This is a genomic window from Butyrivibrio sp. INlla18 (genome assembly GCF_900103635.1).
GTDB lineage: Bacteria > Bacillota > Clostridia > Lachnospirales > Lachnospiraceae > Butyrivibrio.
The window spans coordinates 57672-115342 of record NZ_FMXK01000008.1; the positions used below are offsets into that span (position 1 = coordinate 57672).

General features: G+C 41.1%; 49 protein-coding genes (2 of these 49 cut by a window edge). 44 read left to right on the top strand and 5 right to left on the bottom strand.

The annotated features are described in order from the left end of the window. From BLS24_RS06525 to BLS24_RS06565, 9 genes are all read left to right on the top strand, one after another. A protein-coding gene (locus tag BLS24_RS06525; protein ID WP_091757291.1) for a Na/Pi cotransporter family protein crosses the window boundary here: on the top strand, window positions 1-1114 show its 3' portion. It extends 680 nt beyond the left edge of the window; 1114 of the gene's 1794 nt are visible here — the last part of the coding sequence; its start codon lies off the left edge, out of view; it ends in the stop codon at window positions 1112-1114. Window positions 1115-1136: 22 nt separating this feature from the next. Then, complete coding sequence (locus BLS24_RS06530; RefSeq protein WP_091757293.1) at window positions 1137-2291, top strand: serine hydrolase domain-containing protein; 1155 nt, start codon at window positions 1137-1139, stop codon at window positions 2289-2291. 2 nt (window positions 2292-2293) lie between these two features. Then, window positions 2294-2854, top strand: a complete 561-nt coding sequence (locus BLS24_RS06535) for an NUDIX hydrolase (RefSeq protein WP_091757295.1) — start codon at window positions 2294-2296, stop codon at window positions 2852-2854. Between the two features lie 30 nt (window positions 2855-2884). Next, window positions 2885-3649: a Crp/Fnr family transcriptional regulator gene (locus tag BLS24_RS06540; RefSeq protein WP_242872245.1), complete on the top strand. Its 765-nt coding sequence runs from the start codon at window positions 2885-2887 to the stop codon at window positions 3647-3649. A gap of 17 nt (window positions 3650-3666) precedes the next feature. Beyond that, the gene (pflA, locus tag BLS24_RS06545; protein ID WP_091757297.1) at window positions 3667-4401 is read left to right on the top strand and encodes a pyruvate formate-lyase-activating protein; all 735 of its coding nucleotides are present in this window, start codon (window positions 3667-3669) and stop codon (window positions 4399-4401) included. 170 nt (window positions 4402-4571) lie between these two features. Continuing rightward, a complete protein-coding gene (pflB, locus tag BLS24_RS06550; RefSeq protein ID WP_091757299.1) occupies window positions 4572-6836 on the top strand; it encodes a formate C-acetyltransferase in 2265 nt (754 codons plus the stop codon). 326 nt (window positions 6837-7162) lie between these two features. Then, window positions 7163-7912 (top strand): basic amino acid ABC transporter substrate-binding protein, encoded by a 750-nt coding sequence (locus tag BLS24_RS06555; protein WP_091757301.1) that lies wholly within the window; start codon window positions 7163-7165, stop codon window positions 7910-7912. Window positions 7913-7922: 10 nt separating this feature from the next. Beyond that, entirely contained in the window at window positions 7923-8609 is a 687-nt protein-coding gene (locus BLS24_RS06560) for an amino acid ABC transporter permease (protein ID WP_091757303.1), read from the top strand. Further along, window positions 8596-9333 (top strand): amino acid ABC transporter ATP-binding protein, encoded by a 738-nt coding sequence (locus BLS24_RS06565; protein ID WP_091757305.1) that lies wholly within the window; start codon window positions 8596-8598, stop codon window positions 9331-9333. The genes BLS24_RS06560 and BLS24_RS06565 overlap by 14 nt, the downstream gene beginning before the upstream one ends. A 464-nt stretch (window positions 9334-9797) precedes the next feature. Here the strand turns inward: BLS24_RS06565 and BLS24_RS06570 are convergent, their stop codons facing one another. From BLS24_RS06570 to BLS24_RS15580, 3 genes are all read right to left on the bottom strand, one after another. Then, window positions 9798-10115 (bottom strand): type II toxin-antitoxin system RelE/ParE family toxin, encoded by a 318-nt coding sequence (locus tag BLS24_RS06570; RefSeq protein ID WP_091757307.1) that lies wholly within the window; start codon window positions 10113-10115, stop codon window positions 9798-9800. Further along, window positions 10112-10396, bottom strand: coding sequence for a type II toxin-antitoxin system Phd/YefM family antitoxin (locus BLS24_RS06575; RefSeq protein WP_091757309.1), 285 nt, complete (start codon window positions 10394-10396; stop codon window positions 10112-10114). Before BLS24_RS06575 ends, BLS24_RS06570 begins: the two co-directional genes overlap by 4 nt. Before the next feature lie 253 nt (window positions 10397-10649). Continuing rightward, entirely contained in the window at window positions 10650-10811 is a 162-nt protein-coding gene (locus BLS24_RS15580; protein ID WP_176764358.1) for a helix-turn-helix domain-containing protein, read from the bottom strand. 202 nt (window positions 10812-11013) lie between these two features. Here BLS24_RS15580 and BLS24_RS06585 point away from each other — a divergent pair, with 202 nt between their 5' ends. The 6 genes from BLS24_RS06585 (at window position 11014) to BLS24_RS06605 (ending at window position 18345) form a co-directional block, all read left to right on the top strand. Further along, window positions 11014-12375, top strand: a complete 1362-nt coding sequence (locus tag BLS24_RS06585) for an SPFH domain-containing protein (protein ID WP_091757313.1) — start codon at window positions 11014-11016, stop codon at window positions 12373-12375. A gap of 15 nt (window positions 12376-12390) precedes the next feature. Next, window positions 12391-13104 carry a hypothetical protein gene (locus tag BLS24_RS06590; RefSeq protein ID WP_091757316.1) on the top strand — a complete coding sequence of 238 codons (714 nt, stop codon included), beginning with the start codon at window positions 12391-12393 and terminating at the stop codon, window positions 13102-13104. A 7-nt stretch (window positions 13105-13111) separates the two neighbouring features. After that, window positions 13112-13915 (top strand): hypothetical protein, encoded by an 804-nt coding sequence (locus BLS24_RS06595; RefSeq protein ID WP_091757318.1) that lies wholly within the window; start codon window positions 13112-13114, stop codon window positions 13913-13915. A gap of 15 nt (window positions 13916-13930) precedes the next feature. Next, complete coding sequence (locus BLS24_RS06600) at window positions 13931-15604, top strand: type VII secretion target (RefSeq protein WP_091757320.1); 1674 nt, start codon at window positions 13931-13933, stop codon at window positions 15602-15604. A 12-nt stretch (window positions 15605-15616) separates the two neighbouring features. Then, on the top strand, window positions 15617-15793 hold the full coding sequence (locus tag BLS24_RS15220) for a hypothetical protein (protein WP_176764359.1): 177 nt from the start codon (window positions 15617-15619) through the stop codon (window positions 15791-15793). A 74-nt stretch (window positions 15794-15867) separates the two neighbouring features. Beyond that, window positions 15868-18345, top strand: a complete 2478-nt coding sequence (locus BLS24_RS06605) for an amidohydrolase family protein (protein ID WP_091757322.1) — start codon at window positions 15868-15870, stop codon at window positions 18343-18345. A gap of 2 nt (window positions 18346-18347) precedes the next feature. Here the strand turns inward: BLS24_RS06605 and BLS24_RS06610 are convergent, their stop codons facing one another. Next, window positions 18348-19169 carry a TrmH family RNA methyltransferase gene (locus tag BLS24_RS06610; RefSeq protein ID WP_091757324.1) on the bottom strand — a complete coding sequence of 274 codons (822 nt, stop codon included), beginning with the start codon at window positions 19167-19169 and terminating at the stop codon, window positions 18348-18350. Window positions 19170-19332: 163 nt separating this feature from the next. On the opposite strand from BLS24_RS06610, the gene BLS24_RS06615 reads away from it, so the two are divergent. The 14 genes from BLS24_RS06615 to BLS24_RS06680 all read left to right on the top strand — a co-directional run bounded on the left by BLS24_RS06615 (window position 19333) and on the right by BLS24_RS06680 (window position 41910). After that, window positions 19333-20679 (top strand): MATE family efflux transporter, encoded by a 1347-nt coding sequence (locus tag BLS24_RS06615; protein WP_091757326.1) that lies wholly within the window; start codon window positions 19333-19335, stop codon window positions 20677-20679. A gap of 72 nt (window positions 20680-20751) precedes the next feature. After that, the gene (locus BLS24_RS06620; RefSeq protein WP_091757328.1) at window positions 20752-21432 is read left to right on the top strand and encodes a YoaK family protein; all 681 of its coding nucleotides are present in this window, start codon (window positions 20752-20754) and stop codon (window positions 21430-21432) included. 102 nt (window positions 21433-21534) lie between these two features. Next, window positions 21535-21894 (top strand): zinc ribbon domain-containing protein, encoded by a 360-nt coding sequence (locus BLS24_RS06625; protein WP_071174983.1) that lies wholly within the window; start codon window positions 21535-21537, stop codon window positions 21892-21894. Window positions 21895-21899: 5 nt separating this feature from the next. Then, entirely contained in the window at window positions 21900-22313 is a 414-nt protein-coding gene (locus tag BLS24_RS06630) for a hypothetical protein (RefSeq protein WP_091757331.1), read from the top strand. Window positions 22314-22413: 100 nt separating this feature from the next. Further along, window positions 22414-24147 (top strand): hypothetical protein, encoded by a 1734-nt coding sequence (locus BLS24_RS06635; protein ID WP_091757333.1) that lies wholly within the window; start codon window positions 22414-22416, stop codon window positions 24145-24147. An 18-nt stretch (window positions 24148-24165) separates the two neighbouring features. Continuing rightward, entirely contained in the window at window positions 24166-25329 is a 1164-nt protein-coding gene (locus BLS24_RS06640; protein WP_091757335.1) for a hypothetical protein, read from the top strand. A 33-nt stretch (window positions 25330-25362) separates the two neighbouring features. Next, the gene (locus BLS24_RS06645) at window positions 25363-26526 is read left to right on the top strand and encodes a hypothetical protein (RefSeq protein WP_091757338.1); all 1164 of its coding nucleotides are present in this window, start codon (window positions 25363-25365) and stop codon (window positions 26524-26526) included. Window positions 26527-26784: 258 nt separating this feature from the next. Continuing rightward, complete coding sequence (locus tag BLS24_RS06650) at window positions 26785-28554, top strand: ammonium transporter (protein WP_091757340.1); 1770 nt, start codon at window positions 26785-26787, stop codon at window positions 28552-28554. Window positions 28555-28580: 26 nt separating this feature from the next. After that, window positions 28581-30164 carry an asparagine synthase B gene (gene asnB, locus BLS24_RS06655; RefSeq protein ID WP_091757342.1) on the top strand — a complete coding sequence of 528 codons (1584 nt, stop codon included), beginning with the start codon at window positions 28581-28583 and terminating at the stop codon, window positions 30162-30164. A 38-nt stretch (window positions 30165-30202) separates the two neighbouring features. Beyond that, window positions 30203-32311, top strand: coding sequence for a glutamine synthetase III family protein (locus BLS24_RS06660; protein ID WP_091757344.1), 2109 nt, complete (start codon window positions 30203-30205; stop codon window positions 32309-32311). Window positions 32312-32395: 84 nt separating this feature from the next. Beyond that, window positions 32396-36913, top strand: a complete 4518-nt coding sequence (gene gltB, locus BLS24_RS06665) for a glutamate synthase large subunit (protein ID WP_091757346.1) — start codon at window positions 32396-32398, stop codon at window positions 36911-36913. Window positions 36914-36955: 42 nt separating this feature from the next. Then, window positions 36956-38443, top strand: coding sequence for a glutamate synthase subunit beta (locus tag BLS24_RS06670; RefSeq protein WP_091757348.1), 1488 nt, complete (start codon window positions 36956-36958; stop codon window positions 38441-38443). Window positions 38444-38587: 144 nt separating this feature from the next. Further along, window positions 38588-40000, top strand: a complete 1413-nt coding sequence (locus BLS24_RS06675; RefSeq protein WP_091757351.1) for a sensor domain-containing diguanylate cyclase — start codon at window positions 38588-38590, stop codon at window positions 39998-40000. Beyond that, entirely contained in the window at window positions 39997-41910 is a 1914-nt protein-coding gene (locus BLS24_RS06680) for a peptide ABC transporter substrate-binding protein (RefSeq protein ID WP_091757353.1), read from the top strand. The genes BLS24_RS06675 and BLS24_RS06680 overlap by 4 nt, the downstream gene beginning before the upstream one ends. A gap of 47 nt (window positions 41911-41957) precedes the next feature. Here BLS24_RS06680 and mgtE read toward each other — a convergent pair whose 3' ends face one another. Further along, window positions 41958-43322 (bottom strand): magnesium transporter, encoded by a 1365-nt coding sequence (gene mgtE, locus BLS24_RS06685; RefSeq protein ID WP_091757355.1) that lies wholly within the window; start codon window positions 43320-43322, stop codon window positions 41958-41960. 352 nt (window positions 43323-43674) lie between these two features. Here mgtE and BLS24_RS06690 point away from each other — a divergent pair, with 352 nt between their 5' ends. From BLS24_RS06690 to atpH, 15 genes are all read left to right on the top strand, one after another. Beyond that, the gene (locus BLS24_RS06690) at window positions 43675-44235 is read left to right on the top strand and encodes a DUF8052 family protein (RefSeq protein ID WP_091757357.1); all 561 of its coding nucleotides are present in this window, start codon (window positions 43675-43677) and stop codon (window positions 44233-44235) included. Then, a complete protein-coding gene (locus tag BLS24_RS06695; RefSeq protein WP_091757359.1) occupies window positions 44232-45980 on the top strand; it encodes a carbon starvation CstA family protein in 1749 nt (582 codons plus the stop codon). The genes BLS24_RS06690 and BLS24_RS06695 overlap by 4 nt, the downstream gene beginning before the upstream one ends. A gap of 132 nt (window positions 45981-46112) precedes the next feature. Beyond that, on the top strand, window positions 46113-46595 hold the full coding sequence (locus tag BLS24_RS06700) for a PTS sugar transporter subunit IIA (RefSeq protein ID WP_091757362.1): 483 nt from the start codon (window positions 46113-46115) through the stop codon (window positions 46593-46595). Between the two features lie 51 nt (window positions 46596-46646). After that, the gene (nagE, locus tag BLS24_RS06705; protein ID WP_176764360.1) at window positions 46647-48089 is read left to right on the top strand and encodes an N-acetylglucosamine-specific PTS transporter subunit IIBC; all 1443 of its coding nucleotides are present in this window, start codon (window positions 46647-46649) and stop codon (window positions 48087-48089) included. A gap of 113 nt (window positions 48090-48202) precedes the next feature. Further along, window positions 48203-49189 (top strand): DUF3048 domain-containing protein, encoded by a 987-nt coding sequence (locus tag BLS24_RS06710; RefSeq protein WP_091757364.1) that lies wholly within the window; start codon window positions 48203-48205, stop codon window positions 49187-49189. 108 nt (window positions 49190-49297) lie between these two features. Further along, window positions 49298-49714 carry a LysM peptidoglycan-binding domain-containing protein gene (locus BLS24_RS06715; protein ID WP_176764361.1) on the top strand — a complete coding sequence of 139 codons (417 nt, stop codon included), beginning with the start codon at window positions 49298-49300 and terminating at the stop codon, window positions 49712-49714. A 106-nt stretch (window positions 49715-49820) separates the two neighbouring features. Further along, window positions 49821-50465, top strand: coding sequence for a hypothetical protein (locus BLS24_RS15385; RefSeq protein ID WP_091757368.1), 645 nt, complete (start codon window positions 49821-49823; stop codon window positions 50463-50465). 113 nt (window positions 50466-50578) lie between these two features. After that, window positions 50579-52390, top strand: coding sequence for an aspartate--tRNA ligase (gene aspS, locus BLS24_RS06725; RefSeq protein ID WP_091757371.1), 1812 nt, complete (start codon window positions 50579-50581; stop codon window positions 52388-52390). Window positions 52391-52625: 235 nt separating this feature from the next. Beyond that, entirely contained in the window at window positions 52626-54656 is a 2031-nt protein-coding gene (locus tag BLS24_RS06730; protein ID WP_091757373.1) for a methyl-accepting chemotaxis protein, read from the top strand. Window positions 54657-54930: 274 nt separating this feature from the next. After that, window positions 54931-55194, top strand: a complete 264-nt coding sequence (locus tag BLS24_RS06735; RefSeq protein WP_242872246.1) for an AtpZ/AtpI family protein — start codon at window positions 54931-54933, stop codon at window positions 55192-55194. A 23-nt stretch (window positions 55195-55217) separates the two neighbouring features. Next, window positions 55218-55628, top strand: a complete 411-nt coding sequence (locus tag BLS24_RS06740) for an ATP synthase subunit I (RefSeq protein ID WP_091757377.1) — start codon at window positions 55218-55220, stop codon at window positions 55626-55628. Window positions 55629-55638: 10 nt separating this feature from the next. Beyond that, window positions 55639-56409 (top strand): F0F1 ATP synthase subunit A, encoded by a 771-nt coding sequence (locus tag BLS24_RS06745; protein WP_071175005.1) that lies wholly within the window; start codon window positions 55639-55641, stop codon window positions 56407-56409. 50 nt (window positions 56410-56459) lie between these two features. Continuing rightward, window positions 56460-56741, top strand: a complete 282-nt coding sequence (atpE, locus tag BLS24_RS06750) for an ATP synthase F0 subunit C (protein ID WP_071175006.1) — start codon at window positions 56460-56462, stop codon at window positions 56739-56741. 19 nt (window positions 56742-56760) lie between these two features. Continuing rightward, window positions 56761-57297, top strand: coding sequence for a F0F1 ATP synthase subunit B (gene atpF / locus BLS24_RS06755; protein ID WP_236845944.1), 537 nt, complete (start codon window positions 56761-56763; stop codon window positions 57295-57297). Window positions 57298-57456: 159 nt separating this feature from the next. Next, on the top strand, window positions 57457-57671 hold the 5' end (the start) of the coding sequence (gene atpH, locus BLS24_RS06760) for an ATP synthase F1 subunit delta (protein ID WP_091757379.1). It continues 325 nt past the right edge of the window; 215 of the gene's 540 nt are visible here — the first part of the coding sequence; its start codon is at window positions 57457-57459; its stop codon lies off the right edge, out of view.

Below are 57671 nucleotides of genomic sequence, written 5' to 3' on the forward strand. Positions count from 1 at the left end.
TATTCCTGTAGTAGTTGGTGCTGAGGTTGGAACATGTATCACAGCTATCCTTTCATCATTTGGTGCTAACAAGAATGGTAAAAGAACGGCTCTCATGCATCTTTACTTCAACGTTATCAAGGCAACTCTTTTCATGATAATCTTCTATTCACTTCATGCAGTTATCCACTTTGACTTCATGGATAAAGAAATTGGAATGGCCGGAATTGCTGGAATACACACGCTTATAAATCTTGTGGCAACACCACTTATGCTTCCATTCTCTGGAATACTTGTAAGTCTTGCCCTCAAGACTATTCCTATAGATGACAAGGAAAAGAAAGAACAGGAGGAGCAGGAAGGTCTTCGCACACTGGATCCACTTTTCCTTTCAAACCCTCCATTTGCTCTTGAGCAGGCTAGACAGACAGCTGTTACAATGGCCAAGATGACAAAAGAAGCATTGGATAAGGCTATTGACCTTATTACCGATTATCATAAAGAAACTGCCGAAGAAGTTGAGTATCTAGAGCAGCAGGTAGACAGATACGAGGATGAGCTTGGAACATACCTTATGAAGATCAATTCTCATCACCTTGCTCCAGATGATAGCCATACACTTTCACTTCTCTTGCATTGTATTACGGACTATGAGAGAATAAGTGACCATGCCCTTAATATTGCTGAGAAGGCAAAGAGCATGGATGAAAATGAACGAAGCTTTTCTCCAAAGGCACAGGCTGAGATGGACATCTATTCAACAGCGGTTAGAGATATCGTAGATACTTCTATAACTGCTTTTGACAATCAGGATGTGAAGCTTGCCAAGACTATCGAACCTCTTGAAGAGACGATCGATGAGATCCAGAAAGAGGTTAAGCGCCGTCATGTAAGACGTCTTCGTAAGGGCAAGTGTACTATCGAGCAGGGCTTTGACTTAAGCGACATCGGTACAGACTTTGAACGTATTGCTGATCACTGCAGTAATATCGCAGTAGGTATCATCGAAGCACATGAGGATAACTATTTTGCTCACGGCTATATCGAGACATTGAAGGCCGAGAAGAACGACGGATTTGAGCAGGCAGTGGATTTCTACGAGAGGAAGTATCGTCTGCCTTCAGTTAAGTACTAATTAGTTTCAGGAAAAGAGTGTTATGAACATTAGAAAATTAAAGTACCTTGATGAACTTATTGAGGCACAGAGAGAAAGAAATAAGCTCCAGGGTGCAACTATCGTGGTTGAACATAAAGGCAAAAGAGTTTATGAGAACCACTACGAACCAGATAGAGAAGACAGCATTTATAAGATCTTTAGCATGACCAAGCCTATTACTGCCTTGGCAGCTATGATGCTTTACGAAAGAGGGAAGCTTGATCTGATGAGCAATGTATCAGATTATCTTCCTGCTTTTGCTGATTGCAAAGTTGTAACTCCAGATGGAATACAGAAGGCCCACAATCCTATTAAGATCATCAACCTTCTCAACATGACATCAGGAATCGCAGGTTCAGGAGATTTCGGCGAAGCTGAGAGATCCATGAGCAAAGTTTTCAAAGAGGCCAAGATCCAGAGAGAATCCGGAATTCTCAAGAACAATATCGATGTTTGCAACAAGCTTGCAGAAGGCTATCTTGCATTTGAGCCAGGAACAGGTTACAAATACGGTTACTCAGCAGATATCATGGCTGGAGTCATCGAAGCTATCACAGATATGAAGTATTCAGAGTTCCTTAGAAAAGAGATCTTTGATCCTCTTAACATGGATGATACTGGTTTCAAGATCGACATGGGCAAGACTTCCAGGCAGGCAGTTTTATATAGGAGAGACAAGAATAATAAAGTTGTAAGAGCTGAGGTTGATGTTGCTCGCAGGATGGATATGGAAAATCCTTTTGATGATCCATGGTTTGAAAGAGGCGGAGCAGGTCTTTATTCTACAGCTTTAGATTATTCTCACTTCACTCAGATGATACTTAATAAGGGCTCCTACCACGGCAAAGAGCTCATTGGTAAGAAGACTCTTAGCTACATGTTAAGCCCACAGCTTAATGCTATGCAGCTTGAGGATTTTGCAATAGATGATAATCAAGGTTACAACTATGGCAACTATTTCAGAGTGCTTACAGATCCAGCAAAGGCTCTTTCAAACGGAAGTGCTGGCGAGATTGGCTGGGGAGGATCTGGCGGAACTTATTTCTTTGTAGACCCTTCAGAGGAACTGACAGTGATCTATATGCAGCAGATCGAGGGCGGCTATGACAGCAGCTTCATCCGCAGTGTCAGACAGATTGTATATGGAGCTATTTAAAAATGGAATTTGAGTTTTTAGAAAAGAAGGAACAGGGCAAGTTCATTACACGCTATGACCTTCATTACAGAACATCTGATGATCAGGAAAAGATCTATGAAATGATCAGCAGAAATCCAGATCTTAAAACAATGGATGATCTAAGGAATCCTAAAGAAGATGCAGTTGCCATTATCATGCACGATGAGACAGGTGAAAAGATCCTCATCAACAAAGAATTTAGAATGGCAACAGGGGAATGGGTTTATAACTTCCCTGCAGGACTTATAGATGAAGGCGAGACTGCAGAGCAGGCCGCTAGAAGAGAATTAAAAGAAGAAACAGGACTTGATGTAATACGCATAGATGATTGGTGGGGCAAGTGCTACAGTGCGATTGGTTTTTCTAACGAGAGAAATGCTTGTTGCGTAGGCGTTGCCGGAGGTACTTTTTCAGAGAGTACTTCAACTCAGGAAGAGATCGTTCCTGGCTGGTACACCAAAGAGGAGATCAGAAATCTTTTAAAGACTGAGGCTTTTGCAGTAAGAACTCAGGCGTATTGCTATCTATGGTCCAGACAGTAGTTCTTTTACCTAATTAGTGGAAAGTAGAGCATGAGCGAAAAGAAGGATCAAAGTAAAAAAGGAATATATAAAGAAACAGACCATGGTGAAGAGCTCAAGCGAGGCATCATCGGTCTTAATATATGTGAGGAGTGCGGCGGATTTTGTACCGAGAAGCTTCCTCTTATGGAAGGTCTTCCTGTAAATGCGCAGGTAAGCCTTATGGAGCATTCAGTCCATGAAACCCTCAAGAAGAGCAGCTATCTTTTCAGAGAGGGAGAGGCAGTTGACTCCATATGTATAATAAGAAAAGGAAGAGTTAAACTTTGCCGATATGATTCCCTTGGTCGTGAACAGATCATTACCATATTGGCAGATCATGATATCATTTGGGAGGGCATGTTCCTTGACGGAAGTGTTTATCCATATTCTGCGGTATGCCTTACCAATGCGTCTATCTGTCTCATTCACAGAGACGATTTCATCAAGGTAGTTGATAACCCAACTGCCGCCATGAACATCATAATTCTTCTCAGCAAAAAGCTTCATGATGCTAATGAGAGAAATATGCTGTTATCTACCAAAGACCCCATGGCAAGACTAGCAGGCTTTTTGATGTACAGAGTAGACCGAAGCCCTAATGACGATATTGTGCTCAAACTCGATGACATAGCAGCAAGCGTGAGCCTTCGAACAGAGACAGTTTCTAGGAAGCTTCGCGAAATGGAAAAGATGCACCTTATTGAGAGACTTGGACATGCAAGGATCAAGGTGCTTGATAGAGATACTTTGCGGGAAATATATATTTCCCAGTGATTTAGATTGGAGTTTTTATGATTAAAGGAGCTATTCATTCTATAGAGACCTTTGGTTCTGTAGATGGACCTGGAATTAGATTTATTGTATTCCTCAAAGGATGCAATCTTAGATGTAAATATTGTCACAACGTAGACACCTGGGATCCTCACTCAGATGATATGAGAACAGCAGATGAGATCTTGGATTTTGCTGAGAGATATCGCAGCTACTGGGGTGAAGAAGGAGGTATCACTGTTAGTGGAGGAGAGCCACTTCTTCAGATCGATTTCCTTATCGACCTGTTCAAAAAGGCTAAGGAGCGCGGCATCAATACTTGTATCGATACAGCGGCGCAGCCCTTTACTAAGGAAGAGCCTTTCTTTTCAAAGTTTGAAGAGCTTATAAAATATACAGACCTTCTCCTTGTTGATATCAAGCATATCAATAGAGAAGAGCACATCGAGCTCACAGGACTTCCTAATGACAATATCAAAGAATGCTTTGCATATCTTGATGAGATAGGCAAGCCAATCTGGATCCGTCACGTATTGGTTCCAGGAATCACAGACAACGACGAATATTTAAGAGAGACCAGAAAATTTATTGAGAAATTTTCTAATATAAAGAGAATAGATGTGCTTCCATACCACTCAATGGGACAGATGAAGTTCAAAGAACTTGGAATTCCATATCAGCTTGAAGGTGTTGAATCACCAACAACAGAGCGCGTTGAGAATGCCAGAGCAATTTTAAACGGAAAAAAGAACTGATTTTATCGGTTCTTTTTTTATTTCTGTGAAACTTTTGTGAAAAGTGAAAAAAATAATAAAACTTGATTTCAATCAATGTTTGAACAAATTGTAAATGATAATATGACTTCCGGTAGATAATAGTGATAAATAATTAACAAACAATTGTTAGTTTTGAAAGGAGATAAACCATGAACGAAGCATGGAGAGGTTTTAAAGGAACCCACTGGCTGGATGATGTTAATGTAAGGGATTTCATCCAGAATAACTACACACAGTATGATGGAGATGAGAGCTTCCTCGCAGATGCTACAGATGCTACTAACAAGCTCTGGGGCAGATTACAGGAGCTTCAGAAAGAAGAGAGAGAAAAGGGCGGCGTACTTGAGTGCGAGACAGAAGTTGTATCTAGCCTTACAGCATATGGCCCTGGCTACATCGACGAGTCTATGAAGGATCTTGAGAAGATCGTTGGTCTTCAGACAGACAAGCCTCTTAAGAGAGCATTCATGCCATTCGGTGGTATCAAGATGGCTGAGGAAGCTGCTGAGACTTACGGATACAAGGTAAACGAGAAGTTCCACAAGATCTTCACAGAGTACCACAAGACTCACAACCAGGCTGTATTTGATGCTTACACACCTGAGATGAGACTTGCTAGACACAGCCACATCGTAACAGGTCTTCCTGATACATACGGCCGTGGACGTATCGTAGGCGACTACAGAAGAGTTGCTCTTTACGGTATTGATTTCCTTATCGCTAAGAAGCAGGAAGATTACAACAACTGCGGCGATGGCACAATGCTTGATCACATCATTCGTCAGAGAGAAGAGATCTCAGAGCAGATCAGAGCTCTTAAGGGAATGAAGGAAATGGCTGCTGTATACGGATTCGATATTTCACAGCCAGCTAAGAACGCAAAAGAAGCTATTCAGTGGCTTTACTTTGGATATCTTGCAGCTATCAAGACTCAGAACGGTGCTGCTATGTCTGTTGGACGTGTTTCAACATTCCTTGATATCTATATTGAGAGAGATCTTAAAGAGGGAACACTTACAGAGTCAGAGGCTCAGGAGCTTATCGACCACATGACAATGAAGTTCAGAATGGTTAAGTTTGCTCGTATCCCTTCATACAACAACCTCTTCTCAGGAGACCCAGTTTGGGCAACACTTGAGGTTGGTGGACTTGGTATGGATGGTCGCCACATGGTTACAAAGAACGACTACAGATTCCTCCACACACTTGAGAACATGGGACCTTCACCAGAGCCTAACCTTACTGTTCTTTACACATCAAAGCTTCCAGCTACATTCAAGAAGTATGCTGCTAAGATTTCTGTTACAACATCTTCAATCCAGTACGAGAACGATGATGTTATGAGACCTATCTGGGGTGATGACTACAGCATCTGCTGCTGCGTATCTGCTACACAGACTGGTAAAGAGATGCAGTTCTTCGGTGCTAGAGCAAACCTTGCTAAGTGTCTTCTTTACGCTATCAACGGTGGTAAGGACGAGAAGTTCCTCACAAAAGATGGTAAGCACATGCAGGTTGGACCAGAGATGGCTCCTATCACATCAGAAGTTCTTGACTATGATGAAGTTATGCACAAGTATGACATCATGATGGATTGGCTTGCAGGACTCTATGTAAACATCCTCAACCTTATCCAGTACATGCATGACAAGTACTACTACGAAGCAGCTGAGATGGCTCTTATCGATACAAACGTAAGACGTACATTCGCTACAGGTATCGCTGGTTTCTCACACGTTGTAGATTCACTTTCAGCTATTAAGTATGCAAAGGTTTCAACTGTTCGTGATGAGTCTGGTCTTGTAGTTGATTACAAGATCGAGGGAGACTTCCCAAGATATGGTAACGATGATGAGAGAGCTGATGAGATCGCTGTATGGCTTCTTAAGACATTCATGAAGAAGATCGAGAAGCACCACACATACCGTGATTCAGAGCCTACAACATCTATCCTTACAATCACATCAAACGTTGTTTATGGTAAGGCTACAGGTGCTACACCTGATGGAAGACCAGCATTCGCTTCATTCGCACCTGGTGCATCACCATCATATGGTGCTGAGCAGAACGGTCTTCTTGCATCACTTAACTCTGTTGCTAAGATTCCTTACGAGTACGCTCTCGACGGAATTTCAAATACACAGACAATGAACCCTAACGCTCTTGGTCATGACGACGAAGAGAGAGCTAACAAGCTTGTTAACGTTCTTGATGGATACTTCGATCAGGGATCACACCACCTCAACGTTAACGTATTTGGTAAGGAGAAGCTCATCGATGCTATGGAGCATCCTGAGAAGCCTGAGTATGCTAACTTCACTATCCGTGTATCAGGATATGCTGTTAAGTTCATCAACCTTACTAAGGAGCAGCAGCTCGACGTTATCGCTCGTACATGCCACGAGGCACTCTAATTTAGAGCTAGAGCACAGCAAATTTAAGTATAATACCACTACTAAAAATGAAGGATGTCGCAGAAATGCGACATCCTTTTTTATTCAATAGGAAATTCCTTTGGATTTCCTATTGAATAAAAAGCGCTCCGCTAAGGATGCGACTGGTGCGCAGATGAATTTTGCAAGCTAAAGCTTGCGCGCACCAGCGCGCAAAGAGTCGCGAGCGACTCTTTGTTTTGTTTTGATTTTTTTTATTTTCCTCTTGATATTTATTAATATTACTGCTATATTATACATAAAAGTTGCATAAATATACATTAATTTGCATAAAACAGGAGGTTATTATGAAAAATAAGGTATTATCTTTAGTACTAGTAATGATGTTAGTAGCTCTTTCACTTGTAGGATGCGGAAGCGCAAAGTCCAATGGAACACTTGTAGTTGGAACAAACGCAGCATTCCCTCCATTTGAGTATATCGGTGATGACGGAAACCCAGATGGATTTGATATCGCTCTTATCAAGGCAATCGGTGAGAAGATCGGTATGGAAGTTAAGATCCAGGATATGGAGTTCGATTCACTTGTATCATCTATCGGTGGCAAGATCGATGTAGCTATCGCTGGTATGACAGTTACAGAAGAGAGACAGAAGACAGTTGATTTCTCAGAGCCATATTATGAAGCTGTTCAGGCAGTTATCGTACCAAAGGGATCATCAATCAAGAGCGCAGATGACCTCAAGAACCTCAAGATTGGTGTTCAGCTGGGAACAACAGGTGAGTTCATCGCTGACGAGATTGAAGGCGTAGAAGTATCTGCATATAATAAAGCTATCGATGCAGTAAATGATCTTAACAACGGACGTGTTGATTGTGTTATCGTAGACAAGAATCCTGCAGAAGTATTCGGAACACAGTTTGCTGATTCTGTAGATGTTCTTCCTGGAACAGACTTTGATTTCGAGCCAGAGTTCTATGCAATTGCACTTCCTAAGGGAAACACAGAGCTTGCTGACAAGATCAACAATGCTATCGCAGAATTAAAGAAAGACGGTACTTACGACAAGCTCGTAGCACAGTACATTGAGGAGTAATTAGAAACACATGACAGTAAGGGAACGTTTTATCGCCGCTTTCATAGAAAGCGACCGCTGGAAACTATATATCTCAGGCCTTGGAATCACGCTTGAAATAGCTCTTTTCGCAGGTATTCTTGGTATCATAATCGGAACGATATTGGCACTTATGAAGCTCTCTACTACAGAAGAGGGCAAGCCAACGATATTCAATTATATCGCCACGATCTATATTGATGTTATTAGAGGAACACCTAGCGTATTGCAGCTTCTCATTATGTGGTTCATCATTATGGCATCTTCCAACAACGGAATCTTGGTAGCATCTCTTTCATTTGGTATCAATTCCGGTGCATATGTTGCGGAGATCGTCCGTGGCGGTATTATGGCTGTTGATAAGGGACAGATGGAGGCAGGACGCAGTCTTGGTCTTTCTAAGGCTGCTACTATGCGCTATATCGTCCTCCCTCAGGCAGTCAAGAACATCATTCCACCACTTGGTAATGAGTTCATCACTCTGATAAAAGAAACAGCGATCGTTGGATATGTTAGCCTTACGGACCTTACTCGTGTGGCAAACCAGATTGCATCAAGGACTTATGACGCATTTATGCCTCTCATTGGAGTAGCAGTTATCTACTTTGTGATAATCAAGCTCCTCTCTACTTTCCTTGGAAAACTTGAAAGGAGGATGCGCGTAAGTGATCACCGTTAAAAATCTGTGTAAAGAATTTAAGAATACTGACGGAACTGCAACAAAGGTTCTCACAGGTATTAATTATGAAATAAACAAAGGCGAAAAGATTGTAATCGTTGGACCTTCAGGTTCAGGAAAGAGTACTTTCCTTAGATGCCTTAACCTTATGGAAAGACCTACATCAGGTCAGGTAATCTTTGATGGAGTTGATATTACAGACCGTAAAGTCAACATCAATGAGGTTAGAGAGCGTATGGGAATGGTTTTCCAGAACTTCAATCTCTTCAATAACCTTACTGTTATGCAAAATATCATACTTGCTCCTGTTAAGCTTAAGATCATGACAGAAGCAGAGGCCAAAGAGAAGGCAAAACAGCTCCTTGAAAGAGTTAATCTCCTTGATAAGGCAGATGTTTATCCAGCTTCTCTCTCAGGTGGACAGAAGCAGCGTATCGCCATCGTTCGTTCACTTTGCATGAATCCTGAGGTTATCCTCTTTGATGAGCCAACTTCAGCTCTTGATCCAGAGATGGTAGGCGAAGTTCTCGATGTTATGAAAAAGCTTGCTGATGAAGGCATGACCATGGTAGTAGTAACTCACGAAATGGGCTTTGCAAAAGAAGTTGCTACGAAAGTCCTCTTCGTAGACGAAGGAAACATCCTTGAAGAGAATACACCAAAGGAATTCTTTGAGAATCCGCAGAGTAAGAGACTTCAGGAGTTTTTATCAAAGGTATTATAATCTAATTATGAAGCGAAGATAATATATCAGACTATGTGAACTATAGTTCTCATAGTCTGTTTTTTTAATTGATAGGAAATTGCTCCGAATTTCCTATTAAACAAAAGCGCTCAGCTAAGGAGGGGCACTCGCGCGAGAATGTCGCAAGCGACATTCTATTTATGTGTGCAGGTAGAAAGTCATGATATGTGAGCTTTGGTGCTATTGGTTTACGTCTTTTTTGTAATAATTTGTGACGAGGCGTAGTTTTGTTTTGCATTTTACGTCGGAATATAAGAATTAGTGAGTAAGACGTACTATAATCAAGAAAGTTACGTCAAGTAACAGAAATTGAATAATATAGGCGTATTTCATTTCAGCAAAATTACGCCGGCCTGAAAAATGAACAAGCATAGACGTAATAAATCGAAAAAAATTACGTCACATCACTTAAATTGTTGCTATGGACGTAATTTTCACAAATATTAAAGCCCTCTAATAATACTAAGGTAATCTTGCCTCTGATCAACCACTGCATAAATGGTAACTATTTTTTTTGAGTCATCAACTTTATAGAACACTAGGTCTTTTTCCAAGATAAGAACAAGATACCCCTGTCTTCGTAAAACATTATATTTGGGCGTAATGCCAATATAAGGATTGCTTTCAAGCGATAAAATAGATTTTTCCAAAGAGTCTAGTTTCTCTAGTGCAACATCATTTCCGAAATTTTCAGCTACATAAAGTACTATTTTTCTAATTAGGGAGTCGGCAGTGTCGGTTCTAATGATTTTGTATTTCAAGCCTTATCCTCCTTGAGGATACTTCTTAAATCATCAAATGTATCTTTTATAGGAGCTGTTCTTCCGAGTTTGACATCCTCATCAGATTCAGCGAGAACTTCTAATAATTCAATACGAGCTCTTATCCTTTTATACTCTTCGTAGCTAAGAGAAACAGTATCACCTCTACCATTTACAGTGATGATAACTGCCTCGTTTCCTTCATGACATTGCTTGGATATTTCATTATAATGATTTCGTAAATCAGCAGATGGTCTAATAGTTTCTTGACATGTAAACATCTAAATCACCTCCATTTGATAGACATATTATATCATGTGATGTCTATAAATAAAAATGAAATAAAAATAACCGCCACGTCCTGCACGACTAAGCGGTTATTACATATAAACACTTAAATCAAAACAGGGCTAACCGTCTACCGGTAGCACTATTTCTATTGATAAATTATCATAATGTTTTTTTTGTTGTCAAACATTATTGTATAAGAGGAAAATACCAGGCTATGTGAAGTATAGTTCTCATAGTCTGGTATTATTTAAATTGTAAAACATCATTTGGTGTGCATTCTATAATTTGACACAGCTTTTCTAATGTATAAACAGTAATGTTTTTATTCTTTTTTAGACTATCTAAGGTTTTATTATCAACCCCATGTTTTAACAAGTAATATTGCGAAATACCTTTCTTCGACATGGTTTGCCAGAGCGGAGAATAATCAACTATAGGATATCACCCCAATCGTTCTAATTTAACAAAATTGTAAGTGGATAATGTGGGTATGAACATTGTGGAGATATTCACAACATGCTAAAATTAGAAAGTCGGATTGAATCTATAACACTTGAATTAATTCATGTTTTTAGAAACATAGAAATCGTGTAGGAGGGTAAAGTTAATGGCTTTATTTCAAAGTGAGAATCCCAAGGAGAAGCAGCATAAGGGCGTGTTAGGAGCATTTTCGGTTGATGTTATCAAGTGGGAACCAGAAACTGATCAAGAGGCAGGAGTTGTAGTTCATAAATTTGAATATGAAGATTTCCCAAATGGTTCATATCTTATCGTGGGAACGTCTCAGATGGCGATTTTTACTAATAACATAACAGCGGGTGATTCACTATCTGCAAATGGAGACGGTCAATCACAAGTTTCGGTATTTGTTGGTCCATGCAAAATAAAGCTTGAAACAGGAAATAGTAGATTTGCTCCATTTAGAAATATAACTAATACTTTAACTGGCGGTGAGTCCGCTTTTCATTGCACGGTTTACTTTGTAAATACTACGTATATGAATGAACTCAATTGGGGAACGCAGGCACCGGTCGTTCTTATGGACCCCGAGGAAGAAGTAAATATCCATGTAAGAGCATTTGGATTATTTGGTGCACATATTGAACAGGTTGATAGCGAAAAAGCAGTTATCGATGCTAGGAAATTTTTGCAGAAAGTAGTTGGAACAAGAGCAGATTTTACAAGAGATGAACTTGTAGCCTTTATGAGAGCAAAAATACTTGAATATGTGCCTGATCTTCTGGCTAAGACAATGATCGATAATAAAGTTGGAATATTAAAGATTAGCACAAAATTAAGCGAATTCTCGGATTTGATTTATGGACAGCTGGAAAAACATTTCGAAGCGTTTGGATTAACTTTAGACAATTTCTCATTTCATAACATAAACGCTCCTGATGAAGATCTTAAAGCTATAAATGACATAAAAATCAAGCGCAAACAGTCGCAACTTGAGGCAGAAGGAAATGCAATGAAGATGGATATTGAGTCTGCAGCAAGGGCAAGGATGCGAGAAAGAGAAGGCTATACATATCAGCAAGAGCAGGCATATGGCGTTATGCATGATGCTGCATCAAACGAAGGAACTTCCAGCGGATTTATGGGAGCAGGAATGGGAATAGGAATGGGCTTCGGCGTTGGAGGAGCAATTGGAAATAATGTTAGTGAATTGGCAAAAAATACACTTGGAGGTCATCTAAATTCAGAAGCTTCACAGACAGTTTCAAATGATGCTATAAAGGTATGTTCAGCATGCGGAAAAAGCAATCCTGAAGGAGCTAAATTTTGTTTGAACTGCGGAGAGAAACTGGCAAGCGGGAAAGTATGTCCGGAATGTGGAAAGGAATTGGCAGCGGATGCAAAATTCTGCCCATACTGCGGAAAGAAGCTAAATACGATATGTCCTAAATGTGGAAAAGAGATAATTGATGGAGCAAAATTCTGTCTTGAATGTGGAGAGAAACTGTAAAGGAGATAGATTAATATGAAAAAAATAGGATCAGTGATTTTTACATGCATTATGGTAGCAGTAGCTTGGTTGGTATGTGGACTGCTATTTGCAAATTATGAGTCTCCAAGTTTTTATTACTGGGGTGGTTTTGGATTTGGTTTGATGGTTATTGTAGCTGTATGTTTAGCTAATTATGTTTTGAAATCAAGAAATAAGGCTCCGATAGAAGTAAATGTATTGCCAACAGTTATTTCGTTTGGCTATTTGATAATAGGTATAGCTTTTAATGTTAGGTTTATGATACCAATGCCAGGAATATATGAAATGCAAGGAACTGGTTTATTTGAAAAAGTTCTTATAGCAGCGAACATCTTACTTCTTTTGGTGTTTATCTTAACTATATACTTTGCTTCTGGATATAGAAATAGAGTTTCTGAGCAGGTAGAAATTGCTGAAGCTAAAATTGCAAACACAACGGAGATTATGTCATTAGTTGCAAGATTATTAAGCCAGACAAAAGATGAAGAAGTAAGAAATAAACTATATACATTCAAAGAAAAGATTGATTACAGTACGAATGTCTCTCAGAGTTTTTCTGTTGAAAATGAAGAAAAGCTTATGGAAAAACTTAGAAGCATTGGATCTGAATTAAATGATGGAGCATCTAAAGAGCGTATCTTATCGGATATAGAAGACGCTGAGAAGATATGGAATATGCGAAATGCAAAAATATCTACTTTGAGGTAGGAGATATATGGACGGAGTAGGAATGCAATGCCATGGTTGTGGTAGCACAAATGTGGTATTTGACTCGAAAAGAAGAATACTAAAATGTAACCAGTGCGGCAAGGAAGAGTACTATTCTAGGGCAACACTTAATGCAAATGGCAGGGTTGTTTTTGGCAAACAAAATGCTATGAGTTTTTTTACAGAAGGTAAATATGAAGAATCTAGGCATTATGCTATGGAAGTTTTAGACATTTCTATGGATAATGCCCCTGCATTGTATATTCTTTCATATGTGGATGAGTTTATTACTGGCAAAGCGGGAGCAATGCAAACTTTTTTCAAGCAGATAAAAGATATTCCGCTAGAATACGATGAAGTAAAGGATTTAAGAGAACTTATTTGGTCTTCAGCATATCGTTTATCTGATTATGAAAAAGATATTATAGAACTTATAGCTTTAAATATGCAATCACCGGAGGATTTACCAGAATTAACTGAATTCATGGATAAAATTTGTCCTTACTTTATTTCTAAGAGAGTATCAGCGGACTATTTAGATAAAGAGCTTGCAGATATGTATAAAGAATTAGCTGATCATTGTGGAATCCCTAAAACGTGTTTTGCTCTTATAAAATCAATAAGTGAGAATCCGGATTCACCGATAGCTGGTAATAGTTTTTTCTTAAAAGCAAAGGCTAAATACTTCTATGACAATTATGTACTGGTTATAGGAACAATAATTGAGTCGATGAAAGACAACGAATTTAAACAAAAATTTATGGGAGCATATGCACAGAAACAGAAACAGTTTTTAGAACAACTAAATTAACTATAGGAGGGGTATATGGCAGAAGGATTAGTAAGTCAGGCAGAAATAAGTAATCTTAGTAGAAGAATAGCAAAAGTAGAGAATATGGCTGCGCAAATGAATAATGTAGTGCAGAACATTGACAATTCTCTAAATGCTATGAATGGATCGCTGGGAGACATTAAAAGTGACTTAGCGCGTTTATCCGATGACTTCCAAAAAATGTTCAATGAACAAAAAAGAACAGCAGCTTTGCAACATGCGGCTACTGAGTTGGTGCGTGTAAGACAAGAGTTGGAGCAGAACTTTGGAAATTACAAAAATGTTAGAGAAACTATGCTTGGAGTGCTTCAAGCGAGTGATTTGGCGCTTGTTAAGAAAACAACTATTTCAAGAGTATCTGAAGAAATCATGTTGTCTACTCCAGAGTATTGGCTTGCACCTTGTTTAGTAGCTGTTTCAGCGTGGATAGCTAATGACAGAGATTTGGCTGAAAGGGCAATCAAAGAAGCATGTAGACGAGATGAAGAAAAAACAGCTATTACTATGGCGCTGATATGTAGAAGAAACAATAGAACGCAAACTTGTTATGAGTGGCTTTCTATCTATTTTGCAAAGCAAGATGCTGCAGATTTTTCAGAAGGAAGTTTTGCATATATAGATGCGTATGTGAATGGGATATTTGGTCCGGATGAAAGGCATATGTGTGACGACTATATTACAAAATGGTTAAATGAAATAAAAGGTAATGGTGTAGCATTCGAGTTTAGTCAAGAACAGATGTGGAAATCCTATTGTGAAAAATTTAAGCTCGATGTTAGTGGACAGTATCCTTCATTGGCATCATATTCATCAGAGTTTCCTCAGATTAATGAATACATGGGAAGAATTGGTTCTGTTGACAGTATATCTAGTAATTTCCATGAAATTGTTAATGCTTATGTAGATCAGGATTCATTAAAGAAAAAAGTTGATAAAAATTTGATATCTCTGATTAGCAGGTACGACGGAAAAGAAGAGCCATTGAGAAATGAAGAAAGATTCCTTCAGAAGATTAAAGATTTTGACGGTGATACTGAAAAGGCAAGAGATTATATGCGACAAGAAGAGATGCTCAAAAGAGAGCAACGTCTAAATCTTGTTGAAAGAATGGCTAGTACTATTCTGACTGATGAAGCAACTAGCCCATCCCAGAGGAAGACGGCGGTTTCATTCCTTCGCGGATATATTAGGAAGGGATATAATACTTATATTGAGGAGAAAAAACCAGAGTTTCCTACTGAAGTAACTGTGAATGTAAATGGGTGGAGTGGAAAAACAAGTGACGGAAGTAATACACCTCAGCTAATGACAGAATTTGAACAATATGCTAATGCGTTAAGACAAAGCGACATTGCTACAGCTAATACAAATAAACCTAAGGTATACATGGGGGGAGCAATAGCATCGGGAGTAGCAGCTTTGCTAGGAGCAATAGTAATTCATCCAGTTATCGGTTTAATGCTGTTGGCAGCCGCAGGATATTTGGCTTTCAAAATGTTTAAAGAAAAGAAAACTATTGAAAATAATATTGCGCTGATCAACTCAAATTATGATCAATTAATAACTAATGGAAAATCTGTTATAGCGGGTACTGTGGATGAATGGGTAAGAGCAAAGAATGTTGTTACTCAATTTGAACAACAGCCAGCAAGAGAAATAATTGCTTAAAGGAGTGTAATAATGGCAGAGAATATGATGAATGATGATATGAATTTTGATGATCTTGAAGCTATGTTCGGTCAGGATAGCTCCGATATAGCAAGAATGGAGAAAGTAGTATTATCACAGAATTTAGAGGGGTTTGCTAATTGTTTCCCAGATTGGGACTTGCATCCGCCAGTTAATGCGAAAAGCTAATTACAAAGTTGAAAAAACTCATCAAACACTCTATGCTTATTACAAGCGTAGAGTGTTTTTTTGAGGGCAAATATATGACATATTTCACATGTTTTTTCTTAGATAATGAGAAGGATATAATAGTTGATCTGTATAAGGATCTTGATAAGCTATTCTTTATTCTATCAACGCCAAACCATGCAACCGGGAACTTGATTCGTAATTTGGCTAAAGCATGTAAGGTGCCATTATCTCAAGACGCAGAAGGCAAGTTCATCATCAAAGGTGAAGTACCATGCTACATAGACGGCAACAACGAAGAGAGCTACATCTTCAGGCTCGGAGAGACAGAGGTTGCAAGCATCTATCCAGATGGAAGCGTTGATGTGAAGGCTGGAATTCCGGCAATTGCCAAGACGCTTATGAGTCAGACCAAAGACTTTAGGCTTGATCTGGACAAAACAATCTTTAAGACTTACGTCCGCAAGGACCTTAAATTCCGCGGCGATCTCCATACTCATATGAACGGAAATCTTCCAGGAGATATACTCATCGCTCTCGGAATCTATCATCAGATCAGATACCCTTTATATTATGTAAAAAAGCTTGATATCAAGCTCACAGACGCTCAATGGGAAAAGGTTAATGCCCAGAGAGAAAAAGTAGCAAGACAGTTCATATCATCAGGACTTCAGGGCAAATACCTAGATAGAAGGATTAACGACAACACCTTCATCAATTTTGCTGACCTTATCCTCAATAACCTTGACAACGCAGAGATGAATATCGTCAAGATCCGCGGCTCCCTTGCAGTCATCAAGGATGGCCAGGCAGTGTTTACAAATCTTGAGAAGGTCTACTTATATAGATATGTCTTTTGCAAAGGCAAGGAAAGTGAAGACAAGATAGAGCTCCAGCGAATCGACCAGATTCCAGATGAAGATGTCAAAAGAGCTCTTAAGCAGATGCTAAAGGATAAGGAAAATCCAGCATACTGCGGTAATACCATCTTCCAGGATAAGCTCCTGTGGATAGCTCGTAACTACAAAAAGCAAGGTGTTTACTACGCTGAGATCAGTGACACAACCCTTGTAAAAAAATATGAATCCCTTGAAATGTTAAGGCAGGTTCATGAGGTAATGCCTGAAATCTATCAGGAGACAGGCGTAATGCTTAGGTTCCTAGCTGCCATGCGAAGGATTCCACTTACTATTGTCAAAGACGCAGTAACTCCAGCCAATTACCTGGAGCAGAACCTTGAGGTATTAAAGGCAACAGCTCTTGACCCTTACGTTGCTGGCTGCGATTTTGTTGGAGAAGAGATAAATGACATCATTACCTTGAAGCCAGCCTTTAAAGAGATCGTCAAGATCGCCAGCAAGGATCCAAGCTTTGTAATTCGTGTGCACGCAGGTGAGAATGATAGCCAGAAGGATAACATCGCCCACAGTATTGCCTGCGTAAAAGACTCCCTGGCACCAGGCCAGAAGATGCCTCGAATGCGCCTTGGACACGGACTTTATACATATAGTCCAACCTCCAAGAAAGGCCGCGAAGTATTAAAGCAGCTAAAAGAAAACAACGTAGTTCTGGAGTTCCAGATTACAAGTAATGTTAGATTAAATAACCTTAACTCCCTTGATCACCACCCTCTGAAGCAATACCTAAAGCAAGGAATCATGTGCGTTCAGGGAACAGATGGAGCGGCTCTTTACGGCACAAACTCAATAGATGAAGAGCTTTCTCTTGAAAAGATGCTCTCTCTTTCAGAAGCGGATTTAAAGCTTATGAAGGATGCAGAGACCAAGATAATTGAAGAAAGCCAGAAGGCGTACTCTGACAAGAAGGCAGCCTTCACTCAGCTCCTTGCAGGAAGAGACCTAGAAGAAGTCCTTCTTGAGAGGATGAAGGCAGTTAAGATCTCAAAGCGTCTTGATAAGGGCGATCCAAAGATTGACGCCAATCAGGAACTTAAAGAGCAGATTAGCGAGATAACCTGGGATAGACTTCCTGTGGTACTTCTTGGCGGAAGCTTCAACACAGAGAACAGGTCAACCAAGATAACTGCCAAGGGAAAAGAGCAGCTGGATGCCCTTCTAAATTACCTAAGCCCAGAGGATGCCTGCTTTGTAATAGGCCATAAGTTTGCAGGTTATGAGAAATATCTTTTGGACCATAATGATAAAGGCTTTAGGATATATGCAGTAGTGCCGGCTCTTATTACCAAAAAAGAAGCAGACAAGATAAAAAACTATGGGGTACAGGTAAGAGTATCCACAGAAGCCCAAGGAATGGGCATTTACAAGAGCTTTAACTATGAAATATTTGAGCGCCGCCCATCAATGGTAGTAGCTTTCGATGGAAACAGCGCCGCAGCAAATCTCATACAGGAAGCCAAGAACGGAAAAGGCTTCTCAGAAATATATGTGTGGAGTCACTCCAAGACCCTTCAGCAAAAGGCCAAATCTCTTCATGGATACGTTCACACCTTTGATGAAGAGAATCCTATTGTGAAGGCCATTGGCAAGATCCAACAGGAAATTGCAGACAAATTAAATAGTAAAAAGAAGTAATATTATTTTCTGGATAATTCCCAGAAAGCTACAGCGCTTGCGGCTGCAACGTTAAGAGAATCTACCCCATGGGACATAGGAATCTTGACGCAGTAGTCGCAGGCGCTTATTGTTTCGGGAAGTAGTCCATCACCCTCAGCACCAAGGAATACTGCAAGCTTCTCACAGGAGTGAAGCTCAGGATCATCAATGTCTTTAGTATCATTTCTAAGAGCCATGGCTACTGTCTTAAACCCGCATTCCTTAAGAGCCTCGAACTCGCCGTCTTTAGGAAGGAATGTCCAGGGCACTTGAAATATAGTACCCATGCTGACTCTCGCAGCCCTTCTATACAGCGGATCAGAACAACCGCTTGTGAAAAGAACTGCATCCATAGAAAGGGCAGCAGCACTCCTTACGATTGCTCCAATGTTAGTTGGGTTGGTGACATTTTCAAGAACTGCAACGCGCCTTGCTCCTGCGCAGACCTTAGCTACAGAAGGTAGCTCTTTTCTCTTCATGGCACACAGAACACCTCGAGTTAGGTGAAATCCTGTGATACCAGTCATAACTGAAGACTTCGCCACATATACTGGTACGTCAAAAGAGCTGCTACAACGTTCAATGACTTCAGCATCCTCTTTTTCTGTCTGGTCTTTTTCCAGCAAAAGAGAAATTGGCTCGTAGCCAGCATCTAGAGCTCTTGTGATAACCTTGGGACTCTCTGCGATGAAAATTCCAAGGCCAGGCTCGTTTATGTGATATAGCTGATTTTCAGAATACTCGTGATATATGGAAAGCTCAGGAGTATCTATCGTATTTACTTCAATAAATTCATTACTCATTCAAATAATCCTCTATAATACTTTATCTTTTATGGGTTTTTATATCAAGAAGACCTTCAACTTTTGCCATATTTATATATAAATCTTCTATTTTCTTTTATCATTAACCATGCTAGAGTGAGACTAAGAGATTCAATTTGTCACACTCTAGGGAAGGATTTTTATGGGAAAGAAATATGTCACAGATATGACAAGCGGCAACGAGATCATGCTACTTGTTAAGTTCACTATACCTATGCTCTTAGGTAATTTGTTCCAGCAATTTTACAACCTTGCAGATACAGTCATCGTAGGTCAATTTGGCGGAGAATATGGTCTTCCATCAATTGGCGCAGTAGGAAGCGTTAACTTCCTTTTCTTTTCACTGTGTCTTGGAATGGGCGCCGGCGTAGGAATCATGATCTCCCAGAACTTTGGAGCTGGCAAGGACGAGTACGTTAGGAAGATAGTAGGAAATTCAATATATATCACTCTGGCAGCAGGTATCTTAATGAGTATCGTCAGCGTTGTCTTTGCAAGACCAATACTGACACTCATGGACACACCACCTGAGTGTATGGCAGATGCTCTTTTATATATGAGAATCGTGTGCGGAGCCACGTTCCTTGTTGCAGGCTACAACATGATCTCTTCTATATTGAGAGCTCTGGGTGATAGCAAGACTCCACTAGTATTCTTGGTGGTTGCATGTGTTATCAATATCGTCTTAGACCTCATTACAGTAGTTGGCCTACATATGGGAGTAGCCGGTGCGGCAATAGCAACAGTCTTTTCCCAGACAATTGCTATGATCGGATCAATAGTCGTTGGGGTTAAAAGAAATCCATACCTCCAGTTACAGCCTATTCACCGAGAGCTTGATACAGGTATCATAGATAAGTCCATAAGACTTGGTATTCCGCTGGCATTACAAAATGCTCTCATCGCATTCTCCTGCGTAGCTCTTCAGAGAGTAGTTAATAGCTTCGGAAGCGACGTTATGTCTGCTTATACAGCGACAGGTCGTATCGAGCAGCTGGTACAGCAGCCATTTGGATCTCTCGGCACAGCAGTATCAACCTTTGCTGGACAAAACGCTGGAGCCAAGAAGCTAGACAGAGTTAAGAGCGGATGTGTTAAGAGTGTTATGCTGGTTGCGGCATTTAGCCTTCTCATGGTAGCAGTGATGTTTGCTTTTGGTGAGAACATCATCAGATTCTTTACTCCAAATGCAGAAGCTATCAAGATCGGTGCAAGAGGACTTAGGATCACGAGCCTTTTCTACTTTACTCTTGGCCTTATATATGTCTTTAGAGGAATGCTAAACGGCGTGGGGGATGCAGCTTTTGCTCTCATAAACGGCATCATAGAGGTTGTAGGACGTATCGGCTTTGCTACTATATTAATGGCTATCCCTGGCGTTGGACTTTGGGGATGCTGGTACACAAATGGCCTCACATGGGCTATCACCGGTATTGGATGCGTTATCAGATATATGAAAGGAAGATGGCGCAAGAAAGTATTTGCATAAAAGATACAAACCATCATTTTTAATGGTAAAAACAGCTATTTTTACCATCAAAATGATGGTAAGGGGAGAAACATGGGCATTTATTCATTTAACAACAAGAAATATCAGCGGTCGGATTCGTTTTTACTAGGAGCTATACTCTCAGTATCGGGAGGCTTTCAGGATGCGTATACATACGTGCTGAGAGATAAGGTATTTGCTAATGCACAGACTGGTAATATTGTCCTTATGAGTCAGGGGCTTATTAATAAAGACTGGTCTACTAGTTTTAGATATCTTCTTCCTGTTCTAGCATTTGTTTTAGGAATTGTTGCATCAGAGCAGATTGGACACAGATTCAAGCACAGCAAAAAGATCCACTGGAGACAGATAGTTCTTTTAATAGAAGCCTTTATCCTGGCTGTTGTGGCCTTTGTTCCCCTTACCCACAACGTGCTGGCTAATGTTCTTGTTTCTTTTGCCTGCGCTATGCAGGTTCAGGCCTTCAGAAAACTTCACGGTTATGCGTATGCTACAACTATGTGCATTGGAAATTTACGAAGTGGTACAGAGAGTCTTTCAATATATTTCAGAGAGCGAAACAAAGAGTCAATAATTAAAGCATTTCATTATTATGGAATCATTTTCTTCTTTGCGATTGGAGCAGGAATTGGCGCAACTATCTCATGCCAATATGGAATAAAAAGCGTTTTTGCGTCAGCAATTTTGCTGATTATCGGATTTTTTGTAATGCTTGATACAGAAGAAAAATAATCAAAAAATATTCTGTCAAATAATTGACAAGTGTTAACGAAAATGTAATAATTTGTAAAGAATGCGCTTATAAAAAATATGTTTTGAAAAGGGGAAAAAGGGATGAGTTTTTTTGATGAAGTTGGTAAAAAGATTTCTTCCGCTAGTCAGGAAGCAATCGCAAAGACAAAGGACTTTGCTGACGTAGCAAAGCTCAATTCAAACATCTCTGACGAGGAGCACAGAATCACAAACGCTTATACAGAGATTGGAAAGATGTACTATGAGAGTCATCTTGAGAATTTCGAGGAGTGTTATGGAAACCAGTTTTCACTTATCAAGGATTCTATGGCTAAGATCGAAGAGTACAAGCAGAAGATCGTGGACATCAAGGGTGTATCAAAGTGTCCTAAGTGCGGAGCAGAACTTACTAAGGACGATGTATTCTGCACAGCATGTGGAACAAAGGTAAAGGAGAACTGATAGATATGGAAAAGACAAAATTAGGAATTTCAGTAGGCTTATTTGGAGCATTAGTTTTTGCAGCAGCACTTTTTGGTGGATATATGTCATCCATCATTATTTTAGGATATGTACTTCTTTTTGAGTCAAACGAATGGCTCAAGAAGTCAGCAGTTAAGGCTGTTGCTGCATTAGTAGCATTCAGCTTTGTAACAGCAGTTATCGGACTTGTACCAGACGCTATTAACTGGGTGGCAAACGTGATCAACACATTTGGTGGAAATGTCCGTTTCGAGTTCATCAACGATGTATTCTCAGATATCAAGGGAGTTATTTCAATCCTTAAGGATCTTGTATTCCTTGGCCTTATCTACAAGGCACTTAATCAGGGAACAATCAAGCTTCCTGTTGTTGATGACCTTATCAACAAATATATGTAATTTGTTTGATCAACTGAATATATAAGTGCATTGCTGGATTTCCCGCCAAGGGGAGTCCAGCATTTTTGTTACATATCATTTTTTAAGGAGAGAGACGCATATGGTTGGACCTAAAGGTGGCAACAAAAAACTGATTGGGATCATTGTGGCTATAGTTATCATCGGTGCTCTTTTGACACCAGATATAGTAAAGATGGCAGCTAAAGCCCATAAAGAAAAAACTGCTCAGACAACTGAGCAGAGTAGTGAAAGCTCTGCGAGTAAGGAGGAATCAGTTGCTAGTGCATCAAATACAACACAAGTAGCTGAAAACACAGAGGAGCCAGAGGAAGAAGTAGAGGAAGAAACAGGCCCAGAGCATGTAGAGTATTTTAGCTTACGTGTTGGTAGTGGAATGTATCCCTATACAACTGGCAGTAACGATTTTATCTTCTTTACTGAAGATAATAAGTATTACGCTCCATTTGCCAAGATGCTTCATATTGGTCAGGATCCTATTACATTTACAGATAGGAACGTGACCAGAATAGAGAATGATGAATTCAGAAGCTGTGTCATTACTGCAGATGGCAAGAACTATCTTTTTAACCAGTGGACAGATGATCCTATTATGTTAAATGAAAAATCTGTTAATGCTGCATGCGTTTATGATGACGCAACATACATGATCCCTACAAGCGCAGATGGAACAGTTGGAGACCTTTACTACATAAATTCTATTTATGAAGAAGAACAGCTCGTTGCCTCTGATGTTGTAGTTGATACAGCTGGTATCAATTTCTACAGCCCAAGCTATGATGACATCAAGTTCCTTTACACCAAGGAAGTTGGAGGTAAAAGAACTCTTATCCTTGCATACACCAAGGAAGAGACAATTCAAAAGGGTGATTTCAAGATCTATGAAACTGAAGTTGCTGAAGGAAATATGATTCCAGTGTTCCTTGATATTTACGACTACGCATATTATGACCAGGATAAAAAAGAGCTCTACTACGTATCTCAGGATTATCAGGATAAGAATAAGATAGAGACAAAGATGATCTATACAGGAAACATGGATGAATTCTATGCTTTTGATGATGGCGAGCTTTATATCCTTGATGGTGACAATGTTTATGGATTCAATCCTTCATATGAAAAGGCAGAGCCTGTTTTAACAACTGGAATTGCTAAGCTTGAGTATCACGGAAATGTTTCAGCATATGGTTATCACAATGGTCACAGAGTATACACTTCTGCAACATCATGTCTTTTAACAGACAAAAATGGTGCTACCTACTTCGGAGCTACCAAAGAAAGCGAGCTTACTCAGCCAAATCGCAAGATGGGTGAAGACAAAGCATATTACTATCCTTGCGGATGTTACTCAGCAATTCTCTATGTCAAAGATGGCGTGCTTTGGATCGATCAGTACAACGGTGTAAATGAAGAGACTGGTGAACTAAACATTGAAAACTTCATTTTATTTGATAAAGAGAAGGTCATAGATTTCTGCTCAGATTACGGCGGAGGATACATGTTTGTATATACAGAAGATGGGAACGTGTACTTCTTAAATGCAGATGAAAAAGAAGTTAAGCTCATAGATTCAGGCGTTGACTATGATCAGGAGAGCGACATCGCAAACTTTGCTTTTGATTACGACAATGAAATGCTTTATTACAGCAAGGACGGAAAATTCTTTAGATACGATATAGAGATGGATTCAGTAAATGACAGCATCTACTATGAAGGTTGGAAAATAAGCAGAGATTGGAATTATTCGTATATCACTTCAGATGGCGATAAGACAACCCATCTGTTCTATGGCGGAAGCACCTATGATTGCAACTAAAAGGAAAGAGGATAAATTATGAAAAGAGTATTAGTAAGCTGCCTCGTTGCAGCTATGTTTACAGGGCTTGTAGCCTGCGGAAATAACGGCGGCACCACAGAGGGTACAAACAGCTCAGAAACAGTTACAACATCAGATTCAGATGCAAATGCAGAAGATCAGGCTGATTCAGATGACGGAGAAAAAGCTAAGGATAATAAGGGCGGTTCTGGCTTTGTAGGTCAGTCAAGTGAGCTTGACTACGAGAAAATGATCATTGATTACAATGATATTTCAGATGAAGTCAGAAACGGCATGAAGGAATGCGCTAAGGCTCAGGTAAAAGAGTATCTTGATGAAAATGCTTCTACTTATGAAAACGTAGGAGACCTTAACTATGAAGGACTGATCTTCCAGGTAAATGATACTCCTGAAGGCGGCAAAGCAAGTGATGTATTTTTGTTTTTCTCAACAACTGGAACAAAGCTCGATGGACTTTCTGGAGAGAAAAAGGAGATGGACCTTTGCTTCTATGTAACCCTGGTTCATATTTGCCCAGTAGATGACAAATCTTATGGTTGTGCTGAAGTACATGTACAAGAAAATGAAAACATAAGAGCAGAGTTTTTATATACTAAGTCACAAATGCTGACCTTTTACCACACTTTCATGGTAGACAAAAAGAAAAATGGATATGTAGATGAAGCTTTTGATGGTTTCGAAAAGTACGGTGATTACAAGGCAGCAACAAAGGTTGCAGATATGGAGAAGGCTCCATTTTTTGAAACAATGAAGCAGGTTGGTGCTAATAACATCGACAAATACATGGCTGACAACTTTGGTGAAAACATCAGCTATACAGAACCAGAATATGTTGGCACCTTCATCAGAGAAGATAAGGATAAAGAAGAGCGCACAGAGACACACATTATCTATAAGATCGTATTCTCAGATGCAGATGGTCTTTGCGAAGATACAGAGCTCTTCTTTGACGAGGGCTTTGAAGAGACATGCTTTACTGTGGATGGAGAGCTTCTTTACTACGAAAGCTGCGAAGAGCCATATGGTCATATGTATTTAGGAGACTCAGCATACGAAGTTCGTGCATATGACAGCATTGGCAAGATCGGTAAGCTCTATGACGATGACGGATCTTTGCAAGAAGCTGTACTTGATAAGTCAGAGACACTTAGCGTTAACTAATTGATTAGGGCAAATAAAAGGGAAGAGAAAAATATGAAAAGAGTATTAGTAAGCTGCCTTATTGCAGCTATGTTTACAGGCCTTGTAGCCTGTGGGGACAATGCATCATCAGAAAACACAACTGGCTCTGAGTCTTCGGTTACAGCAGATTCAGGAGCTGATGTGGAAAGCCAGGCTGATTCTGGTGAAGAAGATAAGGCTAAAGACAATAAAAGTGGGGTTCATTACGATAAAGATGCAAAGATTCCAGGTCTTGACTACCTTGTTAAATCGTACAGTGAGATTCCAGATGAGGTTAAAGAGGAATTAAAGGAAGATAGTCTGAATATTATTAAACAGTATTTAGAGGAGACAAACAACACATATGAGATAAATGGGGATCTCAAGTATGAAGGATATTATTTCCAGCATGTAGAAAGTAAAACTACTGCAAATTCTAACCAGATACTATATGTGTACACAACAACAGGAAGCAGATGTGAAGTCAATTCTACAGACAAGACAGAGGGAACCTTATGCTTTTATGCAAGGTATGGAAATGTTTGTCCTGTTGATGAGCATACCTATGGCTGCACAGAAAAAAAGGGACTTGAGTATTTTGATTATGTTGCCAAATACGAAATAGATGAAGAGAGACTCATGACAAGCATGTTCATCAAGGAAGGAGCGTCTACCACTCCAGGATATACGCAAGAAGCTGGTGATGGAATGGAAAAGTACGGCAACTATACACCAATCACTAAGGTAGCTGATTTGGAAAAAGATCCATCCTTCGAAGACATGAAAGCAGTAGGTGTAGCTACTATCGATCAGTATATGGAAAATGAGATGGAGGACAATATCAAGTATACAGCTCCAGAGTATTATGGAGCATATATCATGAAGCATGATAAAGATGAGGATGTGGGCAAAGTCACTAGTTCATACCTTGTATTTAAATCAGTAATATCTGATACTGAAGGTCTTATTGATGATACCGAAGTTTTATTTACTATTAGCTTTTCTGGTACATGTTATACAGAAAATGGCGAGCTGACTTATGGCACGGTAAGTTCAGATCCTGTAGGCCAGTCTGAACTTGGCGATTCAGCCTATGTAATAAGTGCATACGAAAAGGTAGAAGACTTGTACCATTTAAGATCCTATAGTCAGTCATTAGACCGTATAATCGATAGGTCAGAAGTACTTAATTACTAAAAATGAAAAATTGTATACAAAAATGCTTGACATGTGTTTTTTGTTAGATTACAATTCATACTCATAAAGACAAAGGCGTCTTAGAGATTACTCTCTAAGGCGCTTTCTGCATTTCTGGAGGTTACTTCCGCGGAGTAACTGGCAGAGGTGTATACAAGTATTCATAAAAGATACAAAGCGATGCAATGGGGCATCATGCTACGTAAGTGCGTAGTGTGCCATTGCGTCGCTTTTTTCATTAAGGAGAGGAGAAAAAGTATGAGTGAGGAAATCTTAAGTGCTATTGACTCAAGTGTTTTTGGCGTTTGGTTTTTGATTGGTGCTGCTCTTGTATTCTGGATGCAGGCTGGATTTGCAATGTGTGAGGCTGGTTTTACAAGAGCCAAGAATACAGGAAACATCATCATGAAGAACCTCATGGATTTCTGTATAGGAACAGTAGTATTTATTCTTATCGGTTTTGGTCTGCTTCTTGGGGAAGATTTTGCAGGCTTCATCGGAAGACCAGGATTTGACATCTTTACAGATTATGCAAACTTCGACTGGTCAAACTTCGTATTTAACTTAGTCTTCTGTGCTACAACAGCAACAATTGTTTCAGGATCAATGGCTGAGAGAACAAAATTTATATCATATTGTGTGTACTCGGCAGTTATCTCAGCAATCATTTATCCTATCGAAGCTCACTGGACATGGGGCGGCGGATTCCTTGCGCAGATTGGTTTCCACGATTTCGCTGGATCAACATGTATCCACATGGTAGGTGGTATCTCAGCTCTCATCGGTGCAGCAATGCTCGGTGCTCGTATCGGTAAATTCGAAAGAGACAAGGATGGCAAGGTAACAAAGGTAAATGCTTTCCCTGGTCACAACCTTGTAGCAGCAGCTCTTGGTGTATTCATCCTCTGGCTTGGCTGGTACGGATTCAACGGAGCAGCTTGTACTTCGATCGATCAGCTCGGCTCTGTATTTGTAACAACAACAATCGCTCCAGCGCTTGCAACAGTAACATGTATGATCTTCACATGGGTTAAGTATGGTAAGCCTGATGTTTCAATGTGTCTCAACGCTTCACTTGCAGGTCTTGTTGCTATCACAGCTCCTTGTGATGTTACAGATGCATTTGGTGCTATCGTGATCGGTATCGTAGCTGGTCTTCTTGTTTGCTTTGGTGTTTGGTTCCTTGATTACAAGCTTCATGTTGATGATCCTGTTGGTGCCGTAGCAGTTCACTGCTTAAACGGTATCTGGGGAACAATCGCTGTAGGTCTTTTTGCTACATCTTCTGCACCAGGATATTCAATTGCTGATTCACAGGGAAATGTAATGACAGGTCTTTTCTACGGCGGTGGATTCAAGCTCCTTGGAATTCAGCTCTTTGGTTTCCTTGTAGTTGCAGCTTGGACAGCAGTTACGATCACAATCACATTCTTTATTATCAAAAAAGTTTTAGGACTTCGTGTTTCAGAAGAGGAAGAGATCCTTGGTCTTGACTCAACAGAGCACGGCCTTGCATCAGCATATTCAGGATTTGCCATCATGGATGTTTCAAACACTCTTAACATGGCAGTAAACGAAAATACAGACCTCGGCGTAAGCGAATACGAAGAGGCTTCAGAGATCCAGAAGCACGCTTCAGTGCCTGTAGTTACAGCACCAGTGCATACAGAGTCTGGAATACATAAAGTTGTTATTATCGCTAAGTTGTCCCGCTATGACAAGCTCAGACGTGCAATGAATGATCTTGGCGTAACCGGAATGACTGTCACTCAAGTTATGGGTTGTGGTGTCCAGAAAGGTTCTGGCGAAATGTATCGTGGAGTCGAGATGGATGCCACTCTCCTTCCTAAAATTAAACTGGAAGTTGTTGTTAGCAAGATTCCGGTTGAAGACGTTATAGAAGCAGCTAAGAAAACTCTTTACACAGGTCACATTGGAGACGGTAAGATCTTCGTTTACTCTCTCGACAACGTAGTCAAGATCAGAACCGGTGAGGAAGGTGCTGCAGCTCTAGCAGATGTAGAGTAAAAAATACTAAAACAGGAGGAAACGGTATGTGCGCAATACTTACATACGCAAGAGAATCGGTCCGAGAAGAATTCTTTGAAGAAATGCTTTCCAGGACTGTATCCCGCGGACCAGACATGTCCAGGATACAAAAAGTCGAAGGCGGATGGATGGGCTTTAATCGCCTTTCCATCATGGGCCTTAATGAATCAGGAATGCAGCCATTTAATTATGGAAAGAACACCGTCATTTGTAACGGCGAGCTTTACGGCTTCAAAGATCTTCGAAATTACCTTGTTTCTCTCGGATACAGTTTCAAAAGCGACAGCGATTGCGAGATACTGCTTCCTCTATATGAAAAACTTGGAACAAAAATGTTCAGTCTTCTCGATGCGGAATTTGCCTGCGTTATCTATGACGGGGAGAAAAAGAAATTCGTAGCAGCCAGAGATCCAATAGGAATCAGACCTCTCTACTACGGATATGACAGCGAAGGCTATGTAGTTTTTGCATCAGAACCAAAGAACCTGGTGGAAGTTACAGACAAGATCATGCCTTTCCCTCCAGGACATTACTACGAAGATGGTGAGTTTGTCTGCTACAAGGATATGACCGAGGTAAAAGAGGTATCAGTAGATGACCTTGAGACTATAACAGATAAGATTCACGACAAGCTATTAAACGGTATCAAGAAAAGACTTGATGCTGATGCGCCAGTTGGATTTCTTTTATCAGGCGGACTTGATTCATCTCTTGTCTGCGGCGTAGCAGCAAGCCTTTCAGATAAGCCACTTGAAACCTTTGCTATTGGAATGGATATCGACGCTATCGATCTTAAGTATGCAAGAGAAGTAGCAGAGTACATTCATAGCAATCACCACGAAGTGATCATAACCAAAGACGATGTCATAAACGCCATAGAGCCTGTTATTCACGCTCTTGGCACCTACGACATCACAACTATCAGAGCATCCATCGGAATGTATCTTCTATGTAAATGGATCCATGAGAACACAGATATCAAGGTAGTTCTCACCGGTGAGATCTCAGATGAGCTCTTTGGTTATAAATACACAGACTTTGCACCAAGTGCTCAGGCTTTCCAGGAGGAAGCTGAAAAGAGAATTCGCGAGATCCACATGTATGACGTTTTAAGAGCAGACAGATGTATCAGTGTAAACTCTCTCGAAGCAAGAGTTCCTTTCGGAGATCTGGATTTTGTGAACTATGTAATGAGCATAGATCCAGAGAAAAAGCTCAACACCTACGGAATTGGAAAGTTCCTTCTCCGTAAAGCTTTTGAAAAGGACCAGTTCATTCCACACTCGATCCTCATGAGAGAAAAAGCTGCTTTCTCAGATGCGGTTGGTCATTCACTTAGAGATGACCTTATGGATTACGCAGATGCCAAGTACACTTACGCAGAGTACGAGACCTTGAGAAAGAAATACACACATGCAAAGCCATTTACAAAGGAATCACTTCTATATAGAGAAACCTTTGAAAAATATTATCCAGGTCAATCGGATATGGTAATAGATTTCTGGATGCCAAATAAGAGCTGGAAAGGATGCAATGTTAACGATCCTTCCGCAAGAGTTCTTTCGAACTACGGTGCTTCAGGCGAATGATAATTCAGTAAATTTTAACCCATTAAGGAGGAGAAAAAATGATAGAAGCAAGCAAACTTACAGAGGAATTCGGATGCCTCGTATTTAACGACAGAATCATGAGGGAGCGCCTTCCCAAAGATATCTATAAGGCAGTAAAAAAGACAATCGAGAAAGGTTCACACCTTGAACTTGACGTAGCTAACTGCGTTGCAGCAACCATGAAAGAATGGGCTGTAGAAAACGGAGCTACACACTTTACACATTGGTTCCAGCCTATGACTGGCCTCACAGCTGAGAAGCACGACAGCTTCATCTCACCTACAGATGACGGCGGAGTTATCATGGAGTTTTCAGGAAAAGAGCTCGTAAAGGGCGAACCTGATGCATCAAGCTTCCCATCAGGCGGACTTCGTGCAACATTCGAAGCAAGAGGTTATACAGCTTGGGATCCTTCATCACCAGCATTCATCAAAGACGGATCACTTTACATCCCAACAGCTTTCTGCTCATACGGCGGAGAAGCACTTGATAAAAAGACTCCTCTTCTGAGATCAATGGAGGCTCTTTCAACTGAGGCTGTTAAGCTCCTTCACCACCTTGGATACAAGGATGTTACAAGAGTAAGCACAACAATCGGTTCAGAGCAGGAATATTTCCTCATTGACAAAGATTACTATAAAGCAAGAAAAGACCTTCTTTTCACAGGTAGAACTCTTCTTGGAGCACCTGCAACAAAGGGTCAGGAAATGGAAGATCACTACTTTGGTGTCATCAAGCCAAAGGTTTCAGCATACATGCATGATCTTGATGAAGAACTTTGGAAGCTCGGTATTCCAGCAAAGACCAAGCACAACGAAGTTGCTCCATCACAGCATGAGCTCGCTCCAGTATTTGAGACAGCAAACATCGCTGTAGATCACAACCAGCTCACAATGGAAGTTATGAAAAAAGTTGCTGACAAGCACAACTTTGCATGCCTCCTTCATGAGAAGCCATTCGAAGGAATCAATGGTTCTGGTAAGCACAACAACTGGTCAGTTTGCACTGATACAGGAATGAATCTCTTAGATCCAGGCAAGAACCCTGGCGAGAACATCCCATTCCTCGTATTCCTTATGGCAGTAATCGCAGCAGTTGATGAGTATGCACCAATCCTCAGACTCTCAGTAGCATCTGCTGGTAACGATCACAGACTTGGCGGCAACGAGGCACCTCCAGCAATCATCTCAATCTTCGTTGGTGATGAGCTCGCAGAAGTGCTTAAGGGTGTAGAGGCTGGCTCAGCATATCAGAGTACTGGTAAAGTTCAGATGACAATGGGAGCTACAGTACTTCCACACTTCACCAAGGACAACACAGATAGAAACAGAACATCACCATTTGCCTTCACAGGTAACAAGTTCGAGTTCCGTATGCCTGGTTCAGCAGTATCAGTAGCAAATGCAAACATCGTTCTCAACACAGCAGTTGCAGAAGAAGTTGCTAAGCTCTACGAGAAGCTCAAAGGCTACAGCGGATCAGAGCTCAAAGAGAAGGTTATGGAAGTTCTTAAGGAAACACTCCTTGAGCACAAGAGAGTACTCTTTAATGGAAACGGATATACAGATGAGTGGGTTGAGGAAGCTGAAAAGAGAGGCCTTCCAAACCTCAAGTCTCTCCCAGATGCAATGCCATTCTGGATCTCAGACGAGTCAATCGCTCTCTTCACAAAGCACGGCATCTTCACAAAGGAAGAGATTCAGTCAAGATATGAGATCCTCCTTGAGAACTACTCAAAGTCAATCCATATCGAAGCTCTCACAATGCAGGAGATGGTTCGCAAAGACCTTACAGAAGGCATCGTAGCTTATGAGAAGGATCTTGTAAAAGAAGCATCACAGAAGAAAGCACTTCTTGGCGATGGCGCTGGTTCACTTGAGATCGGTATCCTTAAGGCTCTCGACGAAGCAAGCGTAGAGATTGGCAAAGCTCTCGCTAAACTCGCTGAAGATACCAAGACAGCAGAAGGTAAGACTGAAGCTCTCGACACAGCAGAGTTCTATCAGAGAACAGTCCTTGCAGACATGGATGAACTCAGAAAGTACGCAGACAAGGCAGAAGCTCTTATCCCTGAGAAATATCTCAGCTACCCAACATACGGACAGATGCTCTTCTCACTTAGATAAAGAAAAAGATAATGCATAAAAGAAGACAGGGCAAGTCATTTAATGGCTTGCCCCGTCAGTATATTCAAAGGAAGGAAGCCCACAATGGAAACATGGTTCAATGAAAAAGACGCCTGCGGTATAGGTGCGGTCATAAATATAAATGGTAAGCCTGATAATAAAGTACTGGACGATGCACTTTCCATCGTAGAAAAATTGGAGCATCGCGCAGGAAAAGATGCAACAGGTAAAGTCGGAGACGGTGTAGGAATCTTAGTTCAGATTTCTCACAAGTTCTTTTCAAAAGAAGCTGCAAAAAGCGGTATCAAATTAAAGAAAGCCGGTGATTACGGCATTGGTATGTTCTTTTTTCCACAGGATGACATGAAGCGCATGTTTGCAAAAAGAATGCTTGAAGTCATTGCAGAAAAAGAAGGCCTTAAAGTACTGGGATGGAGAGATGTTGAGACACATCCTGAGATCCTTGGTGAAGTAGCTGTTAACTGCATGCCACATATCAGCCAGTGCTTCATTGAAAGACCTGCTGACGTAGAAAAAGGAATCGACTTTGATAGACGCCTCTATTGCCTTAGAAGAGAGTATGAGAAGTCTTCAGAAGATACATATATTTGCTCTTTTTCATCCAGAACCATCGTTTACAAGGGCATGTTCTTAGTAGGACAGTTACGTAATTTCTATGAGGATCTTCTTTCACCAGATTATGTAACTGCTATTGCTATGGTTCATAGCCGTTTCTCAACTAACACAACCCCTTCATGGCAGCGTGCTCATCCATATCGTATGATCGCCCACAACGGTGAGATCAATACTATCCGTGGTAACAGCGACAGAATGCTGGCCAGAGAAGAGACCATGTCATCAGATATTTTGGGTGATGACCTTGGCAAGGTATATCCAGTAATCGCTTCATCAGGTTCTGACTCAGCAATGCTTGATAACACCTTGGAATTCCTGTACATGAACGGAATGGATCTTCCTCTTGCCATGATGCTCACGATCCCTGAACCATGGAAGCACAACGACTTCATGGATCAGAGCAGAAAAGACTTTTATCATTACTACGCAACAATGATGGAGCCATGGGACGGCCCTGCGGCAGTTCTTTTCACAGATGGAGAACTCTTCGGTGCTACCCTTGATAGAAATGGACTGCGTCCATCAAGATACTATGTCACCAAGGATGGCAGACTCATTTTGTCATCTGAGGTTGGCGTTCTGGACATTCCAGAAGAGATCATTGAAAAGAAATCACGTCTTTCACCAGGTCATATGCTCCTTGTAAACACCAAGGAAGGACGTATCATTTCAGATGAAGAGTGTAAGGAAAAGTATGCTAAGTCAAAGCCTTACGGCGAATGGCTGGACAGATATCTTTTGCACCTTCATAAACTTAGTATTCCAAATAAAAAGATTCCAACTCACACCCAGGAGATGCGCGACAAGCTCTACAAGGTGTTTGGTTACTCCTACGAAGATGTGAAGACTCAGATCATGCCTATGGCTACAACTGGTATCGAGCCTACAGTATCCATGGGAACCGACGTGCCACTGGCTATGCTCTCCAAGCATCACCAGCCACTATTCTGCTACTTCAAGCAGCTCTTTGCCCAGGTTACAAACCCACCTATCGATTCACTTCGAGAGAAGGTTGTAACAGATACAACTGTTTACATCGGTTCTGATGGAAATCTGTTAAAAGAAAAGAGCGATAACTGTAAGGTTCTGGAAGTAAATAGCCCAATCCTTACCGGCGTTGATCTCATGAAGATCGAAAATCTTGATCAGCCAGGCTTCAAGGTCCAGAAGATATCTCTTTTGTACTACAAGAATACCCCAGTAGAAAGAGCCTTAGAGCAGCTGGATGTATCAGTAGACAGAGCGGTTGCAGATGGCGTAAACATCATCATCCTTTCAGATAGAGGCGTAGATGAAAACCACATGCCAATTCCTTCACTCCTTGCTGTATCTTCAGTTGAGCAGCATCTTGTAAGGACCAAGCAGCGCACAGCGGTTTCACTTATTCTTGAAAGTGGTGAGCCAAGAGACGTTCATCAGATCGCCACACTTCTTGGTTTTGGTGCACGTGCTATCCACCCATATCTTGCACAGGAGTGCATTGCAGAGCTCATCGATATCGGAATACTTGATAAAGACTATCACACTGCAATTGCAGATTATAATAAAGCTCTTCTTGGAGGCGTTGTTAAGATCGCAGCCAAGATGGGTATTTCAACCCTTCAGTCCTACCAGTCAGCAAGGATCTTTGAGGCAATCGGTCTGTCAAAAGAGCTTGTGGACAAGTACTTTACAGGAACCACCAGCAGAGTTGGTGGTATCGGAATAAATGAGATCGGTGAGGACGTAGAGTTTAGACACAATCAGGCCTTTGATCCTCTTGGTCTTTCAACTGATTCAACTCTTGATTCCTTTGGCTTCCACAACCTCCGAAGTGGTGATGACAAGGAAGACCATATGTATAATCCAAAGACCATAGTAACTCTCCAGAGAGCAGTCAGAGAGGGTGACTACGAGAGGTTCAAGGAATATACACAGATGGTGGATGACGAGGATAGACCACACACACTTAGAGCTCTTTTATCCTTTGTACCAGCCAAAACTCCAGTACCACTTGAGGAAGTTGAGAGCGAAGAAGAGATCGTTAAGCGTTTCCAGACAGGTGCTATGTCCTATGGATCTCTTTCCCAGGAGGCCCATGAGACTCTTGCTATTGCCATGAACAGACTTGGTGGCAAGTCCAACACTGGTGAAGGCGGCGAGGACAAGGCTAGATTTGGAACAGAGAGAAACAGCGCAGTTAAGCAGGTTGCATCTGGTAGATTTGGCGTCAGCAGTCAGTACCTCTTAAGTGCAAAAGAGATACAGATCAAGATGGCGCAGGGTGCTAAGCCAGGTGAAGGTGGACATCTTCCTGGCAAGAAGGTATATCCTTGGGTTGCAGCAACAAGATTCTCAACTCCAGGCGTTGCCTTGATTTCACCACCACCACATCACGATATCTATTCAATTGAAGACCTTGCTCAGCTCATCTATGACCTTAAAAATGCTAATGATAAGGCAAGAATCTCAGTTAAGCTGGTATCAGAAGCAGGCGTAGGAACTATAGCTTCTGGTGTTGCCAAGGCAGGAGCCCAGGTAATCCTTGTGTCAGGCTACGACGGAGGAACAGGTGCTGCTCCTTCATCATCAGTTCATCACGCAGGACTTCCATGGGAGCTTGGTGTAAGCGAAGCTCATCAGTCTCTTTTGGATAATGGACTTAGAAGCCGCGTTGTTCTCGAAACAGACGGTAAGCTCATGACAGGTAGAGACGTTGCTATTGCAGCTCTTCTTGGTGCAGAGGAATTTGGTTTTGCTACAGCTCCACTCGTAACTATGGGCTGCATGATGATGAGAGTTTGCTCCAAGGATACATGCCCATTTGGTATAGCTACTCAGAATGAAGAGCTCAGAAAGAGATTTAAAGGTAAGCCTGAATATGTAATGAATTTCATGCTCTTTGTGGCAAGGCAGCTTCGTGAGATCATGAGTGAGCTCGGATTTAGAACTGTAGAAGAGATGGTTGGTCACACAGATCGTCTTCAGATGAGAAGCTATGACGAAGCTACTGCAAGCGAAAGTCAGCGCAAGAATTCTGCTGACCTTAGAAGAATCCTTGATTCAAGATATGCAGGCGCTGAGAATAATCACTTTGATCCAAAGGATGTTTATAACTTTGAACTTGAGAAGACCCTTGATTCAAGAGTTCTAATCCCAGAGTATGAGAAGAGCAAAAAGAATCTTGGAAGCAAGCAGATCAAGATGAAGGTAGATATCTCAAGTACTGACAGAAGCTTTGGTACTCTTCTTGGCAGCAGAGTTACTGCAGATTATGAGAATAAGCTTGCAGATGATTCAATCCTTGTGGAGGCCAACGGCGGCGGTGGTCAGTCCTTTGGCGCATTCCTTCCAAAGGGTGTCACATTAAAGCTCTACGGCGATGCAAACGATGGCTTTGGAAAGGGACTTTCTGGCGGTAAGGTGATCGTAAGACCATCAGATAAGGCAACTTATAACGCTCACGATAACATCATAATCGGTAACGTAGCTCTTTACGGTGCTACAGCCGGAAAGGCTTATGTATGCGGTATCGCAGGTGAAAGATTCTGCGTTAGAAACTCAGGTGCTGTGGCAGTTGCAGAGGGATGCGGTGATCACGGTCTTGAATATATGACTGGTGGACGAGCAGTTATCCTTGGAATGACAGGCAAGAACTTTGCTGCTGGTATGAGCGGCGGTATAGCTTACGTTCTTGATAGAGAGCACACTCTTTATCTTAGAATGAACAAGGATATGGCTTCACTCTACGAAGTAACTGAGAAGTATGACATTGCAGAGCTTCGTATGATCATCGAAGATTACGTAAAAGAAACTGATTCAGAGTTTGGTAAAGAGATCCTAGATAATTTTGAAAGCTTCATTCCTGACTTCAAGAAGATAGTTCCAAATGATTATCAGAAGATGCTTACAGCTATAGGCAGGTACGAGGAACAGGGAATTGACCACGAACACGCTGTTCTTGAAGCATTTAAAGAGCTTACTTGATAACTGTAAACATTCATCTGAGAATTAGATAGGAGATTGAAAATGGGAAAAGAAACAGGATTTCTTGAATATACAAGAACAAATAATAAAGATGTACCACCAGAGGAGAGAATTCTACACTTTGAAGAATTCCATACACCTCTTGATACAGAATCACGCAGAAAGCAGGCAGCTAGATGTATGAACTGCGGTGTTCCATTCTGTCAGTCAGCTATGAACCTTGGGGGCATGGTAACAGGCTGCCCTCTTCATAATCTCATTCCTGAGTGGAACGATGAGATCTATAAAGGCCATGAGAAGCACGCTTTTGACAGACTTCACAAAACCAGTAACTTTCCTGAGTTTACTGGAAGGGTTTGCCCTGCTCTTTGTGAAAAAGCCTGCATGTGCGGACAAAATGGCGATGCAGTAACGGTTCATGACAACGAGCTGTATCTGGTAGAGACAGCCTTTGCAAAGGGTTATATCAAACCTTTGATACCAACTATCAGAAGCGGCAAAAAAGTTGCTGTCATAGGAGCAGGTCCTTCAGGACTTGCTGTCGCAGATGACTTAAATCACAGAGGACATCACGTAGAGGTCTTTGAAAGAGAAGATGAAGTCGGCGGTCTTCTCATGTATGGAATTCCAAATATGAAGCTTGATAAGAGCGTTATAAAGCGCAGAAGAAAGCTTATGGAAGCTGAAGGAGTTGTATTCCATACACGCGTAAACGTAACCAAGGAAGAGAGCACAGCTCTTTTGAGCAAATTCGATGCAGTAGTTCTATGCTGCGGCGCCAAGAAGGCAAGACCACTTCCTGTAGCAGATCCAGAGAAGGTAAAGGGCGTTTACTACGCAGTAGATTTCCTTACAAAGACCACAAAAGCCCTTATGAAGGCAGAGAATAGAACAGTAGAAGCTCTTAAGGAAGAAGGTGGATATATAGACGCAGCAGGCAAAAATGTCGTCATCGTCGGTGGTGGTGATACTGGTAACGACTGTATCGGAACTGTCATCAGAATGGGTGCAAAGTCAGTTACAGCCCTTGAGATGATGCCAAAGCCACCTGTCACAAGAGCAGCAAATAATCCATGGCCAGAGTGGCCAAAGGTCTTAAAGACAGATTATGGCCATGAAGAGGCTATCCACGTATTTGGATCTGACCCAAGAGTTTATGAGACCACTGTAAAGAGCGTAACTACTGACAAGAAGGGTAATATCAAGCAGATCGAGACAGTGAAAGTAGGATTTAAGGGTGGAAAACTTGTTCAGATAGCAGGAACAGAAAAGACTCTTAAATGCGATATTCTTTTGATCGCAGCTGGATTTATTGGCTGTGAAGATTATTCAGCAGAAGCTTTTTCTCTTAAGACCAGCCAGAGAGGAACTATCGTAACTGATATTGATAGCTACCACATTCCTAACACTAAAGTCTTTAGTGCAGGAGACATGCACAGAGGTCAGTCCCTTGTTGTATGGGCAATTGCAGAGGGTAAAGCCTGTGCAAAAGAGGTTGATGAGTACCTTATGGGTTATACAAATCTATAAAAACGTGAAAAAGAGTGCTTCTCGGAAAGAGGAGCACTCTTTAGTTTAATGAACTGTTTACTATAATTTAATAAAGTGAATTAACGTAATATGGTATATTAATATAAGTAACAGTTGTTTTTTTCATATCCGGAGAGCACATATATGTGGAAACGTGCACAGGAGCGATTCCGTACACGAAGCCTTGTGGCAACCATTGTACTTATGGCTGCGATATTCATTGCTTCCATAATTTATGTTTTTTATGTGCGGGATTACACCAGGCAGCAGAGCTACATAAAGCTTCAGCAAGCCACCGAGGAAACAGTTGAATCCATCGAGGGTCAGTTTCGTGCGGACCGAAATATGTTGCGTCTTATCTCTAGGATCATCTCAGAAACAGATGTATCTCTCCGTTCTCTTAGTATTTCCAAGTATATGAACTTATATGATGTAAATGCTGGTGTATCTGATGTAGGTATTCTTATGCGGGACAATATGGTCGTAAGAATAGACGGCGCAGATACGGATGCTACAGGCATTTTAGATTTTAATAAAGTAAAAGAAAAAGGCGAGCATCTGTCAACTCTTCAAAAGGATCTTGATACCGATGAAGAGCTTGATATCAGAAACTTTGTTCCAATCAGAAAAGAAGGAAAGACAATAGCCTTTATCTATGGCACAACTACGCCTGAATCCATTCTTAGCGCATGGACGCCAGATATATATGATGGTCACGCTATAGTATCAATAATAGAAAGAGACACAGGTCTTTTTCTGGCTGATGGACTTGGCAGGACCAACGAGATCTTAAAGGATACTGATTTCAAACTTGCTCAGATCACTACAAATGAGAGTATTGTTGATTCCGTTAAAAATGGAAGAAAAGGCTTTGCCATTCTTGAAATGGCTGATGGACAGGCATATTACGTATGCTTCCTTCCTATGAATATTGCAAATTGGGAGCTTACTGTGAGCATTCCTGAAGATGATCTCTATGCAACAGTAAGACCTATGTACAGATCGCTTTATATATTCCTAGTTGCAATGACGCTGGCTCTTGTCGGTTATTTCCTATATGTCATTCACATTACGACAGGTTCTCTTATTGGTATTGAGAGAAGAGCCAATATGGATGCACTTACTGGTCTTCAAAATCGTAACCGATATGAGTATTTTTGTCAGCATCTTCAGCAGGGAACTGAGGGAATTGCCTGTATCTATTTTGATGTAAATGGTCTTCATGAAGTCAATAATACTCAGGGTCATCTAGCAGGAGATAATATGCTCAAGACCATTGCGTCCATCATCTGTAATGAGTTTGGCGATTCCAACACCTATAGGATAGGTGGCGACGAATTTGTTGCCTTTAGATATGAACGAGATGAACAGGCTGTCAGGAAGGATCTTGACAGGGTGTTAAAAGAAGTTGAATCAAACGGATATCATGTGGCAAGTGGTCTAGCAATGGCTACCCCTGACAAGAAGCTTTTGACGGTTATCAAGAAGGCCGAAGAAGAAATGTATGAAAATAAGGCCAAGTACTATGAATCCATAGGAAAGGAGATGCGAGGATGATGAAAAGAAAATTAAAAGCATCCGCTCTCTTTATGGTAATGGTGCTTCTTTTGACAGGATGCTATGCAAAGCTTCCTGATATAGAAAATCACGAGCTCGATGATGCCTACAGAAGTGATGCAACAGTTTATAACACACTGTATTCGTCAGAAGTTACGAACCTAAACTATCTGGTTACTAGTTCACCGGTGGATACTGTCATTACTGCCAATGTGATCGATGCCCTTGTGGACTATGACAATGAAGGAAATATCATTCCTGGACTAGCTGAGAGCTGGGAATGCACAGAGGATATGACTACATGGATATTTCATTTGCGAGATGGCATAAAGTGGGTAGATTACGAAGGAAAAGTTTACGGTGAAGTTGTGGCAGATGACTGGGTAGCGGCAGCAGAATATGTAAATAATGCCGCCAATGAAACGGATTGTCAGTATATGTATTGCACGGGCTCCGTTGTGACCGGGGCTCAGGAGTACTACGACTATACCAGATCTCTTTTGCATCCTGAGGAATATGATGTGATGCCAAAGAAGGTAGAGGCTTCAGAAATAGGCGTGGAGGCTCATGATGATAAGACACTCATTTATAAGCTTGATAAACCATGTCCATTTTTCCTTAGTGTTCTATCTTATACATCATATCTTCCTGTTAACAGAAAGTATCTAAAGGCTGCAGGAACAATGTTTGGAAAAGATTATAAGAATGTTCTGTATAACGGAGCGTATATTCTTCATTATTTCCAGCCTTTGGAAAAGCAGATACTTGTAAAGAACCCTCATTATTGGGATAAAGATAAGGTTTATATCGACAGGGTAGAAAATGCCTATGACTCAGAGGCAGCTACTATTGGTGTTGAGAGATATGAGGCAGGGCTTATAGATAAGGCTGTAGTTAGTGCGGATAAATTGGAACATTATTTAACGCTTAGGTTCCATGCAGATGAGATACATGGCACGATTCCGGATTGTTCATACTCATATTTTTATGTATTTAATTTTGATCCTAATTATGACGAGGAAAATGAACCTGATAATTGGCGCAAGGCTGTAGTAAATGAGAATTTTAGAAAAGCCATCATGAGCTCTATAGATAGAGAGGAGGTTTTATCTGTCTATGAGCCATATGATCCAGGGAAGCTGATAAATAATACGGTCACTCCGCCAGGAGCTATCAGCATAGATGGAAAAGATTATACTAAGTTCGGTAAGTTAAGCTATTATTCCGGAAGAGATAGTTACAACAAAAATGATGCCAGGATCTATAGAGATCTTGCTAAGAGGCAGCTAAAGGAAGCAGGAGTTACATTCCCTATTAAGATCCTAATGCCTTATAATCCGTCTGTTGTGGGCTGGAAACAGGAAGTATTTACGATAAAAAAACAGCTTGAACACTCACTTGGTTCAGACTTTATAGAAGTTGTGGTAGAAGCTGGAAGTGATACGGGATTTTTGAATGCAGTTCAAAGAAGTGGAAAGTTTTCATTTATGAAGTGCAGGTGGGGAGCTGACTACGAGGATCCACAGACCTGGACAGAGCCTTTTGAGGAAGAGGATGATTATTCTTTCTGGCATCAGTGCGAGGATGAAAAGGTAAAGGAAGTCTGTGAGATATGGGAAAAACAAAAGGACAACGCATCGGAGATAACAGACAATGAAAATCTGAGATTTGAAGCCTTTGCAGAGGCAGAACGTCTTATCCTTGACCATGCAATAGTTGTTCCATTCTCAATAATGATTGGTGATGGTTATGTTATGGACAAGATAAATGAATTTGAGAGAGAGTATTCCTCTTATGGAATGGCCAAGCAAAGGTATAAGGGATGTCATTTATATGAGGACTCCATGGATATGGAGGAATATCAAAAAGCCTATAAAGAATGGGCGCATATAGAAGATGAAGAAGAATAAAAAAGGCTGGTCTCTTATATAGGAGACCAGCTTTTATACTTGGTATGTTATGCCACCAAATGCAGCATCCTTGTTGCAATGTTGAAGTAAACAAGGAGTGACAGTGCATCTACGATTGTTGTGATAAATGGACTTGCCATTACCGCAGGGTCAAATCCCACCTTGGAAGCCAGCATAGGAAGGCAGCAGCCCACCAACTTGGCAATAAGCACTACGAACAAGAGAGTAAGGCAGATAACTGCTGCAACTGTAATAGTAACTCTGTCTAGTAGTATCAGCTTCAAAAAGTTTGCACATGCAAGGGTAAGTCCGCAGAGAACAGCAACTCTGATCTCTTTCCAGATGATCTTGAAAATATCTTCAAACTCAATCTCTTTAAGTGAAAGTCCACGAATAATTGAAACACTTGCCTGTGAACCGGCGTTTCCGCCTGTGTCCATCAGCATTGGGATGTATGCTGTAAGTACTACATATGCTGAAAGGGCGTCTTCAAAGCCTGTAATGATAGCGCCTGTAAAGGTGGCACTTATCATCAGGAATAATAGCCAAGGGATACGATTCTTGTAGGTCTCAAAGATGCCAACCTTTGGATAAGGCTTGTCTGATGGCACAATAGCAGCCATCTTCTCGATATCCTCTGTAGCCTCTTCTTCAAGAATGTCCACAACGTCATCGATGGTGATGATACCAACCATACGACTCTCATTGTCTACAACAGGCATTGCTGTGAATCCGTATTTCTGGAACATACGGGCAGCTTCTTCCTGGTCAGTCATGGTATTGATGCTGATGACATTGGTGTTCATGATGTCGCCGATGACTTCATCAGGCTTCATAATGAGCAAATATCTAAGAGCAACAGTACCAACCAGAACTTTTTGCTTGGTAACAACATAACAAATGTTGATAGTCTCAGAATCTACGCCCTTTTGTCTGATTCTCTCTATGGCATCAGTAACAGTCATATCTTCTCTGAGGTCTACATACTCCACAGTCATGATAGATCCGGCAGAGTCCTCAGGATACTGTAGCAGATGATTGATATCAGCTCTGGTTTCAGGGCTTGCGTTGGCCAAAATGCGCTTAACTACGTTTGCTGGCATCTCTTCCAAGAGGTCAGTAGCATCATCGGCCATCAGATTGTCAATAATGTTGGATGCTTCTCGATCGGACAGTGAACGGATGATATACTGCTGGTCATCCAGTTCCAGATCGGCAAATACGTCAGCAGCCATGTCTTTTGGGAGGATTCTGAACATCTTAAGAGAATCCTCATCCTCCATCTCTCCCATAGCAGCAGCGATATCTACTGTGTTCATCTCGGAGATGGTCTGACGAAGCTTGGTATATTGCCTAGATTCAAGAAGTTCCTGTAAGATTTCTACGATTGTCTTCTCTTCTTGTAATTCCATGGTAATCTCCTATGAATTTGGTTGGCGGTTAATATGGTACTTCGACCAGGAGCAGAATCGCTACTGCAATTATGTGAATCTGACTTCATAAAAACCACCACCTTTCATACGAGATTTTGTGAGTTAACTGTAACACAATTTTTCACAAAAATAAACCTTGAAGATTGATTAATTTGCATAGAGATCAGGATAAAAAAACAACGAATACATTACAAAATTAATCTATTTCTAAAAAATACATTAATTTTGTCATCTTGCAATAACGCGCCAACGTGATAAAGTATTCCTTAATTATTTTTTATGTAACCTTTCTGATATTAATTTCTTAAGGTCGTGAACGTGGAGGGGGCAGATGGCAATATCATCTGATGAATATTTAAGTGAACTCTTAGGCCGCTATCAGGCCAATTTCGACATAACCAAAGACTTTACCCTGGGAGATAAGACATATCCCGCCTATGCATGGTTCTTTTCATTTGGAGAGAAGTACGTTCTAAAGAAGGAAGCTCAGCTATGGGCAATAAGAGCCTATGAGCATGTGCTGTTTATCAAGACGGATATGGTGTCAAAAGATCTTTTGCAGGAAATAAGACAGACAATAGAAGATCATGTGGAACCAGAGCTTGTAAGACGCGGAGAAAAGTATCCGGAAAAGGACCACATGTGTACCTACATGACATTCGTCATCATTTCTGATAGGACCCCTGACAAGGAGTTGCAAAAAGAAATAAAGAGATTTAAGTACGACAAAGGATATCTCTTTAATTTCAGGGGACATAGCGAAGGAAAGCTGGCCTGTGCATGCCTTGACAGTAAGGAAGTCTTTACTAACTACAGTGGAAAAGAGTTGAAAGAACTCTTAACCGATATATTCAAGACCCAGAGGGGTACTAAGGAGGAGAAAGTTTCATGAATGCAGCATTATTGTTGATCGTTAGTGCGGCAATTCTCGTAGCAGGTTATGTACTCTACGGCGGATGGCTTGCCAAGCAGTGGGGTATCGATCCAAAGAGGAAGACACCAGCACACGAATTAAAGGATGGTATGGACTATGTTCCAGCTAAGACACCAGTAGTTATGGGACATCATTTTTCATCAATTGCGGGAGCAGGCCCAATTAACGGACCTATTCAGGCAGCAGTTTTTGGTTGGGTTCCAGTTCTTTTATGGGTGCTTATCGGTGGTATTTTCTTTGGTGGCGTCCATGATTTCGGAGCTCTTTTTGCATCACTTCGTCACAAGGGACAGTCTATCGGTGAGATCATCGATGACACTATGGGCAAGACAGCCAAGAGATTATTCCTTACATTTGGCTATCTGACACTTCTTCTTGTAGTTGCAGCTTTTAGCTCTATCGTAGCTAGTACCTTTGGTACAACAACTGCAGCAGGAACTCCTGTTGAGGGCGCAACACTTGCAGCTAATGAGTCAACAGCCATGATCTCATTCTTGTTCATCGTTCTTGCTATAGCTTTTGGATTCTTTGTATATCGTAAGAATGCACCAATCGCGGTTGCATCAGTAGTTGGTTGCCTTGGAATCATTGCAATCGTAGCAATTGGACTTAATTTCCATCCAATCTCTCTCACATATAACACATGGATGTGGGTGGTTGGAGCATATATTCTTGTAGCTTCTGTAACTCCAGTTTGGATCTTGTTACAGCCAAGAGATTACCTTAGTTCATTCCTTCTCTATTTCATGATCGGAGCAGGACTTATCGCAGTTATCGGAGCAGTTATGGCTGGTCAGGGAAGCTTCTCAGTTCCAGCATTTGGAGATGCAGCACTTAAGGGAACTGGCGTATTTACAACAGGAACTGCATTCCCAGCTCTTTTTGTAACCATTGCCTGCGGAGCTATTTCTGGATTCCACTCATTGGTTTCATCAGGAACATCTGCCAAGCAGCTTGATAACGAAAAGAATGCTAGACCTGTAGCATATGGTTCAATGCTCATTGAGTGTCTTGTAGCAGTTATCTCACTTTGTGCTATTGGATTTGTATGGGCAGCAGCTGCTGACGGTACATATGCAAGCCCAACTCAGGTATTTGCTGGCGGACTTTCATCTATGATCGCTACATTTGCTCCGGGAGCACAGAACATTATGTATCAGATGCTGATCCTTGCAGTTTCTGTATTCTGTCTCACATCACTTGATACAGCAACAAGACTTGCAAGATACATGTTCCAGGAATTCTTCCTTGAGCAGGGACAGACAGCCAAGGATGCAACAGGATACAAAAAAGTATTTGCTAATCCTTATGTTGCTACAGCTATCACGGTAGTATTGGGCGTAAGCCTTGGTATGACAGGCTATACTAAGATCTGGCCTTTGTTTGGCGCTGCCAACCAGCTTCTTGCAGCTATCGGACTTCTTGCAGTTTGCACATGGCTTGGTTCTGTAGGCAAGAATAACAAGATGTTCTATATTCCTATGGTATTTATGCTTGCAGTAACAGTTTGCTCACTAGTTCAGACGATCACAGCCAAGATGAAAGCTTATGCTAGCGGAGCAGCAGATTTTTGGGCACTTATCCAGTCTGCAATTGCAGTGCTTCTTGTTGTGCTTTCACTTGTACTTGCCTTCATCGCAGCAAAGACACTTATCAAGCAGTATCAAGACAAGAAAAATGATAAGGCCGAAGAGGTAGCTTAAAACAAAAATTCGTTGAATAATATCCTATATAGAGTTATTATATTTATAACAAAACTAGGTTTTACTAATCGCTGTAAGGCCTAGTTTTTTCTTTCTAAGCCAGTTGACCGGTTTGTGTTGGAGGGGGATTCTATGGGATTATTCGATAAACTTTTCCAGAGCGGTAAATTTGAGATTGGTTCACCAGTTAACGGCACTATCGTGCCTATATCAGACGTTAGTGATCCTACATTTGGTGAAGAAATGGTTGGTAAAGGTGTAGCTATACAACCTTCGGATGGTAAATTCTGTGCCCCATGTGACGGTACTCTCATAGCTCTTTTCCCAACAGGTCATGCGTACTGCATTAATACTACTGATGGAGCTGAGCTTCTGATCCATATCGGAATTGATACAGTTAAACTAAAGGGCGAGCACTATAAGCTCATTGCAAAGCAGGGGATAGAAGTCAAAAAAGGAGATCCAATAGTTGAAGTGGATCTTGAGGGCGTAAAGGCAGCTGGGTATGACATCATAACGCCTATGGTTATCTCTAATCATAGTAAGTTTTCCAAGATCGAAAAAAAGACAGGTGCTGTAAGTGCGGGGGATACAGCAATAGTTGTCAGTAAATAATTGCAGCGAGGGGCTGCAGTTAGATATAAAGGACAAAGGAGGAAAAGTAGTATGATGAAGTATTTACAAAGGATCGGTAAGTCTCTGATGCTTCCAGTTGCTGTTCTTCCAGCAGCGGGTATCATGTATGGTATCGGATATTGGATCGATCCAACAGGTTGGGGGGCTAACAATATCATAGCTGCTTTCTTGATCAAGGCAGCGTCGGCCATCATCGATCAGATTCCAATTCTTTTCGCCATCGGCGTATCAGTTGGTATGGCAAAAGACCATGATGGAACCAGTGCTCTGGCAGGTCTTGTCTCTTTTCTTATGATCACAACACTTCTTAGTAGCGGTGCTGTAGCAATGTACAGAGGTGTTGATGTATCCGAAGTTCCTGCAGCATTTGGCAAGATCAGTAATGCATTTATTGGTATCCTCTCAGGTATTATTGGCTCCAGTTGTTATAACAGATTCAAAGATACCAAGCTTCCAGACTGGCTTGCATTCTTTAGTGGAAAGAGATGCGTTGCTATTGTAACAGCAGCAGCTTCATGCTTGGCTTCAGTTATTTTGTATTTCGTATGGCCTATTATCTTCGGTATCCTTGTAGCATTTGGTAAAGCTATCATTGGACTTGGTCCTATAGGCGCAGGTATTTATGTAATGCTTAACCGTGCACTCCTTCCATTGGGACTTCACCACGCTCTCAATGCTGTATTCTGGTTTGATACTGCAGGTATCAATGATCTTAACCTCTTCTGGTCAGGCGCTGACGGAGCAGTTAAGGGCGTTACAGGACAGTACATGACAGGATTCTTCCCAATCATGATGTTTGGTCTTCCTGCTGGTGCACTTGCAATGTATCACACAGCAAAAGATACAAAGAAGAAAGTTGCAGCTTCCCTTCTTTGGGCGGGCGCGCTTGCTTCATTCTTTACAGGAATCACTGAGCCTTTGGAATTTGCATTCATGTTCCTTGCTCCTGGATTATATCTTGTTCATGCAGTTCTTTCTGGTATTTCAGCAGCAGTTTGTGCAGCACTTCCATTTAGGGTTGGATTCAACTTCTCAGCTGGTTTTGTAGATTGGTTCCTTAGCTTTAAGGCTCCAATGGCAGTTAATCCTTGGCTTATTCTTCCAATAGGTCTTGTATTTGCAGTTATCTACTATGTAGTATTTAGATTTGTAATTATAAAGTTCGATCTCAAGACTCCTGGTCGTGAAGATGACACAGAAGAGGAAGAGAAAAAGATCGATCTTGCAAATAATGATTTCACAGCAATGGGTAAGCTCATCCTTGAAGGCCTTGGCGGTAAAGAGAACATCAAAGAGTTCGACTACTGTGCAACACGTATCCGTGCAGAAGTAAATGACTACACTCAGGTCAATGAAAAGGTTATCAAACAGGCAGGCATTGCCGGTGTTATCCGTCCATCCAAGACAACAGTTCAGGTTGTTGTAGGACCAAAGGTACAGTTTGTACACGACGAGATAAAGAAAATGCTTTGATTAATTTGATTTTGAAGAGGTTCAGCCTTGTGGCTGAGCCTCTTTTGCTTTAAGATATAATAGACGCTTATAAAAGAGGAGAGAAAGAGTGAAAAAATATTAAGGGGTGTTATATGCGTTTAAAAAATGTTCTTGCAGTTGCAACTAGTGTATTTAGCGCTTTTATGCTTTCTGTCACTGCCTATGCTGGTAATTCAGAGCTGACGGGACTTCCAATCGATGACAGCATTGCAGGTCAGAGACCTGTAGCTATCATGGTGGATAATGAAAAGAAAGCTCTTGCTCATTACGGCGTAGCAGAGGCTGATATTGTTTATGAGATGATGAACAGCACAGCTAATGGCCGAATCACAAGACTTATGTGCCTTTACAAGGACTGGGCAAATCTGGGACAGACAGGAAGTATCCGTAGTACCAGAACTACCAACATTATCCTGACTGGTGAGTACAATGCGGTACTTATCCATGATGGAGGCCCGGTTTATATCAAGAGCTATCTGAAACAGCCTTATGCTACACATATAAGTGGCGGATTCACAAGGGTCAAGAATGGCAAGCCAACAGAATATACAGAGTATGTCTTTGGCGAAGAGCTGGTAAACAGATTTGCCAAGGCTGGTATTCCTAATACCTATAGCGCAGCTCTTGAGAGACCAACGCATTTCCTTTTTAACGATAATGATGTGGAGCTTCCAAGTGAACTTGTAGCTAATACAGTTGATCTTTCAAGCATCTTTGTCCACAACAAGAGTCAGCTTCTTTTCAATGCAGAAACAAGAACATACGATTACTACGAGTACGGAGCTGTTCATGCAGATGCGGAGGATGGACAGGTTCTGACCTTCAAGAATGTCATTCTACAGAATGTTCCATTTAAGAAGCTTGATAAGAATGGTTACCTTACCTACGATGTTGTCGGATCAGGTACCGGTTATTACATCACTAATGGTAAGGCGCTTCCAATAACATGGGTAAAAGATAGCGCAACAGGATTTACTCATTATTACTACGCAGAGGGCGTTGAGGTCATGATCAATAGAGGAAAGACTTACATTGGTCTTCTTCCTACTGACACCTGCGACCAGCTTAGGATTGGTTGAGGGCTGATGGCGAAATCAACTGTCCGTTTTATAACCCACTATAAATTATAGGATTGTATTGTGAGAAACATGCAATCCTATTTTTTATGTTTAAATGTGAGGTGGATTATGAGTAAAGCGTTGATGGCAGCAGCTAGTTTATATAATGATCAGAGATTTTTATCAAAAAGTGAATTGAGGATATATAGAAATAAGATCAGACGTCAGAGAATTGTCAGAAGACAGCGCGTTACATTAGCGCTTGTTATTGCAATGATTCTTTTTGCAATGATCTTTGTAGTATCAACACTTGTATCTGACGCTGCATCAGATGACTATACTCCAGAATACAAATACTATGGATCAATAACTGTAGGTGTTGGTGATACTTTGTGGGATATCGCTTCTGATAACATTTCCTGGACACACTACGATACAGTAGAGGACTACATTTCAGAGATATGTAGCATCAATCATGTAGAAGAAGAGGAAATCTTTGCAGGTGACAATCTCGTGATACCTTATTATTCAACGGATTTTAAATAATAAAAGTATTATAAAAACTGCAAAAATACTCAAAAATTCGTTTAAATATGCCGATTATTGCTATATAATTAGTTTAGGAACGAGTCCTTTTTTGGAGGTAACGTCTATGAGGAAAGAGTATATTGCGGGAATGCTTTTAATATCAATGATGGCGCTGGTTCTAGGATGTGGCAAGAGCGCACAGATAGAGTCTGAAGGCGCAGATCTTAAGCCGGTCATATATCTTTATCCTACAGAGGACGATACAGAGATCGCTGTAAGTCTTAATTACAATGGAAATCTTGTAGAGCTTATTCCTGAGTTCAATGCAGAAGATACTTGGAATGTAACAGCCAATAGAGATGGACAGATTACCTTTGAGGGTCAGACCTATGATTACTTGTTCTGGGAAGGAGATCCTGCATATTCTTATGATTTCTTCTCGGGCTTCTGTATCAGAGGCGCTGACACAGAGATGTTCCTTAGAGAGAAGCTTCCTCTTTTAGGACTTAACGAGTCAGAGACAGAAGAGTTCATCGAGTTCTGGGTTCCTATGATGGAAGGCAATGAATTCAATATGATCAGCTTCCAGGGTAACAACTATGACAAGAATGCCAAGCTTACCATCAACCCTCAGCCAGATAACATTATCAGAGTGTTCATGGCTTGGTATCCAACAGAAAGATATATCAAGATCAATCCTCAGTATATCGAGACTCCTTCAAGAGATGGTTTTACCGTTGTTGAATGGGGTGGCAATAAAGTAAAATAATAGGCTTGAAACTATTACAATGTTGGTCTAAAATGTTGTGCGTGGTATCGGATTAATTTCCGGAATCACGCACTTATTTTTTATCACGAACAATTAGAAATGGAGTAGTTTTTATGATGCAATCACGTACACATAACTGTGGTGAGCTGCGCATGGAAAATGTTGGCGAGAGCGTTACACTTGTTGGCTGGCTTGAGAACATGCGTGAAGTCGGAAGCGGACTTGGTTTCGTAGTTCTTAGAGACTTCTATGGCACAACCCAGATCGTCCTTGAAACAGAGGAAATGGTTAAGACAGCCAAGGCTATCAATAAAGAATCAACTATTTCTGTAAAGGGTGTAGTAAGAGAGAGATCTTCCAAGAACCCTAAGCAGGAAACAGGTGATATAGAGGTTGTTCCTGAGTCTATTACAGTCCTGGGACGTTGCCGTTACAACGAACTTCCTTTTGAGATCAATCATTCAAGAGAGGCTGATGAGACAGCTCGTCTCAAGTATCGTTATCTTGATCTTAGAAATCCAGAAGTTAAGAAGAACATCATTCTTAGATGTAACGTAGTAGCTGCACTTCGTCAGGCTATGATGGAACACGGATTTATGGAGATCACAACTCCTATTCTTACAGCTTCATCTCCAGAAGGCGCAAGAGACTACCTTGTTCCTGCTAGAAAGCATCCTGGTAAGTTCTATGCACTTCCACAGGCTCCACAGCAGTTCAAACAGCTTCTTATGACAGCTGGATTTGACCGTTATTTCCAGATTGCACCATGCTTCCGTGATGAGGACGCAAGAGGAGACAGAAGCCCAGGAGAGTTCTATCAGCTCGATATGGAAATGGCTTTCGCTTCTCAGGAAGACGTATTTGCAGTTTGTGAGGATGTTCTTCCTCCAATCTTTGCTAAGTATGGTACATATAACCGCGCATCAGGCGCTCCATTTAAGAGAATCCCTTATCTTGAGGCTATGGAGAAGTATGGCTCAGATAAGCCAGATCTCAGAATAGATCTTACAGTTAATGATGTTACAGAGACTCTTGCTGATTGTGGCTTTGGACCATTTGCTACAAAGGCAGAAGATGGAACAGAGACAAATGTCAGAATCAAGGCAGTTGTTGTTTCAGATTTCAAAGAGAGCAGAAAGTTCATCGACAAGACTATCTCAGACGTTGAGGTTCAGTCAGGTAATAAAGCATATTGGTTCAGAATTGATGAGAATGGCGAGCTTGTTGGAGGTATCTCTAAGTTCGTTGCTCCTATCAAGGATCAGGTTGTATCAGCTCTTTCACTTAAGGCTGGTGACCTCGTAGTTCTTTCAAGCGGCAAGCTTTCTGCTGCACAGAAGACTGCAGGTGTTATTGTTAAGACATTTGGTGCTGCTGTTCCTGGACATATGGACAAAGAGCAGTATGCATTCTGCTGGATCGTTGACTTCCCTATGTACGAGATCGGTGAGGAGTCAGGTGAGCTTGAGTTCTGTCATAACCCATTCTCAATGCCATCAGGCGGTCTTGAGACACTTCTTAAGGCTGAGAGAGGTGAGATCGATCCACTTTCTATCACAGCAGATCAGTATGACCTTGTTGTTAACGGCGTAGAGCTTTCATCAGGTGCTGTTCGTAATCATGATCCAGAGATCATGATCAAGGCATTTGAGATGGTCAGACTTGGTGAGGATGACGTTAAGGCTAAGTTCCCTGCTATGTACAACGCATTCTGCTATGGTGCACCACCACACGCTGGTATTGCTCCTGGTGTTGACCGTATGGTAATGCTTCTTGCAGGTGAGGATTCAATCCGTGAGATTATTCCTTTCCCTATGAACAAGAACGCTCAGGATATCATGATGGGTGCTCCTGGATTCGTAACAGACAAGCAGCTTGAAGAACTTCACATCAGAACTGTAGATGTAGAAGAGTCTGCAGAATAATTTTATAGAATAAATATACAATTTGATTACATGAATCAAAGCCCTATTTTACAAACCTAGATGAATTATTGATCATCTGGGTAAGAAGAAATAGGGCTTTAATTTGCGCATTTTTATGCCTTTTTCATGAAAAAACAATTAATATTAAAAACAGATTTAATTTATAATACGTTAATTTATTGGCCGTATAATGATTATATGATTTACATAAAGTCACATACTTAAGGAGGGAATCATGACTGAGAAGAAAGAGGTCGCTTCAAAAAAAGGAAAAAGGATAAGTGCGCAGTTACTTGTACTGATAGTACCTATTACAGCACTGGCAATAGCGATAGTTACAACATTCATAGCGCTTAGCGCTAGGGCAGTAATTGAAGAACTGGCTAGAAATGCTCTGTATCAGGAGGCAAGAGCTAATGCTGCTGAAACAGGCAGTAAAGTTCAGATGATCACAACATATTTTGAGGGGCTAGCCCAAACTATAGAGCAGAACTCTTATAACAGTGATCAGGAAATAATAAATGATTACCAGTTCAGTATGAACCAGTTTACTGAAACCAGTACAGGCTTCTATATTGGTCTTTCTAACAAGGATTATATCGATATATCGGGATGGGTTCCTGATGCTGGATACGATCCTACGGCAAGACCTTGGTATACTTACGGCATAAACTATAGCACGATGACTCTTAATCCACCTTCAGTGGATCTTAGTACCGGAGAGATTGTAGCAGCTATTTCAAGAAAGATTACACTAAAGGATGGCAGAAGCGGTGTAATGTCTGCGGACATTTTTCTTAATGACATTTCCAAGACAACTAGCGCATTTAAGCCTCTTGGAACAGGATCCACAATGATGTTCTCAGGTTCAACAATGGTTGCATCTCCTTCAGAGGATCAGATAGGAAAAGATGTATCTGACTATCCTGACGATGGATTCATCCAGCAGGTTGCGTCTATCGTTAAGAGTGGCGGAACAAATGATATCATCACTATCCATGGAACTGATGGACATGATTACTATGTAGCATTTAATAATGTTGCAGGAACAGAGTGGTATCTTGTTTCGTTTGTAAAGGTTTCAGAAGTGCTTGCTTCACTTAGAAGCTTCATCATAATCAGTGTGATCATAGCTGCTATAATCGTGCTCATTATGGCGATCATAATGTTCAGAGTAATTACAAGAATGATCACTAAGCCAGTTAGCAATCTGACTAATAATATTACAAGGATCGCAAGTGGTGACTTCACCGTAGATATTCAGAAGGGCAGCGAAAATGCAAACGAGATCGGTATCATGAACAATAACATGTTTGATTATGTTAATCAGATGCGTGATACTCTCGCAGAACTTAAGGGTGTTACAGGTAAGCTTGCTACAGAAGCGAATAATAGTAAGACAGCATCCAGCGACCTCAATGAACAGGCTGATGAGCAGAACAGAGCAATGCAGCAGATTCAGGGTGCTATGGATGATATGGCACATGCCGTTACAGAACTTGCAAATCAGGCAACAACCCTTGCTCAGGAAGTAAGTAATCTTAACGATAAGAGTAATCAGACAAAAGACACTATGGAAACTCTCGTAACAAAGGCAAAAGAAGGCCAGAGAGACATGGAAGCTGTTCAGACTGGTATGACAAGCATCTCATCTTCAATGGAAGAGATGAACAGAGTAGTTGGAGATGTTGGAGAATCTGCTAACAAGATCAATTCCATCATCGAGATTATCAACTCTATTGCGTCACAGACAAACCTCCTTTCACTCAATGCTTCAATTGAGGCTGCAAGAGCTGGTGAGGCTGGTAAGGGATTTGCAGTTGTAGCTACAGAGATTGGTCAGCTTGCTAATAACAGTGCTGAGTCAACAACTCAGATTGCTGAGATCATCAAGGATATCACAGCACAGATAAAAGACCTTTCAGATAAGTCACAGGCTAACATGGAAGAGATCAGTGCTAACATGGATGCAGTCAATACTGCAGGAGAGACCTTTGAAGAGATCTTTAAGAGTCTCGATGAGACTAGCGATATTGTCGGTGAGATGATCTCTAAGGTAGGCAATGTTGATGAGATCGCAACTTCTATGGCTGCTATTTCAGAAGAGCAGTCAGCAAGTACACAGGAAGTTAGCGCAACAGCTACAACTCTTGCATCTAGTGCAGAGCAGGTTGCAGTTAACTCCAAAGGTGTTGATGGAAGTGCGGCTGCAGTATCAGAATCCTCAGATAGAATCGAGGATCTCATTAGTCAGTTCAAGCTTTAATTACAATATAGCTATAAATAGAGTTTCAGAACAATAAGCGAAATTTTGATAAAATATTTCTAAATCAAAAGGCTAAGGGTTTCATTTTCCTAGAAAGGAAGGGACTTTTAGCCTTTTTTAATACAATACACACAAAAGCATTAATCGTCTAACATCAGTTGAGAAAATGGCGCAAAAAGTGTATTATTATCTTGTTATACTGTTTATTTTATGCACAATAGACGGTATACCGATAAAAGTGAAAGGAGAGTTGAACTAAATGCAGGTTAAGCGCATGTCAGAAATATTAGGACAGTTCGCTATGGTAGGCCAGCTTGGACTATCACTCCTTATGCCACTTCTTATGTGTCTTTTAGCATGTTATCTTTTGTGTGCCAAGTTATCTGTTGGCACATGGGTTTACATACCAGGGTTTATCTTAGGGCTCGGAGGTTCTATGACGACAGCTTATAAAGTTTATCTGTCAGTGATCCACAAAGAAGAAAAAAAGAAAAAAGCTAAAAATAGCAGTGAAGTTTCTTTTAACAGGCATTTTTGATTACTTAAATTTAGGAGAGACGTATGAAATTACAGGATGCTGTAAAAAAAGAGACGGGGATAATTGCTGTGGGGACAGCCATAGGTATTCTCGTTATGTATGTTGTTTTTTTTGTTTTGCACATGGTGCTTCCAAGTTGGGCACCATTTGATATACAGGTTATCTTGGGAGGAATAGGCGGCTTTATAGTGGCTGTCGGTAACTTCTTTTGGATGGCCATATCTGTGCAAAAAGTTGCAGGTATTACGGATGAAGAGAGAGCAAGAAAGACCATGAGCGTAAGCTACAGGTACAGAACCCTGCTTCAATTCTTGTGGGTTATTATTGCGATAGTAGCTCCCATATTCAATGTGGTGACAGGAATTGTTCCTCTTTTCATTCCAAGCTTGATAATCAAACTACGCGGGATCTTGTCTGCGGGGAAAGGAGGTTGAAGGCGAAGATATGAGTAGTGATTTTTCAGTCGTTGGGCCGAAGATATATTACACGATCCACACTGGTATCCCGATTTTGGGCGATTTTAACATTACAGAGACCCTCGTTGTGAGCTGGATCGTAATGATTATTATCACTGGATTGTGTATCTTCCTCACAAGAGATCTTAGACTGGAGAATATTTCCAAGAGACAGGCATTCGCAGAGATGCTTGTGGAGATGGGCAATAATTTTGTCCGTAACAATACTGGAGGCAATAAGTTTGATAAATTGATACCGTTTGTATCCGCTCTGTTTGTAACGAGTGTAGTTTCAAACCTTATCAGCCTTACAGGACTGAGAAGTCCAACAGCAGACTTATCAACAGAAGCCGCTTGGGCTGTAGTTGTTTTCATCATGATCACAGCTACCAAGATCAAGACCAACGGCGTGGGCGGATATCTGAAAGGTTTCACGACACCTATTGCAGTCATGACACCATTCAATATTCTGTCAGAGCTTGCTACACCAGTTAGTATGGCATGCCGTCATTTTGGAAATATCCTTTCAGGAGTAGTTATTGACGGACTTATCTATTGGGCTCTGGGACTTGCGTCAGCAGCTCTTTTGGGACTCATCCCTGGAGCAGTTGGAAGATTCCTTTCCAACATACCGATCTTAGGAGTCGGTCTTCCAGCCATTACAGGTGTTTACTTTGACTGGTTCTCAGGATGCATGCAGGCATTCATCTTCTGTATGCTGACCGTCATGTACATCGCCAATGCGGCAGAGGAAGGTTAAAAAACTAAATAAAGTGAAACGATAACAAAGTTATTTTAGGAGGCAAAAAAATGGGTGATTTTGAGTTATTAGCTAGAGGTATTGCACTTGCAGGATGTGGTATTGGTGCAGGATGTGCACTTATCGCAGGTATTGGACCTGGTATTGGTGAAGGAACTGCTGTTTCTAAGGCTCTTGAAGCTATTGGACGTCAGCCTGAGTGTAAGGGCGATGTAACAAGTACTATGCTTCTTGGTTGTGCCGTTGCAGAGACAACTGGTATCTACGGTTTCGTTACAGGTCTTCTTCTTATCTTCGTTGCACCTGGAATGTTTATGAATTACCTGAAGTAATCAAAAAAGGAGAACTAATATGCAATTACAGGCTCTAATGATGCTCACTGCGGATACAGCCAAGACGCAGGAGCTGGTTACATTGGTACCCTGGACCTTTATTGCACAGATAATAAACTTATTTATCCAGATGTTTCTGATAAAGAAGTTCCTTTTCAAGCCTATCAACGATATTCTTGAGAAGAGAAAAAATCTTGCTGACAAGGCAATCAGGGAAGCCAGAGAGGCCCAGGAAGAAGCCGATTCTCTTAAGTCTCAGTACGAAGAAAGCCTGACTAATGCACATGCCGAAGCTGCAAAGATTGTATCTGAAGCTCAGAAAGAGGCTCAGAACAAGGCTGATACTCTTGTAAAAGAGGCAGAGCAGCAGGCAGCAGGAATCAAGGCAAGAGCTGCTGAAGACATTGAGCAGGAAAAGAAGAAGGCTATCAATGAGGCCAAAGATGAGATTGGCGGACTTGCAATGGATATTGCAGGCAAGGTTGTTGAGAAAGAGATCAACGAAGCTGATCACAAGAAGCTTATTGAGGACTTTATTAGCAAAGTCGGAGCTTAAAAATCAATCAGCCCGAAGCATTCACTGCTGAAGGAAAAATAACAATCAGTCCGAAGCATTTACTGCTGAGGACGTAAGAAAATGAAACTAGGGTGAGCATGCCCTATGCCGAAGGCATTTTAATGGCATGCGAATCAGAATTTCGACGAAGGAGAAATTATGAGTAAAGCTGGAGATCTTTATGGGCAGAGCCTATATGATCTGGCAGCGGAATCTAACCTATCGGATGAGATACTGGGCGAAATGGAGTTGATCAAAGGAATCTTTAAAGAGAATCCTGATTATGTGACACTTCTTTCGGAACCTTCGGTCCCAAAGAACGAAAGACTGAAACTTGTCGACGAGGCATTCGGAGACGGTTGTCAGCAGTACCT

Coding starts and splice junctions, on each gene's coding strand:
- BLS24_RS06530 (WP_091757293.1), top strand. CDS start 1,137: ATGAACATTAGAAAATTAAAGTACCTTGATGAACTTATTGAGGCACAG.
- BLS24_RS06535 (WP_091757295.1), top strand. CDS start 2,294: ATGGAATTTGAGTTTTTAGAAAAGAAGGAACAGGGCAAGTTCATTACA.
- BLS24_RS06540 (WP_242872245.1), top strand. CDS start 2,885: ATGAGCGAAAAGAAGGATCAAAGTAAAAAAGGAATATATAAAGAAACA.
- pflA (WP_091757297.1), top strand. CDS start 3,667: ATGATTAAAGGAGCTATTCATTCTATAGAGACCTTTGGTTCTGTAGAT.
- pflB (WP_091757299.1), top strand. CDS start 4,572: ATGAACGAAGCATGGAGAGGTTTTAAAGGAACCCACTGGCTGGATGAT.
- BLS24_RS06555 (WP_091757301.1), top strand. CDS start 7,163: ATGAAAAATAAGGTATTATCTTTAGTACTAGTAATGATGTTAGTAGCT.
- BLS24_RS06560 (WP_091757303.1), top strand. CDS start 7,923: ATGACAGTAAGGGAACGTTTTATCGCCGCTTTCATAGAAAGCGACCGC.
- BLS24_RS06575 (WP_091757309.1), bottom strand. CDS start 10,396: ATGTTTACATGTCAAGAAACTATTAGACCATCTGCTGATTTACGAAAT.
- BLS24_RS15580 (WP_176764358.1), bottom strand. CDS start 10,811: ATGTCGAAGAAAGGTATTTCGCAATATTACTTGTTAAAACATGGGGTT.
- BLS24_RS06585 (WP_091757313.1), top strand. CDS start 11,014: ATGGCTTTATTTCAAAGTGAGAATCCCAAGGAGAAGCAGCATAAGGGC.
- BLS24_RS06590 (WP_091757316.1), top strand. CDS start 12,391: ATGAAAAAAATAGGATCAGTGATTTTTACATGCATTATGGTAGCAGTA.
- BLS24_RS06595 (WP_091757318.1), top strand. CDS start 13,112: ATGGACGGAGTAGGAATGCAATGCCATGGTTGTGGTAGCACAAATGTG.
- BLS24_RS06600 (WP_091757320.1), top strand. CDS start 13,931: ATGGCAGAAGGATTAGTAAGTCAGGCAGAAATAAGTAATCTTAGTAGA.
- BLS24_RS15220 (WP_176764359.1), top strand. CDS start 15,617: ATGGCAGAGAATATGATGAATGATGATATGAATTTTGATGATCTTGAA.
- BLS24_RS06605 (WP_091757322.1), top strand. CDS start 15,868: ATGACATATTTCACATGTTTTTTCTTAGATAATGAGAAGGATATAATA.
- BLS24_RS06610 (WP_091757324.1), bottom strand. CDS start 19,169: ATGAGTAATGAATTTATTGAAGTAAATACGATAGATACTCCTGAGCTT.
- BLS24_RS06615 (WP_091757326.1), top strand. CDS start 19,333: ATGGGAAAGAAATATGTCACAGATATGACAAGCGGCAACGAGATCATG.
- BLS24_RS06620 (WP_091757328.1), top strand. CDS start 20,752: ATGGGCATTTATTCATTTAACAACAAGAAATATCAGCGGTCGGATTCG.
- BLS24_RS06625 (WP_071174983.1), top strand. CDS start 21,535: ATGAGTTTTTTTGATGAAGTTGGTAAAAAGATTTCTTCCGCTAGTCAG.
- BLS24_RS06630 (WP_091757331.1), top strand. CDS start 21,900: ATGGAAAAGACAAAATTAGGAATTTCAGTAGGCTTATTTGGAGCATTA.
- BLS24_RS06635 (WP_091757333.1), top strand. CDS start 22,414: ATGGTTGGACCTAAAGGTGGCAACAAAAAACTGATTGGGATCATTGTG.
- BLS24_RS06640 (WP_091757335.1), top strand. CDS start 24,166: ATGAAAAGAGTATTAGTAAGCTGCCTCGTTGCAGCTATGTTTACAGGG.
- BLS24_RS06645 (WP_091757338.1), top strand. CDS start 25,363: ATGAAAAGAGTATTAGTAAGCTGCCTTATTGCAGCTATGTTTACAGGC.
- BLS24_RS06650 (WP_091757340.1), top strand. CDS start 26,785: ATGAGTGAGGAAATCTTAAGTGCTATTGACTCAAGTGTTTTTGGCGTT.
- asnB (WP_091757342.1), top strand. CDS start 28,581: ATGTGCGCAATACTTACATACGCAAGAGAATCGGTCCGAGAAGAATTC.
- BLS24_RS06660 (WP_091757344.1), top strand. CDS start 30,203: ATGATAGAAGCAAGCAAACTTACAGAGGAATTCGGATGCCTCGTATTT.
- gltB (WP_091757346.1), top strand. CDS start 32,396: ATGGAAACATGGTTCAATGAAAAAGACGCCTGCGGTATAGGTGCGGTC.
- BLS24_RS06670 (WP_091757348.1), top strand. CDS start 36,956: ATGGGAAAAGAAACAGGATTTCTTGAATATACAAGAACAAATAATAAA.
- BLS24_RS06675 (WP_091757351.1), top strand. CDS start 38,588: ATGTGGAAACGTGCACAGGAGCGATTCCGTACACGAAGCCTTGTGGCA.
- BLS24_RS06680 (WP_091757353.1), top strand. CDS start 39,997: ATGATGAAAAGAAAATTAAAAGCATCCGCTCTCTTTATGGTAATGGTG.
- mgtE (WP_091757355.1), bottom strand. CDS start 43,322: ATGGAATTACAAGAAGAGAAGACAATCGTAGAAATCTTACAGGAACTT.
- BLS24_RS06690 (WP_091757357.1), top strand. CDS start 43,675: ATGGCAATATCATCTGATGAATATTTAAGTGAACTCTTAGGCCGCTAT.
- BLS24_RS06695 (WP_091757359.1), top strand. CDS start 44,232: ATGAATGCAGCATTATTGTTGATCGTTAGTGCGGCAATTCTCGTAGCA.
- BLS24_RS06700 (WP_091757362.1), top strand. CDS start 46,113: ATGGGATTATTCGATAAACTTTTCCAGAGCGGTAAATTTGAGATTGGT.
- nagE (WP_176764360.1), top strand. CDS start 46,647: ATGATGAAGTATTTACAAAGGATCGGTAAGTCTCTGATGCTTCCAGTT.
- BLS24_RS06710 (WP_091757364.1), top strand. CDS start 48,203: ATGCGTTTAAAAAATGTTCTTGCAGTTGCAACTAGTGTATTTAGCGCT.
- BLS24_RS06715 (WP_176764361.1), top strand. CDS start 49,298: ATGAGTAAAGCGTTGATGGCAGCAGCTAGTTTATATAATGATCAGAGA.
- BLS24_RS15385 (WP_091757368.1), top strand. CDS start 49,821: ATGAGGAAAGAGTATATTGCGGGAATGCTTTTAATATCAATGATGGCG.
- aspS (WP_091757371.1), top strand. CDS start 50,579: ATGATGCAATCACGTACACATAACTGTGGTGAGCTGCGCATGGAAAAT.
- BLS24_RS06730 (WP_091757373.1), top strand. CDS start 52,626: ATGACTGAGAAGAAAGAGGTCGCTTCAAAAAAAGGAAAAAGGATAAGT.
- BLS24_RS06735 (WP_242872246.1), top strand. CDS start 54,931: ATGTCAGAAATATTAGGACAGTTCGCTATGGTAGGCCAGCTTGGACTA.
- BLS24_RS06740 (WP_091757377.1), top strand. CDS start 55,218: ATGAAATTACAGGATGCTGTAAAAAAAGAGACGGGGATAATTGCTGTG.
- BLS24_RS06745 (WP_071175005.1), top strand. CDS start 55,639: ATGAGTAGTGATTTTTCAGTCGTTGGGCCGAAGATATATTACACGATC.
- atpE (WP_071175006.1), top strand. CDS start 56,460: ATGGGTGATTTTGAGTTATTAGCTAGAGGTATTGCACTTGCAGGATGT.
- atpF (WP_236845944.1), top strand. CDS start 56,761: ATGCAATTACAGGCTCTAATGATGCTCACTGCGGATACAGCCAAGACG.